The 57,671-nt window shown below is 60.8% G+C and carries 49 protein-coding genes (2 of these 49 running past the window's edge); 27 read left to right on the top strand and 22 right to left on the bottom strand.

The features are described from left to right. Together tauB and tauA are read right to left on the bottom strand one after the other, a co-directional pair. On the bottom strand, positions 1-705 hold the 5' portion of the coding sequence (tauB, locus tag M1E04_RS23115; protein ID WP_456292105.1) for a taurine ABC transporter ATP-binding subunit. It extends 87 nt beyond the left edge of the window; only the first 705 of its 792 coding nucleotides appear in the window; the start codon lies at positions 703-705; its stop codon lies beyond the left edge, outside the window. An 81-nt stretch (positions 706-786) separates the two neighbouring features. Next, the gene (gene tauA / locus M1E04_RS23110; protein ID WP_456292104.1) at positions 787-1,764 is read right to left on the bottom strand and encodes a taurine ABC transporter substrate-binding protein; all 978 of its coding nucleotides are present in this window, start codon (positions 1,762-1,764) and stop codon (positions 787-789) included. Between the two features lie 796 nt (positions 1,765-2,560). On the opposite strand from tauA, the gene M1E04_RS23105 reads away from it, so the two are divergent. The 6 genes from M1E04_RS23105 (at position 2,561) to M1E04_RS23080 (ending at position 7,966) form a co-directional block, all read left to right on the top strand. Further along, a complete protein-coding gene (locus M1E04_RS23105; RefSeq protein ID WP_065987368.1) occupies positions 2,561-3,943 on the top strand; it encodes an OprD family porin in 1,383 nt (460 codons plus the stop codon). A gap of 142 nt (positions 3,944-4,085) precedes the next feature. Beyond that, positions 4,086-4,724, top strand: coding sequence for a peroxiredoxin (locus tag M1E04_RS23100; protein ID WP_065987367.1), 639 nt, complete (start codon positions 4,086-4,088; stop codon positions 4,722-4,724). 388 nt (positions 4,725-5,112) lie between these two features. Next, positions 5,113-6,078 carry a sulfonate ABC transporter substrate-binding protein gene (locus M1E04_RS23095; RefSeq protein ID WP_065987366.1) on the top strand — a complete coding sequence of 322 codons (966 nt, stop codon included), beginning with the start codon at positions 5,113-5,115 and terminating at the stop codon, positions 6,076-6,078. 26 nt (positions 6,079-6,104) lie between these two features. Beyond that, entirely contained in the window at positions 6,105-6,893 is a 789-nt protein-coding gene (gene ssuC / locus M1E04_RS23090) for an aliphatic sulfonate ABC transporter permease SsuC (protein ID WP_122533999.1), read from the top strand. Further along, positions 6,890-7,699 carry an aliphatic sulfonates ABC transporter ATP-binding protein gene (gene ssuB / locus M1E04_RS23085; protein WP_192130828.1) on the top strand — a complete coding sequence of 270 codons (810 nt, stop codon included), beginning with the start codon at positions 6,890-6,892 and terminating at the stop codon, positions 7,697-7,699. Before ssuC ends, ssuB begins: the two co-directional genes overlap by 4 nt. 51 nt (positions 7,700-7,750) lie before the next feature. Beyond that, a complete protein-coding gene (locus tag M1E04_RS23080; protein WP_037016233.1) occupies positions 7,751-7,966 on the top strand; it encodes a TOBE domain-containing protein in 216 nt (71 codons plus the stop codon). Positions 7,967-8,016: 50 nt separating this feature from the next. Here M1E04_RS23080 and M1E04_RS23075 read toward each other — a convergent pair whose 3' ends face one another. Then, on the bottom strand, positions 8,017-8,655 hold the full coding sequence (locus M1E04_RS23075; RefSeq protein WP_192130830.1) for a TetR/AcrR family transcriptional regulator: 639 nt from the start codon (positions 8,653-8,655) through the stop codon (positions 8,017-8,019). A 158-nt stretch (positions 8,656-8,813) separates the two neighbouring features. Then, positions 8,814-10,190: a glutamine synthetase family protein gene (locus M1E04_RS23070; RefSeq protein WP_065987362.1), complete on the bottom strand. Its 1,377-nt coding sequence runs from the start codon at positions 10,188-10,190 to the stop codon at positions 8,814-8,816. A gap of 651 nt (positions 10,191-10,841) precedes the next feature. On the opposite strand from M1E04_RS23070, the gene M1E04_RS23065 reads away from it, so the two are divergent. The 7 genes from M1E04_RS23065 (at position 10,842) to M1E04_RS23035 (ending at position 19,181) form a co-directional block, all read left to right on the top strand. Beyond that, positions 10,842-12,200 (top strand): glutamine synthetase family protein, encoded by a 1,359-nt coding sequence (locus tag M1E04_RS23065; RefSeq protein ID WP_037016227.1) that lies wholly within the window; start codon positions 10,842-10,844, stop codon positions 12,198-12,200. A gap of 71 nt (positions 12,201-12,271) precedes the next feature. Next, entirely contained in the window at positions 12,272-13,636 is a 1,365-nt protein-coding gene (locus M1E04_RS23060; protein ID WP_192130832.1) for an aspartate aminotransferase family protein, read from the top strand. A 73-nt stretch (positions 13,637-13,709) separates the two neighbouring features. Further along, positions 13,710-14,807, top strand: a complete 1,098-nt coding sequence (locus M1E04_RS23055) for a polyamine ABC transporter substrate-binding protein (RefSeq protein WP_065987360.1) — start codon at positions 13,710-13,712, stop codon at positions 14,805-14,807. Positions 14,808-15,083: 276 nt separating this feature from the next. Further along, entirely contained in the window at positions 15,084-16,178 is a 1,095-nt protein-coding gene (locus M1E04_RS23050; protein ID WP_065987359.1) for a polyamine ABC transporter substrate-binding protein, read from the top strand. Positions 16,179-16,234: 56 nt separating this feature from the next. Beyond that, positions 16,235-17,377: a polyamine ABC transporter ATP-binding protein gene (potA, locus tag M1E04_RS23045; protein WP_065987358.1), complete on the top strand. Its 1,143-nt coding sequence runs from the start codon at positions 16,235-16,237 to the stop codon at positions 17,375-17,377. Next, a complete protein-coding gene (locus tag M1E04_RS23040; RefSeq protein ID WP_065987357.1) occupies positions 17,374-18,294 on the top strand; it encodes an ABC transporter permease subunit in 921 nt (306 codons plus the stop codon). The genes potA and M1E04_RS23040 overlap by 4 nt, the downstream gene beginning before the upstream one ends. Next, positions 18,291-19,181 carry an ABC transporter permease subunit gene (locus M1E04_RS23035; protein ID WP_065987356.1) on the top strand — a complete coding sequence of 297 codons (891 nt, stop codon included), beginning with the start codon at positions 18,291-18,293 and terminating at the stop codon, positions 19,179-19,181. Before M1E04_RS23040 ends, M1E04_RS23035 begins: the two co-directional genes overlap by 4 nt. A 239-nt stretch (positions 19,182-19,420) precedes the next feature. Here the strand turns inward: M1E04_RS23035 and M1E04_RS23030 are convergent, their stop codons facing one another. Next, positions 19,421-21,838, bottom strand: coding sequence for a penicillin acylase family protein (locus M1E04_RS23030; RefSeq protein WP_456292103.1), 2,418 nt, complete (start codon positions 21,836-21,838; stop codon positions 19,421-19,423). A 165-nt stretch (positions 21,839-22,003) separates the two neighbouring features. Between M1E04_RS23030 and M1E04_RS23025 the strand changes: the two genes are divergently transcribed. Next, complete coding sequence (locus tag M1E04_RS23025; protein ID WP_456292102.1) at positions 22,004-22,945, top strand: alpha/beta hydrolase; 942 nt, start codon at positions 22,004-22,006, stop codon at positions 22,943-22,945. Between the two features lie 134 nt (positions 22,946-23,079). Here the strand turns inward: M1E04_RS23025 and M1E04_RS23020 are convergent, their stop codons facing one another. Continuing rightward, positions 23,080-23,820, bottom strand: a complete 741-nt coding sequence (locus M1E04_RS23020; protein WP_456292101.1) for a DUF2059 domain-containing protein — start codon at positions 23,818-23,820, stop codon at positions 23,080-23,082. Between the two features lie 195 nt (positions 23,821-24,015). Here M1E04_RS23020 and M1E04_RS23015 point away from each other — a divergent pair, with 195 nt between their 5' ends. After that, positions 24,016-24,654 carry a 2OG-Fe(II) oxygenase gene (locus tag M1E04_RS23015; protein ID WP_456293231.1) on the top strand — a complete coding sequence of 213 codons (639 nt, stop codon included), beginning with the start codon at positions 24,016-24,018 and terminating at the stop codon, positions 24,652-24,654. 179 nt (positions 24,655-24,833) lie between these two features. Then, entirely contained in the window at positions 24,834-25,271 is a 438-nt protein-coding gene (locus M1E04_RS23010) for a DUF4399 domain-containing protein (RefSeq protein WP_192130840.1), read from the top strand. 104 nt (positions 25,272-25,375) lie between these two features. Here M1E04_RS23010 and serA read toward each other — a convergent pair whose 3' ends face one another. Then, complete coding sequence (serA, locus tag M1E04_RS23005) at positions 25,376-26,605, bottom strand: phosphoglycerate dehydrogenase (RefSeq protein ID WP_065987350.1); 1,230 nt, start codon at positions 26,603-26,605, stop codon at positions 25,376-25,378. Between the two features lie 170 nt (positions 26,606-26,775). Here serA and M1E04_RS23000 point away from each other — a divergent pair, with 170 nt between their 5' ends. The 4 genes from M1E04_RS23000 (at position 26,776) to M1E04_RS22985 (ending at position 30,824) form a co-directional block, all read left to right on the top strand. Then, the gene (locus M1E04_RS23000) at positions 26,776-28,170 is read left to right on the top strand and encodes an FAD-binding oxidoreductase (RefSeq protein WP_192131029.1); all 1,395 of its coding nucleotides are present in this window, start codon (positions 26,776-26,778) and stop codon (positions 28,168-28,170) included. A 38-nt stretch (positions 28,171-28,208) separates the two neighbouring features. Continuing rightward, positions 28,209-28,877 (top strand): fumarylacetoacetate hydrolase family protein, encoded by a 669-nt coding sequence (locus M1E04_RS22995; protein ID WP_456292100.1) that lies wholly within the window; start codon positions 28,209-28,211, stop codon positions 28,875-28,877. After that, on the top strand, positions 28,874-29,773 hold the full coding sequence (locus M1E04_RS22990; RefSeq protein WP_192130842.1) for an SdiA-regulated domain-containing protein: 900 nt from the start codon (positions 28,874-28,876) through the stop codon (positions 29,771-29,773). Before M1E04_RS22995 ends, M1E04_RS22990 begins: the two co-directional genes overlap by 4 nt. A 139-nt stretch (positions 29,774-29,912) precedes the next feature. Further along, on the top strand, positions 29,913-30,824 hold the full coding sequence (locus M1E04_RS22985) for an SdiA-regulated domain-containing protein (RefSeq protein ID WP_065987346.1): 912 nt from the start codon (positions 29,913-29,915) through the stop codon (positions 30,822-30,824). A 107-nt stretch (positions 30,825-30,931) separates the two neighbouring features. Here the strand turns inward: M1E04_RS22985 and rpiA are convergent, their stop codons facing one another. Further along, complete coding sequence (gene rpiA, locus M1E04_RS22980) at positions 30,932-31,603, bottom strand: ribose-5-phosphate isomerase RpiA (RefSeq protein WP_192130844.1); 672 nt, start codon at positions 31,601-31,603, stop codon at positions 30,932-30,934. Between the two features lie 154 nt (positions 31,604-31,757). Between rpiA and ilvA the strand changes: the two genes are divergently transcribed. Together ilvA and M1E04_RS22970 are read left to right on the top strand one after the other, a co-directional pair. Then, on the top strand, positions 31,758-33,272 hold the full coding sequence (gene ilvA / locus M1E04_RS22975) for a threonine ammonia-lyase, biosynthetic (protein WP_456292099.1): 1,515 nt from the start codon (positions 31,758-31,760) through the stop codon (positions 33,270-33,272). Between the two features lie 123 nt (positions 33,273-33,395). Next, a complete protein-coding gene (locus tag M1E04_RS22970) occupies positions 33,396-33,824 on the top strand; it encodes a DUF2269 domain-containing protein (protein ID WP_456292098.1) in 429 nt (142 codons plus the stop codon). A gap of 81 nt (positions 33,825-33,905) precedes the next feature. On the opposite strand, the gene M1E04_RS22965 is transcribed toward M1E04_RS22970, so the two are convergent. Further along, on the bottom strand, positions 33,906-34,562 hold the full coding sequence (locus M1E04_RS22965; protein ID WP_065986725.1) for a histidinol-phosphatase: 657 nt from the start codon (positions 34,560-34,562) through the stop codon (positions 33,906-33,908). Positions 34,563-34,728: 166 nt separating this feature from the next. Here M1E04_RS22965 and M1E04_RS22960 point away from each other — a divergent pair, with 166 nt between their 5' ends. After that, entirely contained in the window at positions 34,729-35,208 is a 480-nt protein-coding gene (locus M1E04_RS22960; protein ID WP_062379340.1) for an RNA pyrophosphohydrolase, read from the top strand. A gap of 21 nt (positions 35,209-35,229) precedes the next feature. Beyond that, positions 35,230-37,509, top strand: coding sequence for a phosphoenolpyruvate--protein phosphotransferase (ptsP, locus tag M1E04_RS22955; protein WP_065986723.1), 2,280 nt, complete (start codon positions 35,230-35,232; stop codon positions 37,507-37,509). A gap of 55 nt (positions 37,510-37,564) precedes the next feature. Here ptsP and M1E04_RS22950 read toward each other — a convergent pair whose 3' ends face one another. Then, on the bottom strand, positions 37,565-38,311 hold the full coding sequence (locus M1E04_RS22950; protein WP_456292097.1) for an NRDE family protein: 747 nt from the start codon (positions 38,309-38,311) through the stop codon (positions 37,565-37,567). Between the two features lie 266 nt (positions 38,312-38,577). Between M1E04_RS22950 and lgt the strand changes: the two genes are divergently transcribed. Both lgt and M1E04_RS22940 read left to right on the top strand, forming a co-directional pair. Further along, positions 38,578-39,384: a prolipoprotein diacylglyceryl transferase gene (lgt, locus tag M1E04_RS22945; RefSeq protein WP_065986720.1), complete on the top strand. Its 807-nt coding sequence runs from the start codon at positions 38,578-38,580 to the stop codon at positions 39,382-39,384. A 73-nt stretch (positions 39,385-39,457) separates the two neighbouring features. Then, positions 39,458-40,291, top strand: coding sequence for a thymidylate synthase (locus M1E04_RS22940; protein WP_065986719.1), 834 nt, complete (start codon positions 39,458-39,460; stop codon positions 40,289-40,291). Between the two features lie 178 nt (positions 40,292-40,469). Here M1E04_RS22940 and cadR read toward each other — a convergent pair whose 3' ends face one another. Continuing rightward, complete coding sequence (cadR, locus tag M1E04_RS22935) at positions 40,470-40,928, bottom strand: Cd(II)/Pb(II)-responsive transcriptional regulator (RefSeq protein WP_122533975.1); 459 nt, start codon at positions 40,926-40,928, stop codon at positions 40,470-40,472. A gap of 83 nt (positions 40,929-41,011) precedes the next feature. Between cadR and M1E04_RS22930 the strand changes: the two genes are divergently transcribed. Then, the gene (locus M1E04_RS22930; RefSeq protein ID WP_456292096.1) at positions 41,012-43,357 is read left to right on the top strand and encodes a heavy metal translocating P-type ATPase; all 2,346 of its coding nucleotides are present in this window, start codon (positions 41,012-41,014) and stop codon (positions 43,355-43,357) included. Between the two features lie 120 nt (positions 43,358-43,477). Here M1E04_RS22930 and hutG read toward each other — a convergent pair whose 3' ends face one another. The 11 genes from hutG to nhaA form a co-directional block, all read right to left on the bottom strand. Next, complete coding sequence (gene hutG / locus M1E04_RS22925) at positions 43,478-44,281, bottom strand: N-formylglutamate deformylase (RefSeq protein ID WP_065986714.1); 804 nt, start codon at positions 44,279-44,281, stop codon at positions 43,478-43,480. A gap of 13 nt (positions 44,282-44,294) precedes the next feature. Continuing rightward, positions 44,295-45,500, bottom strand: coding sequence for an imidazolonepropionase (gene hutI / locus M1E04_RS22920; protein ID WP_456292095.1), 1,206 nt, complete (start codon positions 45,498-45,500; stop codon positions 44,295-44,297). 172 nt (positions 45,501-45,672) lie between these two features. Next, positions 45,673-47,067, bottom strand: a complete 1,395-nt coding sequence (locus M1E04_RS22915) for an amino acid permease (RefSeq protein ID WP_456292094.1) — start codon at positions 47,065-47,067, stop codon at positions 45,673-45,675. Between the two features lie 185 nt (positions 47,068-47,252). Then, on the bottom strand, positions 47,253-48,803 hold the full coding sequence (gene hutH, locus M1E04_RS22910) for a histidine ammonia-lyase (protein ID WP_446731116.1): 1,551 nt from the start codon (positions 48,801-48,803) through the stop codon (positions 47,253-47,255). Then, positions 48,800-50,449: a histidine ammonia-lyase gene (gene hutH, locus M1E04_RS22905; protein ID WP_456292093.1), complete on the bottom strand. Its 1,650-nt coding sequence runs from the start codon at positions 50,447-50,449 to the stop codon at positions 48,800-48,802. Before hutH (M1E04_RS22905) ends, hutH (M1E04_RS22910) begins: the two co-directional genes overlap by 4 nt. Before the next feature lie 13 nt (positions 50,450-50,462). Then, positions 50,463-51,347 carry a quaternary amine ABC transporter ATP-binding protein gene (locus tag M1E04_RS22900; RefSeq protein ID WP_244656901.1) on the bottom strand — a complete coding sequence of 295 codons (885 nt, stop codon included), beginning with the start codon at positions 51,345-51,347 and terminating at the stop codon, positions 50,463-50,465. After that, complete coding sequence (locus M1E04_RS22895) at positions 51,344-52,195, bottom strand: ABC transporter permease (protein WP_192130864.1); 852 nt, start codon at positions 52,193-52,195, stop codon at positions 51,344-51,346. The genes M1E04_RS22900 and M1E04_RS22895 overlap by 4 nt, the downstream gene beginning before the upstream one ends. Positions 52,196-52,381: 186 nt before the next feature. Continuing rightward, positions 52,382-53,347, bottom strand: coding sequence for an ABC transporter substrate-binding protein (locus M1E04_RS22890; protein ID WP_369318314.1), 966 nt, complete (start codon positions 53,345-53,347; stop codon positions 52,382-52,384). A 139-nt stretch (positions 53,348-53,486) separates the two neighbouring features. Then, entirely contained in the window at positions 53,487-54,956 is a 1,470-nt protein-coding gene (locus M1E04_RS22885) for a purine-cytosine permease family protein (protein ID WP_456292092.1), read from the bottom strand. 180 nt (positions 54,957-55,136) lie between these two features. After that, a complete protein-coding gene (gene hutU / locus M1E04_RS22880; RefSeq protein WP_456292091.1) occupies positions 55,137-56,828 on the bottom strand; it encodes a urocanate hydratase in 1,692 nt (563 codons plus the stop codon). 484 nt (positions 56,829-57,312) lie between these two features. Then, on the bottom strand, positions 57,313-57,671 hold the final stretch of the coding sequence (gene nhaA, locus M1E04_RS22875; RefSeq protein WP_456293230.1) for a Na+/H+ antiporter NhaA. Its footprint extends 814 nt past the window's final position; only the last 359 of its 1,173 coding nucleotides appear in the window; its start codon lies beyond the right edge, outside the window; the stop codon is at positions 57,313-57,315.

Below are 57,671 nucleotides of genomic sequence, written 5' to 3'. Positions count from 1 at the left end.
CTTGATGGCGCGGGCCGATTCACCTGCGCTGTAACGATGACCGAAGTCGAGCTTCAGGTGCTCGAAGATGTGACCGGGGTTAGGCGCAAGCAGAATCAGATCGGTCGACAGGAACACCGCTTCCTCAATGTCGTGGGTGATAAGGAAGACCGGCTTGGCGCTGCGTTGCCAGACCTGCAGCAGCAGCTCTTGCATCTGTTCACGGGTAAAGGCGTCCAGCGCGCCGAAAGGCTCGTCCATCAGCAGCACACGTGGGTCGGCCGCCAATGCGCGGGCGAGGCCCACACGTTGTTTCTGCCCGCCTGACAATTCCCAGATACGCCGCTTCTCGAAGCCGGCGAGATCGACCAGCGCCAGCATATCGCGCGCTTTGGCCTCGCGTTTTTCACGAGCGATGCCCGCCAGCTCCAGCCCGAATGCGACGTTGGCCAGTACATCCTGCCAAGGCAGCAGAGCGTCATCCTGAAACACGACGCCACGCTCGGCGCTCGGCCCGCTCACCGGCACGCCATCGAGGGTAATGCGGCCTGCGCTGGGCGCGACGAACCCGGCAATCAGGTTCAGCAACGAAGTCTTGCCGCTGCCGGATGGGCCCAGGGCAGCCAGCAGTTGCTGCGGACCGAGGGTCAGGGAAATATCCGACAGCACCGGCGAGGCCGCACCGGGATACTGTGCGCTGATGCGCTCCAGTTGTAACAGGGCCATGGCATGGACTCCGCTTCTGATAGATGTGCATGAACGGCCATGGCTGTCGAAGCCGGCGCGGTACCCGGATGACGCTTGCGCTTACGGGGTGACGAACTTCGCGCTCACATAAGGGCTGTAATCGGCCAGCACGGCGTCGACCTTGCCCTGTTCCTTGAGAAACGCGGCGGTCTTGGTGATCGCGTCGGTGGTTGGCGCGCCCAGCTCACTGACCTGATCGGCCGCCAGTGGGTAGACGTTGCTCTGCAACAGGCCGGGGATGTCGCCCGGTTTGGCGCCGGACAGTTTCACCAGCTTATCGACGTTGCTCGCGTCGGCCAGCCAGGCCGCTGGATCCTTGCGGTAGGCGGCGTAGGCGTCCAGGGTGGTTTTGGCGAAGGCTTTGACGACCTCAGGATGCTTGTCGGCGAAGTCTTTGCGCACGATCCACGCATCAAAGGTCGGCGCGCCGACCTTCGCCAGCTCGCCCGACGTGATCAGCACTTTGCCTGTCTCCTTGGCGACGCCGAGTGCCGGGTCCCAGACGTAAGTGGCGTCGATGTCACCGCGTTTCCACGCCGCCGCAATGGCCGGTGGGGCGAGGTTGAGAATGGTCACTTTTGCCGGGTCGATCTTCCAGTGCTTCAGGGCGGCGAGCAGGCTGTAGTGGCCGGTCGATACGAACGGCACGGCGATCTTCTTGCCGATCAAATCCTGTGGGCTGTTGATGCCGGAGCCATTACGCGCAACCAGCGCCTCGGCAGCGCCGATCTGGGTGGCAATCAGGAACGTCTCCACGGGTACTTTTCGCGTGGCCGCCGCAGTTAGAGGGCTGGAGCCGAGATAGCCGATCTGTACGTCACCCGACGCGATCGCGGTGATCACGTCCGCCCCGTTATCGAATTTACGCCATGAAATCTTTGAGCCCGTCGCCTTTTCATAGGCGCCATCGGCCTGGGCGACCTTTGCCGGGTCCACGGTGGTCTGGTAGGCGACGGTAAAGTCGGCGGCCTGAACGAACAGCGCCGAGCCGGCGAGCGATAAGGCCGCGAGGACGTGTAGGGGCTTGAGCAGTTTCATGGTGACGCTCCGTGGCAAGGCACACCGCCTTCGAATGGCGCAGAGCGTAAATGATCTAAGAAACTCGAAATAAATAACCTTTTGGAATGTGCTTAGCGTTTATTTCCATACGGTTAGGTGTCTTCCCCCGCATGGAGTCCTTGAGAAAGCGCCTGCTGCGATGGGAGGTCATCGAATCGTCACAATTTGTAAATACGATCGCGACGCCTGTTTAAGGATGTGCAGCGGGGATGTGTGGTCGTCTTGTGAGCAGATTTAGACGGCTGATCAGCGCAATGGGTGAATGAGCGGGCTGAATGACGCGCTTTATCCATTTTTCTGCGGCGTCAGCGGAAAAGTGACGGACAGCAGGGTGACAACTGCAATGTTTGCGTCTACTGCACATGAAATCTGATTGTTTTCAGTAAGTTAGGAAGGCAGTTCTCACCCAGTTTCGCAGGCGGACCGTGACTTGCCGGTCAAGTTCCGGTTGTACGACAGCACTAAACGTATCGATCTGACGAACGGCACCGAAATATGTTTTGGGAATTAGGGATTCGGGCCGATACACTCCGCAACGGACGGCTGAAACGGCTTGTGACATATAACTGCTTGGCATAAAAGCAGGTCTAACAAGTCTTTTTGGGTTTAAAGGATTTACCTTACCTTGCAGCCAGCTGTAACGCGGTCTAGTCAATTAGTCTTGGGGCCATTGACTCGCCGAGTCAGGTCCGGCGCTAATCGCGCATCCTCGGCTTTGAGCCTTACGCTCGGGCCCGGGAACTACAAAAATTAGATTCATGAGGAGCGATACACAATGAAGAAGTCCACCCTGGCCTTGGCCGTATACGCAGGTGTCTTGGCTACTCAGGCTGGTGCAGCTGGTTTCCTGGATGACAGCAAAGCGACACTCAGTTCCCGTACCCTTTATTTCGAACAAGATCCGCGCGAGAACCCGGCTACCGGTAAAGCGCAGGATCAGCGTCAGACCGCCCAGGGTTTCCTGTTCAACTTCATCTCGGGTTACACCCCGGGCACTGTTGGTTTCGGTCTTGACGTTCAAGGCATGTACGGCATCAACCTGGGTGGCGGTATCGATAACCGCAACCCTAACGGCAGCACGGCGAACACTGTTTCCCCGACTTCTTCCGACGGTACGCCGGTGGCTGACTGGGCTCGCGCTGGCGCCAACGCCAAGGTCAAACTGTCCAAGACCGAGCTGAAAGTGGGTAACGCTCTGCAGCCTAACCTGCCGATTCTGGTCTCGAACGACGGTCGTCTGCTGCCGCAGACCTTCCAGGGTGGCATCGTTACTTCCAAGGAACTCGACGGTCTGACACTGACTGCCGGTAAGCTGACTCAGGCAGCAGGTCGTGCATCCAGCAACTACGCTGACATGTCCCTGGCCGGTGGCTACAAAGGTTCGAACAACTTCCAGTTCGCTGGCGGCGACTACAAAGTCACCAAAGACCTGACTGTTCAGTACTACTACGCGAACCTGGAAGACTACTACAAGCAGCACTTCCTGGGCCTGGTGCACATTCTGCCGATCGCGGAAGACCAATCGTTCAAGACTGACCTGCGTTACTTCCACAGCACTTCTGATGGCAAAAACGCCCACCAGGAAGTCAACAGCGGTTACCGCTTCGCCAACGGCTACAGCAAAGATGGTCAGGGCGAAGTTGATAACGACACTTGGACTGCCATGTTCACCTATACCCTGGGTGGCAACGCATTCCTGTTGGGTTACCAGTCTGTGAGCGATGACGGCGGCATGCCGATCATGAGCAACGGCAACGTCACCCGTAATAACCTCTCCAACGGTCGTAACGAAGGTGAAGGCGGTAACAGCGTTTACCTGTTCACCGACAGCATGATCACCAACTTCACCCGTGCCGGTGAGCAGACCAAGTTCGGTCAATACTCGTACGACTTCGCACGCCTGGGCGTTCCTGGTCTGAAAGCTGCCATTGCTTATCTGTATGGCGATCAGATTCGTCTGCAGAACGCATCGCTGGGTCGTGGCTCCGAGTGGGAACGTGACATGCGCGTCGACTACGTGTTCCAGGACGGTCCTATGAAAGGCTTTGGTGTGACTCTGCGTCGCGCCAACCTGCGTTCTGACTCCGACCTCTACGCCAGCCAGCAAGACACCGACCAGACTCGTCTGATCTTCAACTACACCTACGCCTTCAAATAAGCGTGATGTGTTGAAAAGAGCCCCGCTTCGGCGGGGCTTTTTTATGCCCGAAATAATGTTATCCAGCACCAATCGTTCCTTTTGTTTTCAGATGCTGGGATGCACAGTGATTGATAACTCATTATCCAAGGAGCACGACTCAATGGGCCTTAAACTCGGCGACATCGCACCCGACTTCGAACAGAACTCCAGCGAAGGACCGATCAGGTTTCACGAATGGCTGGACGGCAAATGGGCGGTACTGTTTTCGCACCCCGCCGACTTCACGCCTGTCTGCACCACCGAGCTTGGCTTCACCGCAAAACTCAAAGACGAATTCGACAAGCGCAACGTCAAGGCGATTGCCCTGTCCGTTGACTCGGCCGAATCCCACACCAAGTGGATCGGTGACATCAACACCACACAGAACACCCTTGTGAATTTCCCGATACTGGCCGACGAAGATCGCAAGGTTTCCGAGCTTTACGACCTGATTCACCCGAATGCCAGCGAAACCCTGACCGTACGCTCGCTGTTCGTGATCGACCCGAACAAGAAGGTCCGCCTGACCATCACCTACCCGGCCAGCACCGGGCGCAACTTCCACGAGATCCTGCGTGTAATTGATTCGCTGCAGCTGACCGACAACTACAAAGTCGCCACGCCGGCAAACTGGAAGGACGGTGAAGACGTCGTGATCGTGCCGTCGATCAAGGACGAAGCGGAGATCAAGGAGCGCTTCCCCAAAGGCTACACAGCCGTTACGCCGTACCTGCGCCTGACGCCACAGCCGAATCGCTGATACACCCGCTTTGAGCACTACATGAGGGCCGATTTATCGGCCCTTTTTTTATGCTGTGAACGCCATCCACGAAGGAATTCCCACCTATGTGGGAGTGAGCTTGCTCACGAAGGGGCCGGGGCATGCAGCCACCTTCTCTGGAGAATGAAAGTCAGTCTTCGCGAGCAAGCTCGCTCCCACGGGATCGCGTATTACCGAAGAACTTAGCAATCTATATATTCCTTTTGGTGCTAACCAAATGAATAAATATGATTTTAGAGAATAAACATCCCCTGTTATGGTCTCTCCGTTCTGGCGAGATTGCCGGCCATGAATCCCTTTCTGCCTTACTGGTCCGCCATCGGACGAGCAGGTGCCACCTCTTAGCTACACACCAAAGGAGCGTGCCATGGGCACCGTTATTTTGCGTCGAGGCCTGGTCGCTCTGTTTGCTGCGGCGGTTTCCTTCGGCGTCGTTACTCAGGCCCAAGCCGATACCTTGCGCATCGGTTACCAGAAATACGGCACGCTGGTGCTGCTCAAGGCCAAAGGCTCGCTCGAGAAAAAACTCGCCGATCAAGGCGTGCAAGTCCAGTGGACCGAATTTCCCGGTGGCCCGCAGTTGCTTGAAGGCCTGAACGTGGGCTCGATCGACTTCGGTGTGACGGGCGAAACCCCGCCCGTGTTTGCCCAAGCCGCTGGCGCTGATCTGCTGTATGTCGCCTCCGAACCGCCGGCGCCGACCAGCGAAGCGATTCTGGTGCCCAAGGATTCGCCGATCTCTTCGGTCAAAGACCTCAAGGGCAAGAAAGTCGTTCTCAATAAGGGCTCGAACGTGCATTACCTGCTGGTGCGCGCGCTGGAAGAAGCCGGCTTGAAGTACACCGATATCCAGACCGTTTTCCTGCCGCCCGCCGATGCCCGTGCCGCTTTCGAGCGTGGCAGCGTCGATGCCTGGGTGATCTGGGATCCGTACCAGGCCGCCGCCGAACAGCAACTGCAGGCACGAACCCTGCGCGACGGCAAAGGCATCGTCGACAACAACCAGTTCTACCTGGCGACCAAACCCTATGCGCAGCAGCACCCCAAGGTGATCCAGACCCTGGTGGAAGAAGTGCGCGCTGTCGGCGAATGGTCCAAGGCCAACCCGGAAGAGGTCACCAAGCAGGTCGCGCCGTTGCTCGGCCTGCCAGAAGACATCACCCGCCTGTCGGTGAAGCGTCAGGGCTATGGGGCGTTGTTCATCACGCCTGAAACCGTCGCTGCGCAACAGAAAATCGCCGACACCTTCTACCAGCTCAAGCTGATCCCTAAACCATTGCGCATTGCTGATGTGATCTGGACGCCACCCGCTGCTGTCGCGAAAGCCCAGTAAGCCCGGCATTGGAAGGAGACAACTCCATGAGCGTGGAAAGAATCACCCACAGACTGGCGCCCTGGTTGCTACCGGTCCTGCTGTTGGCGATATGGCAACTGGCGGTCAGCGCGGGCTGGCTGTCAACCCGCATTCTGCCGGCGCCTAGCGCTGTGATTGAGGCCGGCGTTACGTTGGTACGCAGCGGAGAAATCTGGACCCATCTGGCGATCAGTGGCTGGCGTGCCGGTATCGGCTTTGCCATCGGCGGCGGGATTGGTTTGGCGCTCGGCTTCATCACAGGGCTGTCGAAATGGGGCGAGCGCCTGCTCGACAGCTCTGTGCAGATGATCCGCAACGTGCCGCATCTGGCGCTGATTCCGCTGGTCATCCTGTGGTTCGGCATCGATGAGACCGCGAAGATATTTTTGGTCGCGCTGGGCACGCTGTTCCCGATTTACCTGAACACGTATCACGGCATTCGCAACATCGACCCGGCGCTGGTGGAGATGTCCCGCAGCTACGGTTTGAGCGGCTTCGGGCTGTTCCGCCACGTGATTCTGCCGGGCGCGATGCCTTCGATTCTGGTCGGTGTGCGGTTTGCCCTGGGCTTCATGTGGCTGACCCTGATCGTCGCGGAAACGATTTCCGCCAGCTCCGGCATTGGCTATCTGGCGATGAACGCCCGGGAGTTTCTGCAGACCGACGTCGTAGTGCTGGCAATCGTGCTTTATGCCGTCCTCGGCAAACTGGCAGACCTCGCGGCGCGTGGTCTGGAACGGGTTTGCCTGCGTTGGCACCCGGCGTATCAAGTGGCTAAAGGTGGCGCGCAATGAGCAATCTCCAACAACCGGCAAACCTGTTGCGCGGGATTCCCTTGCAGGTCCGCAAGCTCAAGAAGACCTTCGGCTCGCGGGAGGTATTGAAAGACATCGATCTGCACATCCCGGCCGGGCAGTTCGTCGCCGTCGTGGGCCGAAGCGGTTGCGGCAAGAGCACCTTGCTGCGCCTGCTGGCGGGCCTCGATCAGCCATCGAGCGGCCAATTGCTGGCCGGTAACGGCTCGCTGTCGGATGCGCGGGAAGACACGCGACTGATGTTCCAGGAGGCGCGCTTGCTGCCCTGGAAAAAGATCATCGACAACGTCGGCCTTGGCCTCACCGGCGACTGGCGCGGCAAAGCACTGGAAGCGCTGGAGGCAGTGGGTTTGGCGGAGCGCGCCAATGAATGGCCGTCGGCGTTATCGGGTGGGCAAAAACAACGTGTGGCGCTGGCCCGCGCGCTGATTCACCAGCCGCGCTTGTTGCTGCTCGACGAGCCCCTTGGTGCGCTGGATGCCCTGACCCGAATCGAGATGCAGCAGCTGATCGAAAACCTGTGGAAGAAACACGGCTTCACCGTATTGCTGGTCACCCACGACGTCAGCGAAGCGGTGGCCATTGCCGACCGGGTCTTGCTGATCGAAGAAGGCCGCATCGGTCTTGATTTACAGGTTGATCTGGCCCGTCCAAGGGCGCGTGGCTCTTACCGACTGGCCGCGCTGGAAACCGAAGTGCTCAACCGCGTGTTGTCGCTGCCCGGCAACCCGCCCGACCCCGAACCGACTTCACCGCTGCCCACGCAATTGCGTTGGGCCAACTAACTCCAGAGGCAATCACGCCCCCGGAACTGATCTCACAAAGGAAGCCTTACCATGACTATCAAAGCCATCAACGTGCGTAACCAGTTCAAAGGCACCATCAAGGAAATCGTCACCGGCGACGTGCTGTCCGAGATCGACGTGCAAACCGCTTCGGGCGTCGTCACTTCCGTCATCACCACCCGCTCCGTGAAAGAGCTGGAACTGGTGGTCGGCAGCGAAGTGATCGCCTTCGTGAAGTCCACCGAGGTGTCGATCGCCAAGCTGTGATCGGTGCTGAATCGCAAGCGCGCTCCTACGCAGCGCTCAATGGATGCACGTTATTGCTCTGTTGAGCGCTTCGGCAAATACGGCGGCAGGTACAAACCCAGATACGCATCAAACACCCGCAATCCTTCCTCTGCCATGCGTGGGGTAATCGCGTTGTGCAGTTGCACCGAGCGCGCGTACACCCGATCCGCAAGTTCCAGCGCCAAGGCGAACACCTCAACATCATCGGGCAGCGTCGGCAGTTGAAAATGCCGGGCGAACAGCTCATGCATGAGGTTGCCCAGTTCAATGTCGTGCTGACGATCCGCCTGGGTGACTTCGGTCAGACCGTGCTGGGCGAGGATCAACTGCCGCGCGGCGGCGTCGTCGCTGTAGATCGCGAGCATGCGCGATTCCACCACGTGCGACAGGTCACGCCACTGATTCAACCGATCATGATCGATGGGCTGCTGCAGGCTTTCGCGAAACGCTTCGTGGACATCGGCCGTCAGCGCTTCGAGCAGCGCGGGAACGCTGGCGAAGAAGTGATACACGGAAGAGGGCGGGATCTCGGCGCGCTCGGCGACGCTGTAGATGGAGAGGCTCGCCACGCCGTCCGAGGCCAGCAGCGCACGTGCGGCATCGAGGATCGAGTCGATCCGCGCCTGACTGCGTGCACGAGGTTTGCGGGGCGGGGCAAGGCGGGTCATCAGTGCTCTCTCGGTCGGGGCCGACGGCATTCTACAGTGGCAGCCGGGAGATTGCCTTCCCGGCTGAAGCCGGTCCCACAGGGTGTCCGCGCAGCTCATGAATGAAAAACGCCACCGATTCTCTCGAAAAGGTGGCGTTTTCTTAACCCGTGCAGCCATCAAACCGTGTGCAGATACCAGTTGTACTCGAGGTCAGAGATGGAGTGCTCGAACTCCTCCAGCTCACTTTCCTTGCACGCAACGAAGATATCGATGTACTTCGGATCGATGTACTTGGCCATGACTTCGCTGTCGTCCAGCTCGCGCAGTGCATCACGCAGGTTGTTCGGCAGGCTTTGCTCGTTCTGCTCGTAGGAGTTGCCTTCCACGGGCGGGCCGGGCTCGATCTGGTTGGTCAGGCCATGGTGAATGCCTGCCAGCACCGATGCCATCAGCAGATACGGGTTGGCATCCGCACCGGCAACCCGGTGTTCAATACGGACCGAATCGGCGGTACCGGTCGGTACGCGCACGGCCACGGTCCGGTTGTCCAGACCCCAGCACGGCGAGTTCGGAACGTAGAATTGAGCACCAAACCGGCGGTACGAATTGACGTTCGGGCAAAGGAACGCCATCTGCGCGGGTAGGGTCTCGAGCACACCGCCGATCGCATGACGCAATGCGGCGTTCTGCTCGGGATCCTCACTGGTGAAGATGTTTTTGCCATCACGATCAAGGATCGAAATGTGCACGTGCAAACCGTTGCCTGCCTGGCCTGGGTAAGGCTTGGCCATGAAGGTGGTGTCCATCTCATGGTCGTAGGCGATGTTCTTGATCAGGCGCTTGAGCAGCACCGCGTAATCACAGGCTTTCAGCGCGTCGGCGGTGTGGTGCAGGTTCACTTCGAACTGCGCCGGAGCACTTTCCTTGACGATCGCGTCGGCAGGGATGCCTTGCTCTTTCGCACCTTCCAGAATGTCCTGGAGGCAGTCGACGTACTCGTCCAGATCGTCGATCAGGTAAACCTGTGTCGAGTGCGGACGTTTGCCGGAAATAGGCGAGCGCGGCGGTTGCGGGCGGCCGTTCACGTTTTCCTGATCGATCAGGTAGAACTCAAGCTCGAATGCAGCGCAGATGGTCAGGCCCATCTCGTCGAACTTGCTGACAACCTGGCGCAGCACTTCGCGCGGATCGGCAAAGAAGGGCGTGCCTTCCAGCTCGTGCATGGTCATCAGAAGTTGTGCGGTAGGACGCTTCTGCCAGGGCTCATTGCAGAGAGTGTCGGGGATTGGATAGCAGATTCGGTCAGCGTCACCGATGTCCAGACCCAGACCGGTGCTTTCCACCGTCGAGCCGTTGATATCCAGTGCGAATAGGGAAGCTGGGAGGTTGATGCCTTTCTCGTAAACCTTATGAAGGCTGGTGCGTTCGATGCGCTTGCCGCGCACCACTCCATTCATATCTGCAATCAGAAGGTCAACGTATAGAACCTCAGGATGTTCCTTAAGGAACGCGTTCGCTTCGTTGAGCTGAACGGCACGCGGGGGTACCGACATGATGCAACACCTTTGTTGTTGAAAATATCAATCATCGAGCATTACGGGTTTCAGTCAATCCGAAAGGCCAGACGAAGTCAAGGGAGCCCTGATTTGCCCTAAAAGGGCGCCAAAAAGCCATTTTCGCCGCACTTTAGGGCAAATGTGAGGCACCTAACGTGATGCAAACTGCGGGTTTGAGCAGGGCGTGTTTTATTTTTTACGGGCGTGTTGTGGAAAAAAATGAACAACGCTAAGCTCGATTGCAACCCATAACAGCAATAATACCGGGGGTCCCATGCTTCGCCTTCCGCTGATCGGCCTTACCGCCTGCACTCAGCCATTCGGGCACCGGCTTTTCACTTCACACGCTTTCAGTGTAGCGGTCCAGCCAGCGCGGCGGGCGCTGCGCATGTCTCTGCGTGGCACCTCGACACCTTACTCTTTATCCACGCCCCCATTCCACCGGGCGCGTCTTTTGCTTCGGCTGACTGACCCGGCCCAGGCTGTCTGCGGCATCCGCGACCGCGCGTTTTGCACAAGCACGACTATCTTTGAGTCTTCCAGGCATTTGGCGATGCCTGAATTCAACATGCGACACCCTGACGCCAGCGCTTCAAAGAACGCCTGACCGCCATGACGGCGACCAGGAATTAAAACCCTGAGGTATTTATGAGTACCAACCTCGACCAGCTCACCGATTGGTTGAAAGAACACAGGATTACCGAAGTCGAGTGCATGATCGCCGACCTCACCGGTATCACACGGGGCAAGATTTCACCGACCAACAAGTTCATTGCCGAGAAGGGCATGCGCTTGCCGGAAAGTGTATTGCTCCAGACCGTGACGGGCGATTACGTCGAAGACGACATCTACTACGAATTGCTGGACCCCGCAGACATCGACATGTTTTGCCGTCCTGACCAGAGCGCGGTGTTTCTGGTGCCCTGGGCCATCGAGCCGACTGCGCAGGTGATTCACGACACCTACGACAAGCAAGGCAACCCCATCGAGCTGTCCCCGCGCAACGTCCTCAAGAAAGTGCTCAAACTCTATGCCGACCAAGGCTGGCAGCCGATCGTGGCGCCGGAGATGGAGTTCTATCTGACCAAGCGCAGCGACGACCCCGACTACCCGCTGCAGCCACCGGTGGGTCGCTCGGGTCGTCCGGAAACCGGTCGTCAGTCTTTCTCGATCGAGGCCGCCAACGAATTCGACCCCCTGTTCGAAGACGTCTACGACTGGTGTGAACTGCAGAACCTCGACCTGGACACGCTGATCCACGAAGACGGCACGGCGCAGATGGAGATCAACTTCCGTCACGGCGACGCGCTGTCTCTGGCGGACCAGATTCTGGTGTTCAAACGCACCATGCGCGAAGCCGCCCTCAAGCACGATGTGGCCGCGACCTTCATGGCCAAGCCCATGACCGGCGAGCCCGGCAGCGCCATGCACTTGCACCAGAGCATCATCGACATCGAGACCGGCAAAAACATCTTCTCCAATGAAGACGGCACGATGAGTCAGCTGTTCCTGCAGCACATCGGTGGCCTGCAGAAGTTGATCCCCGAGCTGTTGCCGCTGTTCGCGCCCAATGTGAACTCGTTCCGCCGCTTCCTGCCGGACACCTCTGCGCCGGTAAACGTGGAGTGGGGCGAAGAAAACCGCACCGTTGGCCTGCGTGTGCCCGATGCCGGCCCGCAGAACCGTCGCGTGGAAAACCGTCTGCCCGGCGCCGATGCCAATCCGTATCTGGCCATCGCCGCCAGCCTGTTGTGCGGTTTCATCGGCATGGTCGAGGGCCTCAACCCCAGTGCTCCCGTGGTCGGTCGTGGTTACGAACGCCGCAACCTGCGCTTGCCGTTGACCATCGAAGACGCGCTGGAGCGCATGGAAAACAGCAAGACGGTCGAGAAGTACCTCGGCAAGAAATTCATCACCGGCTATGTCGCGGTCAAGCGCGCCGAGCACGAGAACTTCAAGCGTGTGATCAGTTCGTGGGAGCGGGAATTCCTGCTCTTTGCCGTCTGACGTCCCGGGGCGTCGCCGGACTCCCAGTGAGTCGACGGCGCTCCACACGCGATACCACAATGGAGTGATTCATGAGTTCCAACAACCCGCAAACCCGCGAATGGCAAGCCCTCAGCAGTGATCATCACCTGGCGCCGTTCAGCGATTTCAAGCAGTTGAAAGAGAAAGGCCCGCGCATCATCACCAACGCCAAGGGCGTTTACCTCTGGGACAGCGAAGGCAACAAGATCCTCGACGGCATGGCCGGGCTCTGGTGTGTTGCTATCGGGTACGGTCGCGAAGAACTGGCGGATGCTGCCAGCAAGCAGATGCGCGAACTGCCCTATTACAACCTGTTCTTCCAGACCGCTCACCCGCCGGCACTGCAACTGGCCAAGGCCATTTCCGACATTGCCCCCGAGGGCATGAACCACGTGTTCTTCACCGGTTCAGGCTCCGAAGGCAACGACACGGTGCTGCGTCTGGTGCGTCACTACTGGGCGATCAAGGGCCAGCCGAGCAAGAAGGTCATCATCAGCCGCGTCAACGGTTACCACGGCTCGACCGTCGCCGGCGCGAGCCTGGGCGGCATGACCTACATGCACGAGCAGGGCGATTTGCCGATTCCGGGCATCGTGCACATTCCGCAGCCTTACTGGTTCGGTGAAGGCGGCGACATGACCCCCGACGAGTTCGGCGTCTGGGCGGCCGAACAGCTGGAGAAGAAGATTCTCGAACTGGGCGTGGACAATGTCGGCGCATTTATCGCCGAGCCGATTCAGGGCGCCGGCGGAGTCATCGTTCCGCCCGACACCTACTGGCCGAAGATCAAAGAGATCCTGGCCAAATACGACATCCTCTTTGTGGCCGACGAAGTCATCTGTGGCTTTGGCCGCACCGGCGAATGGTTCGGCAGCGACTTCTACGACCTCAAGCCTGACCTCATGACCATTGCCAAGGGCCTGACCTCCGGCTACATCCCCATGGGTGGCGTCATCGTGCGCGACGAAGTGGTCAAGGTGCTGAACGAGGGCGGCGACTTCAACCACGGTTTCACCTACTCCGGTCACCCGGTGGCAGCAGCCGTGGGGCTGGAGAACATTCGCATTCTGAGTGAAGAAAAGATCGTCGAACGGGTGAAGTCTCAAACGGCACCCTATTTGCAAAAGCGTCTGCGCGAGCTGAGCGATCACCCGCTGGTGGGTGAGGTGCGGGGCGTCGGCATGCTGGGCGCTATCGAACTGGTGAAAGACAAGTCCACTCGGGAGCGTTATGTCGGCAAAGGCGCAGGCATGATTTGCCGCACTTTTTGCTTCAACAATGGCCTGATCATGCGGGCCGTGGGCGACACCATGATCATCTCGCCGCCGCTGGTGATTACCTCCGCCGAGATCGACGAGCTGATTGAAAAGGCGCGCAAGTGCCTGGACCTGACGCTTGAGTCATTGCAGGGCTGAATTTTTATCGGGAAATTGCCAGACTGTCCGCCGTCTAGACGCCGCTTACATAAAAAACACTGGAGCCGTACGAATGAAGAAATTTGGCAAAACCCTCCTGGCCTTGTCCCTCATGGGCGCAGTGGCCGCCGCTGCACACGCCGATGACAAAGTCCTGCACGTCTATAACTGGTCCGATTACATCGCACCCAACACCATCGCCGATTTCGAGAAAGAGTCGGGCATCAAAGTGGTGTACGACGTGTTCGACAGCAACGAGACCCTGGAAGCCAAGTTGCTGGCCGGTAAGTCGGGTTACGACATCGTCGTACCGTCGAACAACTTTCTGGCCAAGCAGATCAAGGCCGGCGTCTACCAGGAGCTGGACAAGTCCAAGCTGCCAAATTACAAAAACCTCGACCCTGCCTTGTTGAAAGCTGTGTCGATCAGCGACCCGGACAACAAGCACGCATTCCCGTACATGTGGGGCTCGATCGGCATCGGCTACAACGCTGAAAAGGTCAAAGCCGCCCTGGGCGCTGATGCACCGGTCAACTCGTGGGACCTGCTGTTCAAGCCGGAAAACGCAGCCAAGCTGAAAGGCTGCGGAATCAGCTTCCTCGACTCGCCAACCGAAATGCTGCCAGTGGCGCTGCATTACCTGGGCCTGCCGACCGACAGTCAGAAGAAGGAAGACCTGCAGAAGGCCGAGGATCTGTTCAAGAAGATTCGTCCTTCGATCACCTACTTCCACTCGTCCAAGTACATCTCGGACCTGGCCAACGGCAACATCTGCGTCGCCGTGGGTTACTCGGGTGACATCTACCAGGCCAAGGCGCGCGCTGAAGAAGCGGGTGGCAAGGTCAAAGTCAGCTACAACATTCCGAAAGAAGGTGCAGGCAGCTTCTACGACATGGTCGCCATTCCGAAAGATGCCGAAAACGTCGAAGGCGCCTACAAGTTCATGAACTTCATCCTGCAACCGAAGGTAATGGCTGAAATCACCAACTCCGTTCACTTCCCGAACGGCAACAAGGCGGCCACCGAGTTCGTCGACAAGGACATCACGTCTGACCCGGGCGTATACCCGCCAGCGGACGTTCTGGCCAAGTTGTACGCGATCGCCGACTTGCCGGCGGCGACTCAACGCCTGATGACCCGCAGCTGGACCAACATCAAATCGGGTAAATAAGCCTGACCGGGTGCGCCGTCCTGTACGGCGCACCCGTGGGAGCGAGCTTGCTCGCAAATGCTGACTGCTTCAAATGAATGCAGGGCTGACACACCGCAATCGCGAGCAAGCTCACGCCTACAGGTTTTGCGTCAGCCGTCATGACACCCGCGTCACAAAAAGTTTTTTTGCGAGAAGGGTTTATCGAAGGTAAGTTGCGCGCCGGATGTGTCACAGGCAGTCGTCACTGTCATCGGTACGGGCAACAGGCCCACCTACTAAAAAAGGACTGCACACGTGTCTATTTCTTTATTTTCAAAAGGCTTGCTACTCGGGGCCGGGCTTACGCTCGCTGCCGGTGCCTACGCGGATTCCACCGTTCGCATTTATAACTGGTCCGATTACATCGGCACCACAACGCTGGAGGACTTCACGTCCAGCACCGGGATCAAGACCAAGTACGACGTCTTCGACTCCAACGAAACCCTGGAAGGCAAGCTGCTGGCGGGCCACACCGGGTATGACGTGGTTGTGCCGTCCAATCACTTCCTCGGCAAACAGATCAAGGCCGGGGCGTTTCAGAAGCTCGACAAATCGCAGCTGCCCAACTACGCCAACCTCGACCCGGAACTGCTCAAGCGTCTGGAGAAGAACGACCCGGGCAACCAGTACGCCGTGCCGTACCTGTGGGGCACCAACGGCATCGGCTACAACGTCGACAAGATCAAGGAAGTGCTGGGCGTCGACACCATCGATTCCTGGGCCACGCTGTTCGAGCCCGAGAACATCAAGAAGCTGCAGAAATGTGGCGTCGCGTTCCTCGACTCGGCTGACGAGATGCTGCCCGCAGTCCTCAACTACATGGGGATGAATCCGAACAGCACCGACGAGAAAGACTACAAGGCGGCCGAAGCCAAGCTGCTCAAGGTCCGCCCGTACGTGACCTATTTCAACTCGTCCAAGTACATCACTGACCTGGCCAACGGCGACATCTGCATCGCGGCCGGTTTCTCCGGTGACGTCTTCCAGGCCAAGGCCCGTGCCGCAGAAGCCGGCAAGGGCGTCAAGATTGCCTACTCGATCCCGAAAGAGGGCGGCAACCTGTGGTTCGACATGCTCGCCATTCCTTCGGATGCGCCGGACGTGAAGGCCGCTCACGCGTTTATCAACTACATCCTCAAACCCGACGTGATCGCCAAGGTCAGTGACCAGGTGGGTTACGCCAACCCGAACCCGGCTTCGGGCGCTTTGATGGATCAGGACATTCGCAACGACGAGGCGGTTTATCCTTCGAAGGACATACAGGCGCGCCTGTACGTCAACTCCGAGCTGCCGCCCAAGATCCAGCGCATCATGACGCGCAGCTGGACGAAGATCAAAACCGGTAAATAAAGACCTTGGCGCCCGACCCCATTGGCCGGGCGCAAAAACAGTTGGGAGTTTCACCCATGGCAGTTGCCTCCGGCGCCTACAAGAAATCCCTTGAGGGTGGTCAGCAACCGAAACAGGTGCTGGTCAAAATCGATCGGGTCACGAAGAAGTTCGATGAGACGATTGCTGTGGACGACGTGTCTCTGCAGATCAACAAGGGTGAAATTTTTGCCCTGCTCGGCGGCTCCGGCTCGGGGAAATCGACCCTGCTGCGCATGCTTGCCGGCTTCGAACGCCCGACCGAAGGGCGCATTTACCTCGACGGCGTCGACATCACCGACATGCCGCCGTACGAACGTCCGATCAACATGATGTTCCAGTCCTACGCGTTGTTTCCGCACATGACTGTGGCACAGAACATCGCTTTCGGTCTGCAGCAGGACAAACTGCCCAAGGCCGAGATCGAAGCGCGGGTCGCCGAGATGCTCAAACTGGTGCAGATGACCCAGTACGCCAAGCGCAAGCCGCATCAGTTGTCCGGCGGTCAGCGTCAGCGTGTGGCACTGGCGCGTTCGCTGGCGAAGAAGCCGAAACTGCTGCTACTCGACGAGCCCATGGGCGCGCTGGACAAAAAACTGCGTTCGCAGATGCAGCTGGAATTGGTGGAAATCATCGAGCGCGTCGGCGTGACCTGCGTGATGGTGACCCACGACCAGGAAGAGGCCATGACCATGGCCGAGCGCATCGCGATCATGCACTTGGGCTGGATCGCGCAGATCGGCAGCCCAATTGATATCTACGAAACGCCGACCAGCCGCCTGGTGTGCGAGTTCATCGGTAACGTCAACCTGTTCGACGGTGAAGTCATCGAAGACATGGAAGGCCACGCCCTGATCAGCAGCCCTGAGCTGGAGCGCAAGATCTATGTCGGCCACGGCGTCACCACGTCGGTGGAAGACAAGCGCATTACCTACGCGCTGCGCCCTGAAAAGCTGCTGGTGACCACCGAACAGCCGTCGTTCGAGCACAACTGGTCCCGGGGCAAGGTGCACGACATCGCCTATCTGGGCGGTCACTCGGTGTTCTATGTGAAGCTGCCGTCGGGCAAGCTGGTGCAGTCGTTTGTCGCCAACGCCGAGCGCCAAGGCACACGGCCGACCTGGGACGACGAAGTCTTCGTCTGGTGGGAAGACGACAGCGGCGTGGTGTTGCGCTCATGAAAATCCGAAAGATAAAACGGGCTTTCAATCGAATAAAACCCACCGGGCGCCAGGCCGTTATCGGCGTGCCGTTCCTTTGGCTGTTTCTGTTTTTCGCGCTGCCGTTTCTGATCGTTATCAAGATCAGCTTCGCTGAAGCCGATGTAGCGATTCCGCCGTACACCGAGATCTTCACCTTCGTCGAGCAGAAGCTCGACATCGTGCTCAACTTCGCCAACTACGCACTGCTGACCAGTGACGACCTGTACATCTCGGCGTATCTCGGCTCGTTGAAGATGGCGTTCATCAGCACGGTGTTGTGCCTGTTGATCGGCTATCCGATGGCGTACGGCATCTCCATCGCCCGCAAAGAAATACAGACGGTGTTGCTGCTGTTGATCATGATGCCGACCTGGACCGCGATCCTGATCCGCGTCTACGCATGGATGGGCATCCTCAGCAACAACGGCCTGCTCAACGCTTTCCTGATGTGGCTGGGCGTGATCAGCGAGCCGTTGCAGATACTCAACACCAATCTCGCGGTGTACATCGGCGTGGTGTATTCGTATCTGCCGTTCATGATCCTGCCGCTGTACGCGAATCTGGTGAAGCACGATCAAAGTCTGCTGGAAGCCGCATCGGACCTGGGTTCAAGCACCTTCAACAGCTTCTGGAAGATCACCGTACCCCTGTCCAAGAACGGCATCATCGCCGGCTGCATGCTGGTGTTCATTCCGGTGGTGGGCGAGTTCGTCATCCCCGAACTGCTGGGCGGCCCCGAGACGCTGATGATCGGTAAAGTGCTGTGGCAGGAATTCTTCAACAACCGTGACTGGCCGGTAGCGTCGTCGCTGGCGGTGGTGATGCTGTTGATCCTCATCGTCCCGATCATTCTGTTCAACCGCAGTCAGGCCAAAGAGCTGGAGGGCAAGGCATGAGAGGCTTCCGATTCTCGAACCTGATGTTGGTGCTGGGCCTGATCTTCATCTACGCGCCCATGGTCATTCTGGTGATCTACTCGTTCAACGCCTCCAAGCTGGTAACGGTCTGGGGTGGCTGGTCGGTGAAGTGGTATGTCGGGCTGCTCGACAACACGCAATTGATGAGCGCGGTCATGCGCTCGCTGGAAATCGCCCTCTACACGTCAATCGCTGCCGTGGCGCTGGGCACCATGGCGGCGTTCGTGCTGACGCGCATCACCCGCTTCAAGGGCAAGACGTTCTTTGGCGGCTTGGTCACCGCGCCACTGGTGATGCCGGAAGTGATTACCGGTCTGTCGCTGTTGCTGCTATTCGTGGCGATGGCGCAGTTGCTCGGCTGGCCCGAGGAGCGTGGCATCGTCACCATCTGGATCGCTCACACGACGTTCTGTGCGGCGTATGTGGCGGTGGTGGTGTCGGCGCGTCTGCGTGAGCTGGACATGTCCATCGAAGAAGCGGCAATGGACCTGGGTGCACGGCCATGGAAGGTGTTCTTTTTGATCACCATTCCGATGATCGCGCCATCGCTGGCAGCCGGGGCGATGATGTCCTTCGCGCTGTCGCTGGACGACCTGGTGCTGGCGAGCTTCGTCTCCGGCCCGGGCTCGACGACCCTGCCGATGGAAGTGTTCTCGGCAGTGCGCCTGGGCGTGAAGCCTGAGATCAACGCGATCGCTAGCTTGATTCTGCTGGCGGTGTCGATTGCGACCTTCCTGGTCTGGTTCTTCAGCCGCCGCGCGGAAAACAACCGCAAACGCGCGATCCAGCAAGCCATCGAAGAAGCCGCAGCAGACGGCTGGAAACAGCCGGACATACGCCGTGCGAAGGTGGTCGAGTCGGTTTGATAGTAGGACCGGCTTCAGCCGGGAAGAGGCCGGTGTGTTCGCTATAGATTTGCAGCGTAACGCCCAATGCCTTCCCGGCTAAAGCCGGTCCTACAGTCGGTGTGCCAGGCAGTCAATGATCGTTCCCACGCTCTGCGTGGGAATGCATCTCCTGACGCTCCGCGTCACAGCGATGGACGCGGAGCGTCCCGGGCGGCATCCCCACGCGGAGCGTGGGGACGATCATCACTCACACGGGGTTAACGCCCCGGCACTAACCTCAATACCTCTTTGCTGTTGCCCGCCACATCCCCTTCACTGAACCGCTCCGGCACGTACTCGCCGTTGACGTAGCGTTGCGCCTGATCGGCGTAGTGCTGGTCGAACAGCACGCCGCTCTGGCCCACCGGGTTAATGCCCAGAGCATGCGCCGGGTCGGCGAAGTCGATGAGGCGGCGCGTCGATGGCCCGTACGTCACCGGCCACGGCGCGGGGCCCAGGCTCGCTGACAGGTTGTTCGGCACCTCATGGGTACCGGGCGCCGCGAACGGCCCGACATTGAACAGCATGTCCAGCGGCGGCTGTTTGCCCAGCGGATGTTCGTGGGTCAGCGTGTGCGCCTTGCCCCACGTCCATTCATCCGGGTTCTGCCCGTACAGCGATTTCAAATGCGAGACCGCGGCATGCCAGGCGACCTTCACCGTGTTGTCGCGGCTCTCGGGCTCTCGAGAGTGGCGATTGTTCCACCACGGCGAATTCGCGTCGGCCGCCAGTCGCGGCAGCGCCAGGTCAATGAGGCGGGTCGACAGCAGCGTGGTGAACAGCCCGTCGCTCAGCTCGTCATGGAAAGCCTCATCGGTCAGGTTGAACAGGAACTGATTGAACAGCGTCGCCCCCACCGAATCCACTGAGTAGTCACCGTTCCACGCCGCCATGCGCTCCAGCAAGTCGTGCTCCTCCGGCTCGCTCACCACCCGGCGCAGCACCGGAATCAACGGCGTGAGCATCTGTGCGGCGTAATCCGTCCGGGTGCCGAGCTGCAGCGCTTTGCTGTTCTCCAGATTCCATTTCACCTTGTCGTTGCTCAGTTGGTTATTCAGCTGACGACCGCGTTCGGGGAGATTGTAATAGCCCGGAATCTCCATCCCCGTAGGCGACACCGGCTGGAAGTTCGCCGAGACGATATAACCCCGTGTCGGGTTCTCTTCCTGCGGGTTTGCGCTGAAAGGGTAGAAGCCATTCTTGTCAGCCTGCTCGGAGGCGCCGTCGAGAATGAACGTCGGATTGACCCCCGCAGGCCGCCTGGGCAACTGTGCCGCAGCCCACCAGCCGATATCACCCCTGGCGTTGGCGTAAACGACGTTCAGGCCCGGCGACTGGATCTTCTCGGCGGCGCTGCGCATCTTGTCCAGCGTGTCGGCGCGGTTGGCTTCATAGAAGCCCTGGAGGATCGGGTTGTCCGACTCGAGAAACGACCACCACATCGCAATCGGCGTATCGCTCGGCTGTCGCGCCCCATTGCCACCCATCGCGTCATTGACGATTGGGCCGTGGGGTGACTGCCGCAGGGTCAGGATGACGGGAGATTCGCCCTTGACCTCGATCTGTTCGGTGCGGGAGGTCATGTCCACCCAGGCGCCGTGATACCAGACTTGATCGGGATTGTCGGGGTTGGTTTTCTCGGCGATCAGGTCCAGATCATCGTTCTGGAACATGGTCAGGCTCCAGCCGAAGTCCAGGTTGTGGCCGAGCAGGGCGAAGGGGTTGAGCGCCTGAAAATGCCCGTATAGCTCAAAGCCCGGCGCCGTAAGCTGCGCTTCGTACCAGACTGCCGGTACCGAGAAACGAATGTGCGGATCACCCGCCAGCAGCGGTTTGCCACTCTGGGTGCGGCTGCCGGAGACCGCCCAGGCATTGCTGCCCTCGAACTGCGGCAGGCCGGCTTTCTCCAGTGCCTGCTGGCTGAGCAGCGCCAAGTCATTTAGGCCGTTCCAGTCGTTGCCGGTCAGCGCAGGCGTTTGATTGCCCCTGGAGGACTGCCCAAGCGCGCCTTTGGGCTGCCAGTCCAGATCAAAGATTTTCAAGTATTCCGGGCCCAGTTGATCCCGCACATAGGTCATCAACGTCTCGGTGCGAAAAGCGGCCGCGAAGCTGTACGCCAGATACCCGCCGACGCTTAGGGTGTCTTGCGCCGTGAACGGCCGCTCGCGAATGCCCAGCACGTCGAACTCGATCGGTTTGGGATGCGTCGCCTGGTATTGATTGATGCCGTCCAGATACGCCTGCAGCGCCTTCCACGCCGGCGTGTTTTTATCCTGGCGCGCGACGTAGGCATCGGCGTGTTCGCGGATACGCAGGCTGCGGAACAGCTTGTCGGTGTTGACCAGCTTGGGGCCAAGGACTTCAGCGAGCTCCCCGCGCGACAGCCTGCGCAGGATTTCCATCTGGAACAGGCGGTCCTGAGCGTGGACGTAGCCCAGCGCGCGGTACAGATCGTCCTGATTGTCGGCGCGAATATGCGGCACGCCCCGCTCGTCGTAACGCACGGTGACCGGGGCCTGCAGCCCGGTGAGGCTCATCTCGCCATCGCGGACCGGCTGCTTGCCGTGGATGTACCACGCGCCTGCGCCCCCGATGAGCACCAACAATGCGACGACGACGTAAAGGCTGCGTTTCATCCGGGGGCTCAAATGAGAATCGGGAAGGTTTTGCAGGCTACAGATTTGTCTCGCGACTGGGTAGACGGAGCGCCCATGGATTTAAGTGGCGCAACTTGCCACGCCGCTGCGGACAGATGACACTTCCGTGCGGCCGCTTCCTACACTCCCTCATCTGGAATTCCGATGTCCGACACGTTCGACCCCGACCATTTGCGTGCTGAGCTGTTGCCGCTGAGCACGTTGCAGGCGCCATCTGAAGAGGCCCAGGCTTATCAGCGTTTCTACGGTTTGAATGCGCTCGGGCCCAATGGCGCGACCAGCAGCCGGATCGGGCGCGTTGAAGTGGGCGGTTACGACATCGTCGCGCAGATGTGGATGCCCGAACAGCCGGTCGGCACGTTGGTGCTGATGCACGGCTTTTACGATCACGTCGGGCTGTACCGTCACGTCATCGACTGGGCACTGGGGCTTGGGCTGGCGGTGATTGCCTGCGACTTGCCGGGCCATGGACTGTCCAGTGGGGCGCGGGCGAGCATTACCGACTTCGCGGAGTATCAGGCGGTGCTGGATCGGCTGTTTGTCGAAGCCGAGCGCCTCACGCTGCCCAAGCCGTGGCACTTGTGCGGGCAAAGCACTGGCGGCGCGATTGTCATCGACCACTTGCTTCATCATGGCGACGCCAGCCCGGCGCAGGGTCAGATCATCCTGCTGGCGCCGCTGGTGAGACCGCGTGGCTGGGCCTTGTCGAAACTCAGCTATCACCTGCTGCGCGGCTTCGTCAAAGCCATCGACCGGCGCTTCAGCGAAAACTCAAACGCCCCGACCTTTCTGCCTTTTCTGCTGGCGGACCCGTTGCAGCCGCGACGCTTGCCAACGGTGTGGGTGGGCGCGCTGGCGAAATGGATCGAGCGCATCGAGCGCGCGCCGCGCAGCCTTCGCAGCCCGTTGATCGTGCAGGGCGAGTCAGACATGACCGTGGACTGGAAACACAATCTGCCGGTGCTCAAGGACAAGTTCGCCGAGCCGCAGATCTTCATGCTGCACGACGCGCGTCACCATCTGGTCAACGAGTCACCTGAGTTGCGCGCGCGGTTTTTTGAGTTTCTGACCCAGCGGATGGGGTAGGGCTCCAAGGCCGGCTTGCCGGCTGACATGACGAATGCAGGACCGGCTTTAGCCGGCAAGGCTTGAGTCTTCACACCGAAAGATGGAGGGTGGTCAAACAGTCCCCTTCCCGGCTTAAGCCGGTCCTACCGACGTCATTTGATCGTCTCCCCGACCGCCAATCCCGCGCGAACGGCTGCCAGCGCCGCCTTGTAATAGGCCTTGCCTTCGTTGGACTCGGCGAAGGTGGCAAACTCGTCCAGCTCGCCGTCCGACAGGTCGCGGTACACATAAAGCAGTGTGTTGTTCACGTCCTTGCCGATCTGCCCCATGAGCCGCTGACGCTGACTGTCGAGCATCGCCTGGGTGGTTCCGCCGCCCATCAGGCCTGGAATCATCGAACTCAGGCTGTCGGCAGCGACGCCCGCAATCGCCATGCTGACCTCAGCGCCCGCTTCCTTGGCGGGAAGGGCGTTTGCCAGGTGGCCGATGATCAGCAGACGATTGTCGTCCGCCTGGATGTGCGGCAGGCCTTGGGCGTTTTTGGCCAGTTGGTCCGGGCGCGTGGCGGTGAGCTCGGCATTGACGATCTTGCGGCCAAGGGGCGACTGGAAAAACTGCAGCGCCGGGTTCGGGTCCTGCAGCGTCTGGCGCAGCATTTGCTCCCCGCGCTGGTCCATCGCCTGCGGCGCGAAACGCTGATTGCTGTTGCTCACCAGAGCGTCGAACACGGCCGGTGGAAGGCTGTTGCGGTAACGCTGCTGGGCGGCTTTGAGGGCATCGACAAAATGAGCGCGTTGTTCCGGCCAGCCGGCGAGCGTGTACAGCTGATCGTGGCCGTCTGCCCAAGCGGGCAAAGTGCAGAACATCAACAGCAGGAAAAACAGACGGCGCATTAGAGACTCCTGTCGGCAGGCCGCCATTCTCGGTGGGGCAGCGGGGATTTGTCGAGTTAACACTTGCCAGACCCCGCTAAAAACCTCGGGTTCGATCAGCGGTAGGGCAAAACCGCCGGGCGTATTCAAACCCGTAAAAATATTCCTCATTCGCCGGACTGCAGGCTCTGTCGGATTAATCGGCGTATGGATACTATGCGCGCCATGCGCATATCCCCTGATCACCCGCTGCTGTTGCGAATCGTCGACGACCTGGCCGAGCGTGGCTGGTCGCAGCAGAACATCTTCCTGCCCGACACCCTGACCCGCGAGCTGGCGCTTGAATGCCGCACGCGTGCCGTTCAGGGCGAGCTTGCGCCTGCCGCCGTGGGGCGCGGGCCGGCGCAGGAGGTTCGCGAGGGGATTCGTGGCGATCACATTCAGTGGCTGGAAGCGGGGCAGGCCGAGCCGTGCGATCGCTATCTGGATTTGATGGAGAGCTTGCGTCAGGCGCTGAACCGAGGCCTGTTTCTCTGCCTTGAGGATTACGAGAGCCACTTTGCGCTCTATCCGCCGGGGGCCTTCTACCTCAGGCATGTGGACCGCTTTCGCGATGACGACAAACGCATGGTCTCGGCGGTTGTTTATCTAAACGACGGCTGGTTGCCGGAGCACGGCGGCCAGTTGCGGATGTACCTCAAGGACGGCGTCGAGTATGACGTGCAGCCCACCGGCGGCTGTCTGGTGGTGTTCCTCTCGGGCGACATGCCCCACGAAGTCATGCCCTCGACCCGCGAGCGGCTGTCACTGACAGGCTGGTTCAGGCGGCGCGGGAACGAGCCGTTCGAGCTGTAACTGGCTTGCTGTCCGTCTGCATCCGCCCAACATGAAATCTTCTACATCCAGCCACTCAGCGAAATACTTCGCGTCCAACCGCAGCTAAGGTAAAGGTCGTTCCTGAGCGGTTGGCTGTCGGGATGAAGAGGCTTCAAGCCCCGAGCCCGCCAGCCGCACATCGATAAAACGGAGAAATCATGAAGACGTTATTCGCGAGAACTGCCCTGACCGGACTGCTGTTGGCGGCGAGCTTGCTGGCCCAGGCCGCCGACATGCCGCGCACTGCCTCCCCAGCGGGCGCAGAGGTTTATATCATCTCGCCGAAGGACGGCGCGACCGTCAACGGCGCATTCAAGGTGCAATTCGGTCTCAAGGGCATGGGCGTCGCCCCGGCCGGTGTGGACGTCCCGGACACCGGTCATCACCACCTGCTGATCGACGTCAAGGATCAGCCCGACATGACCGCGCCGCTGCCGACCACCGACAACATCCGCCACTTCGGCAAAGGCCAGACCGAAACCGAGCTGAACCTCACGCCGGGTCAGCACACCCTGCAACTGCTGGTCGGCGACAAGAACCACGTTCCGCTGAATCCACCGGTCGAGTCGCAGAAGATCACCATCACGGTGAAATGACACGTTGCAGAAGGGCGTCTTGCGCACAGCCGGCGTGTTGCCTGATTCGCGCACAAAAAAAGGAGACCCGAAGGTCTCCTTTTTATCACCCTGAAACCAACGTCCTAGAACAGAACGCGGCTACGGATGGTGCCGTTGATGTGCTGCAGTTTCTCTTGCGCCAGATCGGAGTACTCGGCGTCAACGTCGATGACCACGTAACCGACTTTCTCGTTGGTCTGCAGGAACTGACCGGAGATGTTGATACCGTTTTCAGCGAAGACCTTGTTGATCTCCATCAGTACGCCCGGGATGTTCTGGTGGATGTGCAGCAGGCGGTGCTTGCCCGGGTGAGCCGGCAGGGCCACTTCCGGGAAGTTGACGGAAGAAACCGACGTACCGTTGTCGCTGTACTTGACCAGTTTCTCTGCCACTTCCAGACCGATGTTGGCCTGGGCCTCAGCGGTCGAGCCGCCGATGTGCGGGGTCAGGATCACGTTGTCCAGGCCGCGCAGCGGGCTTTCGAACACGTCGTCGTTGGAGCGGGGCTCGACCGGGAACACGTCGATGGCCGCGCCGATCAGGTGCTGATCCTTGATCGCTTCAGCCAGGGCGTCTAGCTCGACCACCGTGCCGCGCGCTGCGTTGATCAGGATGGCGCCCTTCTTCATCGTGCGAATTTCTTTCTCGCCGATCATCCACTGGGTTTCGTTGGTTTCCGGAACGTGCAGGGTGACGATGTCGGACATGCCCAGCAGCTCGTTCAGGCTCGATACCTGAGTGGCGTTGCCCAGCGGCAGCTTGGTCAGGGTGTCGTAGAAGTACACCTGCATGCCCAGGCCTTCAGCCAGGACCGACAGCTGAGTACCGATCGAGCCATAGCCGATGATGCCGAGCTTCTTGCCACGAATTTCGAACGAGTTCGCTGCGCTCTTGATCCAGCCACCGCGATGGCAGGAAGCGTTCTTCTCCGGGATACCGCGCAGCAACAGGATAGCCTCGGCCAGCACCAGCTCCGCCACCGAACGGGTGTTGGAGTAGGGGGCGTTGAACACAGCGATGCCGCGTTCGCGGGCTGCGTTCAGATCAACCTGGTTGGTACCGATGCAGAAGCAGCCGACCGCGACCAGTTTCTTGGCGCTGTCGAACAGTTCTTCAGTCAGTTGGGTGCGGGAACGAATACCGATGAAATGAGCGTCGGCAATCTTTTCCTTCAGTTCGGCTTCCGGCAGAGACTTGGTGTGGTACTCAATGCTGGTGTAACCGGCGGCCTTGAGGACGTCGACCGCGGACTGGTGGACGCCTTCGAGAAGAAGGAACTTGATCTTGCTCTTGTCGAGGGAAGTCTTGCTCATCTGCGTAAACCTGTGTCCCGGAGAGAAATGGCAGTAAGTGAAGCGCGCGCCAATCGGCCGAAAGCTCGATTGGCGGGGGGCGTATGCTAGCATATGCACCCCGCGAAACACCCCATTCCTGGACGTGAGCCGTTCTCAGGATGACCATGAATTGTTCGAGAGTTCTGTTGATGACCCATCCTGCGCTGATAGATGAGCTGAAGACCCTGGTTGAGCCCGGCAAGGTCCTGACCGACGCCGATTCCCTCGAAACCTACGGCAAGGACTGGACCAAACATTTCGCCCCGGCGCCCACCGCCATCGTCTTTCCGAAGACCACCGAACAGGTGCAGGCGATCGTCCGCTGGGCCAACGAACGCAAGGTTGCGCTGGTGCCGTCGGGTGGTCGCACCGGGTTGTCCGCCGCCGCCGTTGCCGCCAACGGTGAGGTGGTCGTCAATTTCGATTACATGAATCAGGTGCTCGAACTCAACCTGACAGACCGCACTGCCATCTGCCAGCCAGGCGTGGTCACCAAGCAGCTGCAGAATCTCGCCGAAGAAAACGGCTTGTATTACCCGGTGGACTTCGCGTCTTCAGGCTCCAGTAATATCGGCGGCAACATCGGCACCAACGCCGGCGGGATCAAAGTGATTCGTTACGGCATGACCCGCAACTGGGTCGCGGGCCTCAAAGTCGTCACCGGCAAGGGCGACCTTCTCGAACTGAACAAAGACCTCATCAAAAACGCCACCGGCTATGACATGCGCCAACTATTCATTGGCGCTGAAGGCACGCTCGGGTTCGTGGTCGAGGCGACCATGCGTCTGGACCGCGCGCCGAAAAACCTCACCGCGATGGTCCTCGGGACCACCGATTTCAACGCCATCATGCCGGTGCTGCACGCGTTCCAGAGCAAGCTGGACCTGACCGCATTCGAGTTCTTCTCGGACAAGGCGCTGGCCAAGGTCATGGCCCGCGGTGACGTGCCGTCCCCGTTCGAAACCGAGTGCCCGTTCTACGCACTGCTGGAATTCGAAGCGACCACCGAAGAAGTGGCCAACCACGCGCTGGAAACCTTCGAGCACTGTGTTGAGCAGGGCTGGGTGCTGGATGGCGTGATGAGCCAGAGCGAACAGCAACTGCAGAATCTGTGGAAACTGCGCGAATACATTTCTGAAACCATCTCCCACTTCACGCCGTACAAGAACGACATCTCGGTCACCGTTTCGAAGGTCCCGGCGTTTCTTGCTGAAGTGGACGCGATCGTTGGCCAGCATTACCCGGATTTCGAAATCGTATGGTTCGGCCATATCGGCGACGGCAATCTGCACCTGAACATCCTCAAACCGGAAAACCTGAGCAAGGACGAGTTCTTTGCCAAGTGCGCAACGGTGAACAAGTGGGTGTTCGAGATCGTCCAGAAGTACAACGGCTCGATCTCCGCAGAACACGGCGTCGGTATGACCAAGCGTGACTACCTGCACTACAGCCGTTCGCCGGTGGAAATCGAATACATGAAGGCCGTCAAAGCGGTGTTCGACCCGAACGGCATCATGAACCCCGGCAAAATCTTCGCGGTGTAAGCGGTTCCCCCATTACAACAAGCTTCTCAGGAGCGCTCATGAGCTATCAGCACAAGTACGTCGACGGTACCAAGGTTCACTTTCCGCTCGGTAAAGTCGTTTGCATCGGCCGCAATTACGCCGAGCACGCCAAGGAGCTGGACAACCCGGTACCGACCGAGCCATTGCTGTTCATCAAACCGGGCAGCTGCGTGGTCGGGGTCGAGGGAGGCTTCAGCATTCCTCAGGACCGAGGTTCGGTGCACTACGAAGCCGAGATCGTGATCCTGATCGGCAAGCCGCTGAGCAAGAACCCGAGCCGCGAAGAAGTCCTCGACGCAATCTCCGGCTTCGCCCCGGGCCTGGACCTGACGCTGCGTGACGTGCAGTCGAAGCTGAAAGAGAAGGGCCTGCCCTGGGAAATCGCCAAGTCGTTCGACGGCGCGGCGGTCATTGCGCCGTTCGTATCCGCTGACGCCTACCCCGATCTGACCGACATCGCCATCCGCCTGACCATCAACGGCGAAGTCCGCCAGGACGGCAACAGCAGCCACATGCTCAACCCGATCGTGCCGATGATCCAGCACATGGCCTCGCAGTTCTCGCTGCAGGCCGGCGACCTGATCATGACCGGCACGCCCGCAGGCGTAGGACCGTTCACTGTTGGCGATGAGATCGTGCTGGAGCTGACTGGCCAGAGCCGTTTCGAAAGCGACGTTCGCGGATGACACAGCGTAAAAGCCGTGCGCGTTTCCGCTGGTGGTGGTTGCTCGTTGCAGCGCTGGTGATTTTGGCCGGTCTGTCTTATGCCTGGCACTGGGACGATCGCGGCCTGTTGTGGCTGCGCGAGCGCAACGTCACGCAGGCCGAGCGCGCAGCGGGCATCTGGCTGCCGGATTACAAGGTCGACATCGACGCCAAGCCGCTGGCCGGCATGGAAGAAGACGAGGCCTCGGACCTGTCCTACGACCCGGCGACCAAAACCCTGTATTCGGTGATGGGTAAAAACCCTTTCCTTTCCGAGATCACGCTGACCGGCGACGTCATTCGCAAAATCCCGCTTGTAGGCTGGGGCAACCCTGAGGGTGTAGCCGTTCTGGGCGACGGCCTGATTGCCATCGTCGATGAGCGTCAGCACCTGATGACCATCGTCCACGTCACGCCTGAAACCAAAACCCTCAACATCGCCGACTTCCCCAAGTACGACCTGGGTCCGTCGAAGGATCAGAACAAAGCCTTCGAAGGCATCGCCTGGGACCCTCGGGATCAGCAGTTCCTGTTTGGCGAAGAGCGTCCGCCGGCGTTGTACAGCTGGAAGGCCGACGGCAGCAGCGAAGTGAAGGGCGAGAAGCGCAAGCTGATCAACGACAACCTGATCGTGCGCAATCTGTCGTCCCTGTACGCGGACCAGAGGACCGGGCATTTGCTGGTGCTGTCCGCCGAGTCGCACATGCTGCTGGAACTGGACGGCAAGGGGAATCAGGTCAGCTTCATGACGCTGCTGCATGGTTTCAACGGGCTGAGCCAGACCATCCCGCGCGCCGAAGGGGTGGCGATGGACGAGAACGGCACCATTTACATGGTCAGCGAGCCCAACCTGTTTTACACCTTCAAGCGGCAGTGACGCCGGGCCGGTTTCGACTTGATGGTCTGCCCACTTTCGCTTGAGCTCTGAAAAGGTCGAACGAGATGTCACATCGCTTTCAGTTTGGCTTCAGAATACGGTGATATTAAAGCCGCCCCACTGAAGTCGAGCCCCCTGCATGCGTCGTGTGTCCCCGTTCCAGAGCGTCCTGCTCACGTTACTTGTCCTGTTGATACTGACCGCGTCCTTTTTCGTGGCGCGCGAATACCGGGTCATCGAGCGGCTCTGGTTCAACTGGTACGTGTTCTGGCAATCCAGCGACGCGCAAGCGCTGGGCCTCGACGCCTATGAGGTCGAGATTGAGGCGCGGGCCATCGACGGCCTGACGGCTAACGTCTCGGCCCTCAGCTTCGATCCGCAACGCAAGACCCTCTTTACCGTGACCAACAAAAATCCCGAGCTGGTCGAGCTGAGCCTGGAAGGGCGGATTCTCAGACGAATTCCCCTGACCGGGTTCGGAGACGCTGAAGCGGTCGAATACATCAGCCCCGGGATTTACGTCATCAGTGACGAGCACAGTCAGCGGCTGATCAAGGTTCACGTGGATGACGACACGACATTCCTCGACGCCGCCGATGCCGAGCAGTTGACCCTGGGCATGGATGCCGGCGGCAATAACGGCTTCGAAGGCCTGGCCTACGATAATCAGGGCCGCCGCCTGTTCGTCGCCAAAGAGCGGCGGCCGGTGCAGATCATCGAAGTGCGCGGCTTTCCTGACGCCGGAACCCATTCCCCGAACATCCTGGAAGTGACGTCCAGCAAGCAGCGGGATGCCGGCCTGTTCGTCCGTGACCTTTCCAGTCTGCAGTTCGATGAGCGCAGCGGGCACTTGCTGGCGCTGTCGGATGAGTCGCGGCAGATTCTCGAGCTGGACACTGAGGGCAAGCCCGTCGCTAACGTGTCACTGACCAAGGGCAGCATGGGCCTGAGCAAAAGCGTGCCCCAGGCTGAAGGCATCGCCATGGGGGAAGACGGCACGTTGTACGTGGTGAGCGAGCCGAACCTGTTTTATGTGTTCAAGAAACGCTAACCCGGCGCTGGATGTGGCGAGGTTGGGAGAGCTGCGCATCACGGGTAGGCGTGACCGAGATCCCGAGCCCACCGCTGTCCAGCAAAATCAGCCTTGCCCCGCAACAATCAGCGCTTGAGGGTTTTCACGCCTTCTTGGGTCCCCAGCAGCAGCAGATCCGCCGGGCGCGCGGCGAACAGGCCGTTGGTGACGACGCCGACGATGTTGTTGATCTGCGCTTCCGCTTCCACCGGGTTGGTGATGTTCATGTTGTGCACATCGAGGATGATGTTGCCGTTGTCCGTCAGCACGCCCTCGCGGTAGACCGGGTCGCCGCCCAGCTTCACGAGTTCTCGGGCCACGTGGCTGCGGGCCATCGGGATCACTTCAACCGGCAGGGGGAACGCGCCCAGCACCGGCACCAGCTTGCTGGCATCAGCGATACAGATGAAGGTTTTGGCCACGGCGGCCACGATCTTCTCGCGGGTCAGGGCTGCGCCGCCGCCTTTGATCAGGTTCAGGTGCTCGTCGCTTTCGTCGGCGCCGTCGACGTAAAACTCCAGGTCGCTGACCGTGTTCAGTTCATACACCGGAATGCCGTGACCCTTGAGACGTGCGGCCGTTGCGTCGGAGCTCGCGACTGCGCCGTCGAACGCGCCTTTGTGCAGGGCCAGTGCGTCGATGAAGCAGTTGGCGGTAGAGCCGGTACCCACGCCCACGACGCTTTTGTCGTCGAGTTTCGGGAGGATGAAATCGACGGCGGCCTGGGCAACGGCCTGTTTGAGTTGATCCTGGGTCATGCGAGGTGGGCTCCGGTTACAGGTAATAGCGATAGGTCCGAGGGCCGGCAGTATAACGACATGCCGTGGCCAAAGCCTGAGTCTTGATATGGTCGTGCGCCGGGACGAGGGGTAGACTTCCGGGTCTTGCCCCTTCGCCAGCGATTCTTCCCCGATGCTCGAGCACTACGTCAAAAAGATCCTTAACTCCCGCGTGTACGACGTTGCCGTGGAAACCCCGCTGCACGCCGCCCGCCAGCTCTCCGAGCGCTTGGGCAACAACGTCCTGCTCAAACGCGAAGACTTGCAGCCGGTGTACTCCTTCAAGATTCGTGGCGCCTACAACAAGCTGGCGCAGCTGAGCCCGGAAGAACTGGCGCGGGGCGTGGTGACGGCGTCGGCGGGCAACCATGCCCAAGGCCTGGCGCTGGCGGCGAAGACCCTGGGCGTTTCGGCGACCATCGTGATGCCGAAGACGACCCCCGAGATCAAGGTCGAAGGCGTGCGCTCCCGGGGCGGAAAGGTCGTACTGCACGGCGACTCGTTTCCCGAAGCATTGGCGTATTCGCTGAAGCTGGTCGAGGAACATGGCTACGTCTACGTCCACCCCTACGACGACCCTGACACCATTGCCGGGCAAGGCACCGTGGCAATGGAAATCCTGCGCCAGCATCAGGGGCCACTGGACGCGATCTTTGTGCCGGTCGGCGGCGGCGGGCTGATCGCCGGCATTGCCGCGTACGTCAAATACCTGCGCCCGGAAATCAAGGTGATCGGCGTTGAGCCGGACGATTCCAACTGCCTGCAACAGGCCATGGCCTACGGCGAGCGCGTGGTGCTGCAACAGGTCGGGCTGTTTGCCGATGGCGTGGCGGTGGCGCAGATCGGGCAGTACACCTTCGAGATCTGCAAGGACTACGTCGACGAAGTCATCACCGTCAGCACCGATGAAATCTGTGCGGCGATCAAGGACATCTACGACGACACCCGCTCGATCACCGAGCCCGCCGGCGCGCTGGGCGTGGCCGGGATCAAGAAGTACACCGAACAGTACGAAGTCGCCGGGCAGACCTTCGTTGCCATCGACTCCGGCGCCAACGTCAACTTCGACCGCCTGCGGCACGTCGCCGAGCGCGCCGAACTGGGCGAAGGCCGCGAGGCGATCATTGCCGTGACCATTCCGGAACAGGCGGGCAGCTTCAAGGCCTTCTGCGAGGCCATCGGCAAGCGGCAGATCACCGAATTCAACTACCGCTACCACACCGACCGCGAGGCGCACATCTTCGTCGGCGTGCAGACCCACCCCGACACCGACCCTCGCAAAGCCCTGATCGCGAGCCTGACGGAACAGGGTTTTCCGGTGCTGGACCTGACCGACAACGAACTGGCCAAGCTGCACCTGCGGCACATGGTCGGCGGGCATTCAGAACGGGTGAGTGACGAAGTGGTACTGCGCTTTGAATTCCCCGAGCGGCCGGGTGCGCTGTTCAACTTCCTGAACAAGCTCGGCGGGAAATGGAATATTTCAATGTTCCACTACCGCAACCACGGTGCGGCGGATGGCCGAGTGGTGGCGGGGTTAGTGGTGCCGGAGGATGAGCGGCATCTGGTGCCCCAGGCGCTGGCGGAGATTGGTTATCCGTATTGGGACGAGACCAAGAACCCGGCGTACAAGCTGTTTTTAGGGTGAGCTCCGAAGACTGACACTGCTGACTTCAGCGGTTCATGCCCGGACCTACAGGATCAACAGCGGCAGCGGCATGCAACCGGCTGCTAATCTTGAAGCACAGCCAGACACAGGGACACGAACACAATGGAACACTTCGCTGCACTGAAAATCCTGCACATCGCCAGCACGGTGCTGCTGTTCATCTGCGCGCTCGGGTTGCTCGTGTGGATCGTGCGTGGCCGTCGGGCCGGCGATGCGACGGTGCAGAACCGCGCTATGCAACGGCCGTGGGCATTTGTCTGGGTGCTGATGGGCGTGTGCCTGTTAACCCTGCCGATCAGCGGCTGGTGGCTGGTCCACTACGCCGGTTGGCCGCTGGGACAGACCTGGCTGCTGGCGGCGAGCGTGCTGTATCTCTTCGGCGCCTTGAGCTGGGCCTGGCTGGCGGTGCGGGTGAACCGCCTGCGCCGGCCGGTGATCGTGGGCAATTCCCGCTTCACCCTGGCCCTGGCCATCTTCAGTGTCGTTTGCTTCGTGGCGATCGCCGGTCTGATGGGCGCCAAACCGGTTTAACCCCCGTCATCAAAGCTGGCGGCAACGCAGCTCAACCTGCCGACAAAGAACAGTGCGAGCGAGCTTGCTCGCGAAGGCTTTTCAACCGCGCAGTGAAATCACCGGCCAGCCGCGACGGGTGGCTTCGGCGCGCAGCTTTTCATCAGGATCGACTGCGACCGGATTTGCCACCTGCTCCAGCAGTGGCAAATCGTTCATCGAATCACTGTAGAACCAGCTGTCGTCCAGGTTGAAGCCGTTTTCTTCGATCCAGCGATTCAGACGGGTGACTTTGCCTTCGCGGAAGCACGGCACGTCAGTGGTGCGCCCGGTGTAGCGACCGTCGACGACCTCGCACTCGGTTGCCAGCAACGTGTCGATACCCAGCCGGGCCACGATTGGCGCGGTCACGAAACGGTTGGTCGCCGTGATCACCACCAGCTTGTCGCCCGCGTCGCGGTGTTTGGCGATGAGGGCCATGGCCTTCGGCAGGATCAGGGGTTCGATGCAGTCGCGCATGAATTCCCGGTGCCATTCGTCGAGCTGCGCCATGTCAGTGCGCCCGAGGATTTCCAGGCTGAAATTCAGGTAGTCGGTCAGGTTTAGCGTGCCGGCCAGATAGTCCTGATAGAAAGCGTCGTTGCGTGCCTTGTACGCAGCACCATCCAGGATGCCGCGCTCGCACAGGTAATCGCCCCAGGCGTGGTCGCTGTCGCCGCCGAGGAGGGTGTTGTCGAGGTCGAAGAGGGCCAGACGCATGGGCTTTACTCGCTGAAATATCAGAAAAAAGAGCACAAGAATACGAGGTTTGCCCGAGAGATCGCATCTATTAATGCAGTTGTCACGATAAGCTGTCGCAGCCTCGTTGCTGCCTTCACGATCTTTGTGGAACAATGCGGCGACATGCGTTTGCGAGGTTGTGGCCGTGATCGACCCCGATGGTTTTCGCCCTAATGTCGGGATAATTCTGACAAATGATGCTGGCCAGGTCTTATGGGCTCGGCGCATCAATCAAGACGCCTGGCAGTTTCCGCAGGGGGGTATCAACCCTCAGGAGACCCCGGAAGACGCGCTTTACCGTGAATTGAATGAAGAAGTCGGGCTGGAACGGCATGATGTTGAAATTCTTGCCTGCACCCGGGGTTGGTTGCGCTATCGTCTGCCGCAACGATTGGTCCGTACCCACAGCCAGCCGCTGTGCATCGGCCAGAAGCAAAAATGGTTTCTCCTGCGCCTGATCTCCAACGAGCAGCGGGTGCGGATGGATTTGACCGGCAAACCGGAGTTCGATGGCTGGCGTTGGGTCAGTTATTGGTACCCGCTGGGCCAGGTGGTGACATTCAAGCGCGAGGTATATCGCCGCGCACTCAAAGAGCTTGCCCCGCGCCTGTTGGCGCGCGACTGACACGGAGTTCGACCCCGAGCCATGCTCAATACGCTGCGCAAGATCGTCCAGGAAGTTAACTCCGCCAAGGATCTCAAGGCGGCGTTGGGCATTATTGTATTGCGCGTAAAAGAGGCCATGAGCAGCCAGGTCTGCTCGGTCTATCTGCTCGATCCTGAAGCGAACCGCTTCGTGCTGATGGCCACCGAAGGCCTGAACAAGCGCTCGATCGGCAAGGTGAGCATGGCCCCGAACGAGGGCCTCGTGGGTCTGGTGGGTACGCGTGAAGAACCGCTCAACCTCGAAAACGCCGCCGATCACCCTCGTTATCGCTACTTCGCCGAAACCGGCGAAGAACGCTACGCCTCGTTTCTCGGTGCGCCGATCATCCACCACCGCAGGGTAGTGGGCGTCCTGGTCATCCAGCAAAAGGAGCGACGTCAGTTCGACGAGGGCGAAGAAGCCTTCCTTGTGACGATGAGCGCGCAGCTCGCAGGCGTTATCGCCCACGCAGAAGCCACCGGCTCCATTCGCGGGCTCGGTCGGCAGGGCAAGGGCATTCAGGAAGCCCGATTCGTCGGCGTGCCAGGTTCGCCGGGAGCCGCCGTCGGTACCGCGCTTGTCATGCTGCCGCCGGCCGACCTTGAAGTCGTGCCGGACAAAACCGTCACTGACATCACCGCCGAACTCAAACTGTTCCAGACCGCCCTTGAAGGCGTGCGCAATGACATGCGCACCCTTTCGGCGAAGTTGGCCACACAATTGCGCCCAGAAGAGCGCGCGTTGTTCGATGTGTACCTGATGATGCTCGACGATGCGTCGCTGGGCAGCGAAGTCACCAACGTCATCAAGACCGGCCAGTGGGCCCAGGGCGCGTTGCGTTCGGTGGTCAACGAGCACGTCAAACGCTTCGAGCTGATGGACGACGCCTACCTGCGTGAGCGTGCATCGGACGTCAAAGACCTCGGTCGCCGCCTGCTCGCCTACCTTCAGGAAGCGCGCCAGCAAACACTGGTCTACCCCGACAACACCATCCTGGTCAGCGAAGAGCTGTCGCCCGCCATGCTCGGCGAGGTGCCGGAAGGCAAGTTGGTAGGCCTGATTTCGGTACTCGGCTCGGGTAACTCCCACGTCGCTATTCTGGCCCGGGCCATGGGCATTCCCACGGTCATGGGGGTGGTGGACCTGCCGTACTCGAAAGTCGACGGCATCCAGTTGATCGTCGACGGCTACCACGGCGAAGTCTTCACCAACCCGTCCGAGATCCTGATCAAACAGTATTCCGTCGTCGTCGAAGAGGAGCGCCAGCTCTCCCAAGGCCTCGACGCGCTGCGTGAATTGCCCTGCGTAACCCTCGACGGCCATCGCATGCCGCTGTGGGTCAACACCGGTCTGCTGGCAGACGTTGCTCGCGCGCAACAGCGAGGCGCGGAAGGCGTCGGCCTGTACCGCACCGAAGTCCCGTTCATGATTCAGCAGCGGTTCCCGAGCGAAAAGGAACAGCTCGCCATCTACCGTGAGCAATTGGCGGCGTTTCACCCGTTACCGGTGACGATGCGAACGCTGGACATCGGCGGCGACAAGTCGCTGTCGTACTTCCCGATCAAGGAAGACAACCCGTTCCTCGGCTGGCGCGGCATTCGCGTCACGCTGGACCACCCGGAAATCTTCCTGGTGCAGACCCGCGCCATGCTCAAAGCGAGCGAAGGTCTGAACAACCTGCGGATTCTGCTGCCGATGATCTCCGGCACCCACGAGACCGAAGAAGCGCTGCACCTGATCCACCGGGCATGGGGCGAAGTGCGCGATGAAGGCACCGACGTGCCGATGCCGCCAGTGGGCGTGATGATTGAAGTGCCGGCAGCGGTCTATCAGACCCGTGAGCTGGCGCGTCAGGTGGATTTCCTGTCTGTCGGCTCCAACGACCTGACCCAGTATTTGCTGGCGGTCGACCGCAACAACCCGCGGGTGGCGGATTTGTACGACTACCTGCACCCGGCGGTGCTCCAGGCCCTGCAGAGCGTGGTGCGCGATGCCCACGCCGAAGGCAAGCCGGTGAGCATCTGCGGCGAAATGGCCGGTGATCCTGCGGCGGCGGTGCTGCTGATGGCGATGGGCTTCGACAGCCTGTCGATGAACGCCACCAACTTGCCGAAAGTGAAGTGGATGCTGCGTCAGATCAACCTGAGCATGGCCAAGGACCTGTTGGCCCAACTGATGAAGAACGATAACCCGCAAGTCATCAGCAGCTCGCTGCAGCTGGCGCTGAGGAATCTGGGCCTGTCGCGGATGATCAATCCGGGGTCTGTGAAGGGGCACTAAGGGCTGGCGCTGCGCTGCTCTTAGTGGGACCGGCTTCAGCCGGGAAGAGGTGGAGTCAAATCTGCAGGTCCACCTTACCCAATCTCCCGCCATACGGCCCAAAGCTACGCTCGATCAGCCGCCGGCTGCCATCCGCATTCACCCGCAACACCGTGCTCGCCCGCGTGCCGTAATTGGGGCTGGCGATGAACACGCTCGACAGCAATTTCTCCGTCGCAAGCCCAACGCCGGTGCTTGGCAGTTCAGCGTCCGGCGCAGGCGCGTGATCGCTGAGAAAGCCAAATAACGCGTCGGGATCAGGATTGTTCAGCTGTTCGAACAGGGCGGCTTTGGCTTTCACCAGCTTAGGCCACGGCGTGTCGAGCCCGGCGTTGGACACACCGTAAACGCCTGCTTCCAAGCAGCGGGGTGTCGAATCGTTGCCGTTGAGGAAGTGCAACTGCTGACGATCACCCACCAGCAGATTGAACCCGCCGTATTCCGTTGATCTCGCTGCGATCTCACTCAGGTACTCATCTACGGACACATCGCTGGTCAAAAAACGAGCAACCAATTCACCCCGCGAACGACGGCCAGGCGGCTTGCCCGGCTCGCGGATGTTGGTAAGCGCTGCGAATCGTCCGCCAGCGTTGATACCCAGCCACGTCCCACCCGCTTCTAGATCGCGCCCGGCATACACCTGCGGCGCCTCTTCCCACTGGGCCAGCGGCAGAGTAGGACGGGCGTAGAACTCGTCACGATTGGCCGCCAGAATCAGCGGCTGAGCGTGCGTCGGCCGCCAGGCGAAGACGATAAGGCACATGGATGACTCCTTTTTGCGCCACTTTACCCACCCCGCACGCCGACATCCATCGCACGCTGCTAGAGCGGATCGGCGCGGTCCGGTAACATGCCGCACTGTTTTTGAGAGATGTCTGCGCTAGTGAGAGCGGCATCGTCGGCGTGCGAGGCTTTCATCGCGGTCGCTCTTACACCAGATTTCATCATTATTGGGTGGCACGACCTGCTGCCGCCGCCGCATAGTTCTGCTTCGTCGCTCAATGAGCGCTTCTATTTCAAGGAGTCGCAATGCTGCCTTACCCGCAGATTGACCCGGTAGCCGTGGCCATCGGTCCGCTGCAAATCCATTGGTACGGCCTGATGTATCTGGTCGGTATCGGCAGTGCCTGGTACCTGGCATCCCGTCGCTTGAATCGCTTTGACCCGACGTGGACCAAAGAAAAGCTCTCGGACATGATTTTCTGGGTCGCCATGGGCGTCATCGTTGGTGGACGGCTGGGCTACGTGCTGTTCTACGATCTGCCCAACTACATCGCCAACCCGCTGCTGATCTTTGAAGTGTGGAAGGGCGGCATGGCGTTCCACGGCGGCTTCATCGGCGTGATGATCGCGACGTACTGGTTCGGCAAGCGCAACGGCAAGTCGTTCTTCCAGCTCATGGACTTCATCGCGCCCATGGTGCCGATCGGTCTGGGTGCCGGGCGCATCGGCAACTTCATCAACGCCGAACTGTGGGGCAAGCCGACTGATCTGCCCTGGGCCATGGTGTTCCCCACCGACCCTGCGCAGCTGCCGCGCCACCCGTCACAGCTCTACCAGTTCGCGCTGGAAGGCGTGGCCTTGTTCGTCATTCTCTACTTTTTCTCCCGCAAGCCGCGTCCGACCATGGCCGTTTCCGGCATGTTCGCGTTGTTCTACGGCATCTTCCGCTTCGTGGTGGAGTTCGTCCGCGTGCCGGATGCCCAGCTCGGTTATCTGGCCTGGGGCTGGGTCACCATGGGGCAGATCCTCAGTCTGCCGATGATCATCGGCGGCCTGGTGCTGATCTGGCTGGCTTACCACCGCGCGCCCGCTGCCAACAACGCTGCGGTGTGACGCGCCGGGTACATCTGCTGAACGCCGGACCTTATGGGTTCGGCGGATTCACCGAAACAGAGGGCCTCTGGTCATGAAGCAATACCTTGAACTGCTGCAGGACGTCATCAACAACGGCACCCGCAAGGGCGACCGCACCGGGACCGGCACCACGGCCGTGTTCGGTCGGCAGATTCGCCACAACCTGGCCGATGGCTTCCCGCTGCTGACCACCAAAAAGCTGCACTTCAAAAGCATCGCCAACGAGCTGATCTGGATGCTCAGCGGCAACACCAACACCAAATGGCTCAACGAAAACGGCGTGACCATCTGGGACGAGTGGGCCACTGAAGACGGCGATCTGGGCCCGGTGTACGGCGCGCAGTGGACCGGCTGGCCAACCAAGGATGGCGGCAAGATCAACCAGATCGACTACATGGTCGACTGCCTGAAGAACAACCCAAACAGCCGCCGCATCCTGTTCCACGGCTGGAATACCGAATACCTGCCAGACGAGAAGCTGTCGCCGCAGGAGAACGTCAAGGCCGGGCGCCAAGCGCTTGCGGTGTGCCATTTGCTGTACCAGGCCTTCGTGGCCGACGGCAAGCTGTCGATGCAGTTGTACATCCGCAGTTCCGACGTCTTCCTCGGCCTGCCGTACAACATCGCCGCGCTGGCGCTGCTGACCCATATGCTGGCTCAGCAATGCGACCTGATCCCCCACGAGATCATCGTCAGCCTGGGCGACACTCACGCTTACTCCAACCACGAGGAGCAGATCGCGACGCAGCTCACCCGCACCCCGCGACAGCTGCCGCAGCTGAGCATCAAGCGTCGCCCTGAAAGCATCTATGACTATCGATTCGAAGATTTCGAGATCGTGGGTTATAACGCGGATCCGAGCATCAAGGCGCCAGTGGCTGTTTAAGCGCTGATCCGAAGCCATTCGCTAGACCTGCAGGAGCGCGCTTGCCCGCGATTGCGATTTGCCTGCGCCTCGACATTGCCTGACACACTGCGTTCGCGGGCAAGCGCGCTCCTACGCCCATCCTGACAGTGGGACCGGCTTTAGCCGGGAAGGCGTCGTATGCCATACCACAAGCCGTTCAATGCCCGTGGCTGCGCCCTACGTGAGAGTGTTCGACATCGGCAGCCACGACACTCCCGCTGATTTCCAGTCGATCCAGAATCCCGCAGTGATCCGGCGCGCCTTCGCTGCAGCGTTGGCGCAGGTCGACCAGTTGCTCCTGCAACGCTTGCAGGCTCGCGACGCGGGCGTTCACGTGCTGGATGTGTTCGTCGATCAGCGCGTTGACGTTCTCGCACTGGTCTCGCGGACTGTCGCGCAACGCCAGCAGGCTGCGGATCTCGTCGAGCGTCATGTCCAGGCTGCGGCAGTTGCGGATGAAGGTCAGGCGCTCGACGTGCTCCTGGGTGTACAGCCGATAGTTGCCGTCGCTGCGTGCAGGCTCACTGAGCAGTCCTTCGCGCTCGTAATAGCGGATGGTTTCCACCGGGCAGTCCGTCAGTTTCGCCAGTTCGCCGATTTTAAATGAAGGATTCATGCGCAAGACCTCAATAGGACGCTTGACCCTATAGTGGCTACAGGGTGTTCACTTGGCAACACGCACATTTAGAGACTCAATCCATGAGTGACTCTGTACACAAATCTTCCTCGCACAAACCCGCTCACGACGCGCCCGAACATACCGAGCACGAGCACGAGCACGCTGCCCATGATCATTCCGGCCATGACCACGCCGATCACGATCACGCCGGTCATGACCACGGGGAAGCCAAACTCACGCCCGTGCACAAACACGACCACGCTGCCCACGCGTGCTGCTCCCACGACAGCGCACCGTCCGTCGTGACCATCGATGGCGCATCAGACGCTGAAGGTCAGCTCAGCAGCTTCCGCATCGAAGCCATGGACTGCCCCACCGAGCAGACGCTGATCCAGAACAAGCTCGGCAAGATGAAGGGTATTCAGAAGCTTGAATTCAATTTGATCAACCGGGTGCTGGGCGTGTGGCATGAGCTGCCGTCCACCGACCCCATCCGCGAAGCCATTGGCGCGCTGGGCATGCAGGCGGACTTGATCGAGGAGGGCGCCGACAAGGAAGCCGCGTCGCTGCCGCCCGCCAACAAACCGTGGTGGCCGCTGGCGTTGTCGGGTGTCGCTGCGTTGACTGCGGAAGTCATCCATTTCACCAACGCCGCACCCACCTGGGTGGTCGCCATCGTCGCGCTGATCGCCATTTTCAGCGGCGGCCTGACCACCTACAAAAAGGGCTGGATCGCCCTGAAAAACTTCAATCTGAATATAAACGCGCTGATGAGCATTGCCGTTACCGGTGCAGTGCTGATCGGGCAATGGCCGGAAGCGGCGATGGTGATGTTTCTGTTCACCGTCGCCGAGCTGATTGAAGCCAAGTCGCTGGACCGTGCCCGCAACGCAATCGGCGGCCTGATGCAGCTGGCGCCGGAAACCGCCACCGTGCAGCAGAACGGCGAGTGGCTTGAGCTTGAGGTCAAGGATATTGCGTTGGGCAGCGTCGTCCGGGTCAAACCGGGCGAGCGCATCGGGCTGGACGGTGAAGTGGTTGCCGGCCAGTCGAGTATCGATCAGGCGCCGATCACCGGTGAAAGCCTGCCGGTCGAGAAAACCGTGGGCGACAAGGTCTTTGCCGGCACGATCAATCAGGCCGGTTCGCTGGAATACAAAGTGACCGCCGCCGCCAACAACTCGACGCTGGCGCGGATCATCCACGCCGTCGAGGCGGCCCAGGGTGCGCGTGCGCCGACTCAGCGTTTCGTTGACAGCTTTTCCAAAATCTACACGCCCGCCGTGTTCGCGCTGGCGCTGGCGATTGCGATCATCCCGCCGCTGTTCATGGGGGCGGTGTGGTTTGACTGGATCTACCGCGCGCTCGTGTTGCTGGTGGTCGCGTGCCCGTGTGCGCTGGTGATTTCCACGCCAGTGACGATCGTCAGTGGTCTGGCGGCAGCGGCGCGCAAAGGCATTCTGATCAAGGGCGGCGTGTACCTGGAGATGGGGCACAAGCTCGATTATCTGGCCCTCGACAAGACCGGCACCATCACCCACGGCAAGCCGGTGCAGACCGATTACGTGTTGCTCGATGCGTCATTGGGCGAACAGGCGCTGGCGATCTCGGCGAGTCTGGCGGGCCGCTCGGATCACCCCGTTTCTCAAGCCATTGCCAAGGCGACGCAGGAAGGCGCTCGGTTGCCGGTTGAAGCGTTCGAGGCGCTCGCAGGGCTTGGCGTGAAGGGCGAAGTGCAAGGGCGTTTGTACCATTTGGGCAACCACCGTCTGGTGCATGAAGCCGGGTATTGCTCGCCGGAGCTGGAAGCGCAACTTGAAGCGCTGGAAAGCCAGGGAAAAACCGTGGTGCTGCTGTTCGATGCCTCCGGCCCGTTGGCGTTGTTTGCGGTGGCCGACACGGTCAAGGACAGCAGCCGCGAGGCCATTGAGCAGCTGCATGCGCTGGGCGTGAAGACGATGATGCTGACGGGTGACAACCCGCACACGGCCAAGGCCATCGCCGCTCAGGTGGGCATCGATCAGGCCCAGGGCAATCTGATGCCGACCGACAAGCTGCAAGCCATCGAAGCCCTGTATGCGCAGAACCATCGCGTGGGCATGGTCGGCGACGGCATCAACGATGCGCCGGCGCTGGCCCGGGCGGAGATCGGTTTCGCCATGGCGGCGGCTGGCACGGACACCGCCATCGAAACCGCCGACGTGGCGCTGATGGATGATGATCTGCGCAAGATCCCGACCTTCATTCGCCTGTCGCGGGACACGGCGGCGGTGCTCAAGCAGAACATCGCGCTGGCGTTGGTGATCAAGCTGATCTTTCTGGCGGTGACCTTCGCCGGCATGGCGACCATGTGGATGGCGGTGTTCGCCGACATGGGCGTGAGTCTGTTGGTGGTGGCCAACGGGTTGCGGTTGTTGAAGAAGTAACGCTGATGACCAGGAATTGATGGCGCTCAGACTTGCCTCTTCCCGGCTGAAGCCGGTCCTACTAACGCCACGCGTACATTGATGATGGTGCCCATGCTCTGCGTGGGCACCATCATCCGGTTACTTCCCGTACTTCTCCCGCCCCCAGGCGATCATTTCTTCCAGCAAGCCTTTCAACACCGCCTGCGTTGGCTCGGCCAGATCCGGGCGGTAGTGGAAGGGCACGAACTCGTCCATGTAGGTGCTCTGCGCCAGTTCCAGTTGCACCGCGTGGATATGGTTGGCCGGATCGCCGTAGTGGCGGGTGATATGGCCGCCCTTGAAGCGCCCATTCAGCACATGGCTGTAAAGCTTCGCGGCAGCGCATGCGGTGTCCAGACGCTGGGCCAGCGCTTCATCACAGCTCGCGCCGTTGAACGTGCCCAGGTTGAAGTCGGGCAGTCGACCATCGAACAAGTGCGGGATGTGCCCACGAATGGAATGCGCATCGAACAGCAGTGCGTAGCCGAACTCGGCGCGCAGGCGTTCGAGCTCGCTGCGCAGCGTGTCGTGATACGGCGTCCAGATCTTCTCCAGATAGCTCGCGCGTTCCTCCTTGCTCGGCGCCAAACCCTCCCTGAACAGCGGATCCCCCTCGAACAGCGTCGAGGGGAACAACCCGGTGGTCGCGCCGGCGTACAGCGGCGTATCGTCGGACGGGCGATTGAGGTCGATGACGAAGCGCGAATATTCCGCCGACAGCACGCTGGCCCCCAGATCAGACGCAAAGTCGTACAGGCGCGGAATATGCCAGTCGGTGTCCGGCAGGCTCACGGCCTCATCCACCAGACCGTCACGCACAACGGGCGTCAGGTGCAGCCCCGGGTGCGGCATGCTGATCAGCAGCGGTACGCGACCGCGAGTGAAACTCAGAACCTTGTCCACAGTATTCCCCTGATTAGAGAGTGCGTTCCACGCCATGACGCACGACGCGTTTGTCCAGATCGCCGCCCAGCCAGTAGGCGAGGTCGGCAGGCCGTTCGATGTGCCAGGCGACGAAATCCGCCGTCTTGCCCACCTCCAGCGAACCATGGGTCCCCGCCATGCCCAGCGCTTGAGCGGCGTGGATGGTTGCGCCGGCCAGGGCTTCTTCCGGCGTCATACGGAACAGCGTGCAGGCCATGTTCAGCATCAGCCGCAGCGACAGGCCCGGCGACGTGCCCGGGTTGAGGTCGGTGGAAATGGCGATCTTCACCCCGTGTTTGCGCAGGGCATCCATTGGCGGCAACTGAGTTTCGCGCAAGAAGTAGAACGCACCCGGCAGCAAGACGGCGACCGTGCCTGAGGCCGCCATCGCGATGGCGTCTTCTTCGGTCATGAACTCCAGATGGTCAGCCGACAGCGCCTGATAACGCGCCGCCAGACTCGAGCCATGCAGCGAGGACAACTGCTCGGCGTGCAGCTTGACTGGCAGCCCCAACTGGCAGGCGGTGATGAACACCTGTTCGACCTGTGCCGGCGAGAAGGCTAGGTATTCGCAGAACGCATCGACCGCATCCACCAGATTCTCCGCCGCCAGCGCGGGCAACATTTCGCTGCAGATATGGGCGATGTAGTCATCGGCGCGGTCTTTGTATTCCGGGGGCAAAGCGTGGGCGGCGAGGCAGGTGCTGCGCACGGTGACCGGCAGGTTTGCGCCCAGTTGACGAATCACCCGCAGGATTTTGCGTTCGCTGGCGAGGTCCAGGCCGTAGCCGGATTTCATCTCGATCGTGGTCACTCCATCCCTGAGCAGATGAAGCAGACGACGTTCGGCGCTGGCGTAGAGTTCTTCTTCACTGGCGGCCCGGGTAGCGCGCACGGTGCTGGCGATGCCGCCACCCGCTGCGGCGATCTCGGCGTAGCTCACGCCCTGCAAACGCTGCTCGAATTCACCGCTGCGGTTACCGCCGAACACCGTGTGGGTATGGCAATCGATCAGGCCGGGCGTCACCCATGCGCCGTTCAGGTCGATGCGCTTGACGTCGCCCGGGTCCGGCAGGTCTCGGAGAGGACCGATCCAGACGATCTGCGCTGCATCGGTCACGATGGCGGCGTCCTCGATGATCGAGTACGTGCCGTTCGCCATGGTTGCTGCGTGACAGTGGTGCCAGAGCGTTTTCATCGATGCCTCCAAGGGTCCGGTTTCACAACCTGTTTCGGATATTGCAAGTGCTAAGTGTGGGAGTGAGCTTGCTCGCGAAGAGGCAAGTGAGTCCGCCGAATCTCCGGCGCCTGAACTTCAGTCTTCGCGAGCAAGCTCGCCCCCACACGGACCGTTCATGACAGTCCATTTATCAGCTGTTTGATGTGGCCTTTATCAGGTCCTGCTTCGGCTTGACCCATACCCAGTACGCAACCACCAGCAACCCGATCCACACCGCCCCCACCGCCAGCGCGGCCTGGCTGTCCGGGAAATAACCCAGCACGCCAAACACAAACACCATGAACAAGGTGGCAACAATCGGCGCGACGGGCCAGAACGGCACCGGGAATTTCAGCTGGGCGACTTCTTCTGCGCTCATGGAGCGGCGCATGGCGATCTGCGTGACCAGAATCATCAGCCACACCCAGACCGTCGCGAAGGTCGCAATCGAGGCGATCAGCAGGAACACGTTTTCCGGAATCAGGTAATTCAGCACAACGCCGCAGAGCAGCGCGATGCCCATCACCAGCACGGTCATCCACGGCACGCCTTGGGCGGACAACTGAGCAAAACCCTTTGGCGCCTGACCTTGTATCGCCAGGCCGTACATCATGCGTCCGGCACCGAAAATGTCGCTGTTGATCGCCGAAACGGCTGCGGTGATCACCACGATGTTGAGGACGGTGGCCGCGGATGAAATCCCCAGGTGATCGAAGATCTGGACGAACGGGCTGCCCTGGCTGCCGATCTGCTGCCACGGGTACAACGACATCAGGACGAACAGCGTGAGCACGTAAAACAACAGAATCCGCAGCGGCACCGCGTTGATCGCGCGGGGAATCACGCGCTCCGGATTACGTGCTTCACCGGCAGTGATGCCGATGATTTCGATGCCGCCGAAAGCGAACATCACCACTGCCAGCGAGGCCACGAGGCCGCTGATGCCGTTGGGCATGAAGCCGCCGTAGGCCCACAGATTGCTCACGCTGCTGACGCCGCCGCCCGACACCGAACCGATGCCGAACAGCATGATGCCGAAGCCCGCGAGGATCATCGCGATGATCGCGCCGACCTTGAGCAGCGACAGCCAGAACTCCGTTTCACCGAACACCTTGACGCTGCACAGGTTCAGCGCGCCGATCAGAAACACAATGCCGAGCACCCAGATCCAGCGGGGCACCTCGGGAAACCAGAAGCCCATGTAGATGCCGAACGCAGTGACATCGGCCAGACAGACGATGACCATCTCGAACGCGTAGGTCCAGCCAAGGACAAACCCGGCGAGTGGGCCCAGGTACGTGGTGGCGTACTCGCCGAACGAGCCGGACACCGGGTTGCGCACGGCCATCTCGCCGAGGGCGCGCATGACCATGTAAACGGCAGCGCCGGCGATGATGTACACCAGCAGCACGGCGGGGCCAGCCAGCTTGATCGCCGACGCGGAACCGTAGAACAACCCGGTGCCAATGGCCGAGCCCAGCGCCATGAAGCGTATGTGACGCGCGCTGAGCCCGCGTTTAAGATCTGTAGCGTTTTGCGATGTCATTTCACACGTTCCTAGTCTTACTTTTTGCTGCGAAATGAGCGGCTCTTGTGGGAGTGAGCTTGCTCGCGATTGCGGTGTGTCAGACGGCAAATGCGTTTCTGACTTATTGCATCGCGAGCAAGCTCATTCCTACAGGGGTAATCCCCCCACTCATTTCAACGACAGGCCATCCTGGCCTGTCCCGATCAAAAACTCGGCAGCAGGTCAGCAGAAACCAGGTCGCTCAGGCAGTTGGAAGCCAGCAGCTCGATGGCGGCCTCGATATCAGGGGCGAAGAAGCGGTCTTTCTCGTAGAACGGGACTTTGCCGCGCAGCGTGGTGCGGGCGATTTCCAGTTTTTCAGAGGTCTTCAGACCGTTGCGCAAGTCCAGACCCTGACACGCAGCCAGCCATTCTACAGCCAGCACGCCGCGAGTGTTCTCCGCCATTTCCCATAACCGCTTGCCGGCGGCAGGCGCCATCGACACGTGGTCTTCCTGGTTGGCAGACGTGGGCAGGCTGTCGACGCTGTGCGGGTGGGACAGTGCCTTGTTTTCACTCGCCAGCGCTGCAGCCGTGACCTGGGCAATCATGAAACCTGAGTTCACGCCGCCGTTGGCCACCAGGAACGGCGGCAGCTGCGACATGTGCTTGTCCATCATCAGCGAGATGCGGCGTTCGCTCAGTGAGCCGATTTCAGCGATGGCCAGGGCGATGTTGTCGGCAGCCATGGCAACCGGTTCGGCGTGGAAGTTACCGCCGGAAATGACTTCACCTTCGGCTGCGAACACCAGCGGGTTGTCCGACACTGCGTTGGATTCGATCGCCAGCACTTCGGCGGCCTGACGCAGTTGGGTCAGGCAAGCGCCCATGACTTGGGGCTGGCAGCGCAGGGAGTAGGGGTCCTGAACCTTGTCGCAGTCCCGGTGGGAGTCGGAGACCTGACTGCCTTCGCCGAGCAGCTCGCGATAGGCCGCAGCCGAATCGATCTGGCCGCGCTGACCGCGAGCCGCATGAATGCGTGCATCGAACGGCGCGCGGGAGCCGAGCACGGCTTCAACGGTCAGCGCGCCGCAGCTCAGGGCACCGGCGAACAGGTCTTCGGCTTCGAACAGGCCGCGCAGCGCGTACGCCGTCGACACTTGGGTGCCGTTGAGCAGCGCCAGGCCTTCTTTGGCCGCCAGCGTCAGCGGCGTGAGCCCGGCAATCGCCAGAGCTTCCACGGCGTTCAGCCATTCGCCCTTGTGGCGTGCCTTGCCTTCGCCCAGCAGCACCAGCGACATGTGCGCCAATGGCGCGAGGTCGCCGGACGCGCCCACCGAACCCTTGAGCGGGATGTGCGGATAAACCTCGGCGTTGATCAGGGCGATCAGTGCGTCGATGACCTGACGGCGAATCCCGGAAAAGCCCCGGCTCAGGCTGTTGACCTTGAGCACCATGATCAGGCGCACCAGCTCATCGCTGATCGGCCCGCCAACGCCGGCGGCGTGGGACAGCACCAGCGAGCGCTGCAGATTTTCGAGGTCGGCGCTGGCGATGCGCGTCGAGGCCAGCAGGCCGAAACCGGTGTTGATGCCGTAGGCGGTGCGGTTTTCGGCGAGGATCTGCTCGACGCAGGCCACGCTGTCTTCGATCTGCCGATGGGCGCTGGCGTCGAGGGTCAGCGTGACGGGTCGCTGATAAATCGCGCGCAGCTGGGCGAGGCTCAACTGGCCAGGGATCAGATTCAGCGGGGTCGCCTGTTGGGTGTCGGTCACGATGCTGCTACTCCTGAATGGGTATCGGTCGTCTGCGCTGAACCGGCTCCTGCCTGTCCCGCGCGGGGGGCGCTTGCGCTGCGACCGTTGTTGTCGGTGTCGGGACTAGCGTCTGCCGCGTAGTCGCGGCAGCGCTGGAATACGGTTTCCAATGACTCTTCGTTCCTCAGCAGCGTCACGCTGCTGGCAATGTCCGGGGCCAGCCAGCGGTCTTCGTCGTAGGCCGGCACGCGTTCGCGCAGCAAACGCCAAGCCGCCTCGGTGCCGACGCCAAAGCGCGGGCCCTTGAAAAACTCGAACGCCTGGGCGGCCAGCAAATACTCGATGGCGAGGATCTGCGTCACGTTCTCCAGCACCTTGTGCAGCTTCAAGGCGGCGCTGGTGCCCATGCTCAGATGATCCTCCTGCAGGCCGGACGTCACGTAGTTATCGATGACCGCCGGTTGTGCCAGCTGGCGGTTTTCCGCGCACAGCGAGGCGGCGACGTATTGGGTGATCATCATCCCGGAATTGACCCCCGGCTGGCTGACCAGAAACGCCGGAAGCCCGCTGACTGTCGGGTTGATCAGCCGGTCCAGCCGTCGCTCGGCAATCGAGCCCAGTTCGGCCATGGCAATCGCCAACAGATCAGCGGCCATCGCCACGGACTGGCCGTGGGGGTTGGCCTGGGAAACCACCCGATACGCTTCCGGTGTGCCCAGCAGCAGCGGGTTGTCGGTGGCGGAATTCAGCTCGATCTCGATCTGCCGCGTCGCGTGGGCCAACTGGTCGCGGGTGGCGCCGTGGACCTGGGGGATAGAGCGGATGCTCAAGGCGTCCTGGGTGCGGATGCCCTGACTGTTGGCAAGCACTTCGCTGCCGGCGAGCAGACCGCGCAGGTTTTTGCCCACCTGTTGCATGCCGGGGTGCGGCTTGAGGGCGATGATGGTTTCGTCGAAGGCGTCGAGTTGCCCACGCAGGCCTTCGAAGGTCATGGCGCTGATGACATCGGCCCACTGCATCAGGCGATTCACGTCGGCAATCGCCAGGCAACTGAGGCCGGTCATGCACGGCGTGCCGTTGACCAGACACAGACCGTCCTTCGCACCCAGTTCCACCGGCGACAGGCCTTCTTCGCTGAGCGCCTGCAACGCCGACATCACTTGCCCGCGATAACTGACCTGACCCACGCCGAGCAGGGCAACGCCGATGTGCGCCATATGAGTGAGGTAACCCACCGACCCCTGGGACGGCACTTGCGGGGTGATGTGTCGATTGAGCAAGGCGAGCAAGGCCTCGACCACTTGGCGGTGAATCCCGGACTTGCCCTGGCTGTAATTGATGATCGCGGCGCAGGTGATCGCGCGGGTCTGCTCGTCTGGCAACGCCGGGCCGACGCCGCAGGCATGGCTGAGCAGCGTGTTGCGCGACAGCCGGCCGAGTTGCTCTCCCGCCAGCGACACATTGCACAGCGCGCCGAGGCCGGTGTTCACGCCATAGGCGCGCTCGCCGCTGGCAACGATGCGCTGCACGATCGCCTGGGCATTGTCGATCCGCGCCCACGCGCCTTCGGACAACGACAGCGTTGCGCCATGGCGGGCAACGGCGGTCACGTCCCGCCAACTGAGCGGGCCTTCGCCAATGATGATCTGTTCTGCTCGCGACATGACCGCAGCGTCCTTAGAGAGTCGCCACGCGCCGCTGCACGAAGCGATCGACGTAATCGTCGGCAGGCGAGTAGAGGATTTCTTTCGGTGTCCCGACCTGGATCAGCTGTCCGTCCTTGAGAATCGCGATGCGGTTGCCGATGCGCACGGCTTCGTCGAGGTCGTGGGTGATGAAAACGATGGTTTTCTTCAGGTTCGATTGCAGCTCCAGTAACTGATCCTGCATCTCGGCGCGGATCAGCGGATCGAGTGCGCTGAACGCTTCGTCCATCAGGATAATGTCGGTGTCGGCCGCCAGCGCCCGTGCCAGGCCGACACGCTGACGCATGCCGCCGGAGAGCTGATGGGGGTACTTTTTCTCGTAGCCCTTCAGGCCCACCGTGGTGATCCAGTGCTGCGCGCGTTCGGCGCATTGCGTTTTGCTCTCGCCACGAATGGTCAGGCCGTAGGCGACGTTGTCGATCACGGTCTTGTGCGGCAGCAGGCCGAAGCTCTGGAACACCATGCTGATCTTGTGTCGACGGAAGTTGCGCAGCGCTTCCATGTCGTAGGTCAGGATGTTTTCGCCATCGACCAGAATCTCGCCGCTGGTGGGGTCGATCAGGCGGTTGAAGTGGCGCACCAGGGTCGATTTGCCGGAGCCCGACAGGCCCATGATCACGAAAATCTCGCCGCTGGAGATAGACAGCGACAGGTCGTTCACGCCGACCACACAGCCTGTCTGCGCCAGGACCTGATCCTTGCTCTGGTTGTTCTGAACCATCGCCAGGGCATCCTTGGCGCGGTTGCCGAAGATCTTGTAGACGTTCTTGACGACGATCTTGCCGCCCGTGTTCTCTGGAACGCCTGTGTTCGCTGGATTGCCCGAGCTCGCTGGATTGATAGTCTCGACGCTCATTTGTTCGCCTCATGCCGTGGACGGCCGTAGGCCTGCGTAATACGGTCGATCACGACCGCCAGAATGACGATGGCCAGGCCCGCTTCCAGGCCGCGTCCGACGTTGAGGGTCTGAATGCCGACCAGCACGTCTTCGCCCAGCCCGCGAGCACCGATCATCGAGGCGATCACCACCATCGACAGCGCCATCATCGTGGTCTGGTTGATCCCGGCCATGATGCTTGGCAGGGCCAGCGGCAGTTGCACGCCGAACAGTTGCTGCCAACGGTTGGCGCCGAAGGCGTTGATCGCTTCCATGACCTCGCCATCGACCTGACGAATGCCCAGATCGGTCAGGCGAATCAGCGGCGGCGCGGCGTAGATGACCGTGGCGAAGATCGCCGGGACCTTGCCCAGACCGAACAGCATCAGCACCGGAATCAGGTACACGAAGCTGGGCATGGTCTGCATGATGTCCAGCAGCGGCATCAGTATCGAGCGCAGGCGATTGCTGCGCGCCGACAGAATGCCGAGCGGTATGCCGATAATCACCGAGATCAGCGTGGCGACCAGCATCAGCGCCAGGGTCTGCATCAGCTTGTCCCACAGGCCAACGGCACCGACCAGAAACAGCAGGCCGACGATGACCACCGTGGTGGTGATCTTGCGGGTCGCGTGCCAGGCGATCAGGCCGACGATGGCCAGCAGCAGCCACCACGGCGCAACGCGCAGCAGGCCTTCGAGCTTGACGATGGCCCACAGCAGCGTGTCGGAGATGTGCCGGAACACGTCGCCGTAGTTGGTGACCAGCTTGTCGACCCAGTCATTGACCCAGTCGGCGATGGAGAACGTGAAGCTTTCGGGGAACATATCGTTATCTCGATGTTTAGAGTGGCGGCCTGGTTCATGTAGGAGCGTGGCTTGTCCCGCGATCTGTCGCGAAGCGGCAGCAAAATCAAACCCTGCGGTGTGTCTGACATACCGCGTTCGGCTTATCTACGACCGGTTCCCGGCCGCTCGCGGGACAAGCCACGCTCCTACAGACAGCGGTGCCTGTCAGAGAGAGGCATCCACCTTCTTCGCCGCATCCTCGCTCACCCACTGATGCCAGACTTCCGGGTGCTCCTTGAGGAAGATTTTCGCCAGCTTCGGCGACTCGATGCGCTCTTTGGTCATGCGCGCCAGATTCTGGTTGAGCAGGTCGATCGGGATGTTGACCTTCTCCATCACCGACACCAGTTCAGGCGCCTGTTCGTGGAACGCCTTGGACAGGCCGACCTTGATCTCGATGGTCTTGTTCACGCCGGCTTTCTCGTCCAGACGCACCATGTCCACCTGGCCCATCAGCGGGGTCGGCGACCAGTAGTACGCCAGGATCGGCTCGCCACGCTTGTAGCTGGACAGAATCGCCGCATCCAGCGCCGGGCCGGTGCCTGGGCGGAAGTTGGTGTATTTGCTTTCCAGGCCATAGCTCTTCAGCATTTCGCTGTTTTCCAGCTCGCAGGTCCAGCCGGCCGGGCAGTTATAGAAACGGCCTTTTTCCGGCTCTTCGGCGTCCTTGAACAGGGCTGCGTATTTGCCCAGATCGGCGATGGACTTGAGGTCCGGTGCCTTGGCTTCCAGCTTGCGCTTGGCGTCGCCTTCGATCACGTAGCGCGGCACGTACCAGCCTTCCACCGCACCCTTGACCGGCGAACCGACGCCGACCACTTTGCCGGCGGCTTCAGCCTTGTTCCAGACTTCGCTGCGGCCGACCCACTCTTCGGCAAACACTTGAATATCGTTGGTGCTCAGGGCGTTTTCCATGGTGATGGAGTTGCCCGGCAGGCTGTCCACTTCGCATCCATAACCCTTGTTCAGCACCACTTGCAGCACATCGGTCAGCAGCATTGCGCTTTCCCAGTTCAGGCCGGCGAATTTCACCGGCTTGCCGGACTCGCACCATCCCGCCGCCTGACTGGCGCCACTGGCGAGCACGCCCGCGGTGAGCAACGTGGATAGCAGGGCCTTTTTCGTGTTCATTGAGTGACGCTCCGGTCTTGTAGTGGATGACGGCAGTAACGAAAACAGATGGCTTCCAGCCAAGGGGAGAGGCACTTGGCGGCCTCGTCCCGCTTCTCTCTCCAGCATGCCTCCTGCAACAGACGTGCAGGACGAACGGTCAGTTCACCGCCACGTGCGCAGGGGCAGCGGCGCGACTTGCCTGAGGTGCCCCCGAATCCGTCGGCAGGATCAAGCGATCGGCCACGTTGCCCGGCCACCTCTTCGCCGCCCCGTAGTACAGCACAGCCGGCACGATGAGGCCGATGATCCACGAGATGTCGGTGTCATCGAGGCTCGCCACCAGTGGCCCGGTGTAGAAATGCGTGGAGATGAACGGCATCTGAATCAGCACGCCCAGCACGTAAATCCCGATGCCCATCCCGTTCCAGCGACCGTAGCGACCGTTCGGGTCCGAGAGCGCCGGGATGTCGTAGCGTTCTTTGGTGATGCAGTAGAAATCCACCAGATTGATCGCGCTCCACGGCGTGAAGAACGCCAGCAGAAACAGGATGAAGGCCGAGAAGTCCTTGAGGAACGAGTCCTTGCCCAGCAGCGCCAGGGCCGTCGCGATACCGACCATGGCGAAGATGTACGTCAGCCGCAGCGCGCTGGAGATGTGCCGATTGCCACGGAAGCCGCTGACGATGGTGGCGATGGACATGAAGCTGCCGTAGGCGTTGAGCGTGGTGATGGTCACCTTGCCGAACGCGATGCTGAAATACAGCGCTGCTGCGACCACGCCGGTCCCGCCGAGGCCGACGATGAACGAGACCTCGTGATGGGCGAAGTTTTTGCCGGCCAGCGCCGCCGCGAACACGCCGAACACCATCGACGCCTGCGCGCCGATCACCGACCCCAGACCTACCGCCCAGAATGTTTTGCCGGCTGAGGTGCTACGCGGCAGATAGCGCGAGTAGTCCGCGACGTAAGGGCCAAAGGCGATCTGCCAGGACGCCGACAGGGAAATCGCCAGCAGGAAGCTGCTCAGCGAGAAGTGCTTATTGCCCAACAGCGCGCCGACGTCGTTGCCCGCCAGCAGTGCGGCGAACAGGTAGACGAACGCGATCACGCCAATGAGGCTGGCGACCCGGCCGATCAGGTGGATGACCCGGTAGCCCAGAATGGTCAGTACCACGATGGCCGCCGCGAATATCACCACGCCTTGCCAGTCCGGCACGTTGATCAGTTGTGCCACCGCCTGGCCCGCGAGCAGCGAGCCGCTGGCGGAAAAACCGATGTACATCAGGCACACCAGCACCAGCGGAATCACCGCGCCATAAACGCCGAACTGTACCCGGCTGGAAATCATCTGCGGCAGACCGAGCTTCGGGCCCTGTGCTGCATGGAGTGCCATCACGCCACCGCCGATGAGTTGCCCGATGAACAGCCCGATCAGCGACCAGAACACATCGCCGCCCAGCACCACGGCCAGCGCCCCGGTGACAATCGCGGTGATTTGCAGGTTGGCGCCCAGCCAGAGGGTGAACTGACTGAACAGACGGCCGTGTCGTTCGGCATCAGGGATGTAATCGATCGAACGCCGCTCGATCACGGAAGCAGGTGCAGCACGATCATCTGGAACAGCCATCTCAAACATCCCCGAAACAGTTCTGGAAGCGCTAGTCGTCAGGCACATTTCTGCGCGGATCTGTGGGGGCGAGCTTGCTCGCGAAGGGGCCGGTACATCCGCAGCATCAACTGCGTCTGGGCCTCACCATTCGCGAACAAGCTCGCTCCCACAGGGTTCAGCGCGATGGCCACTGAAGTATCAGATCATCGGCAGGTTCAGGCCCTGCTCTTTGGCGCAGTCGATCGCAATTTGATACCCGGCATCGGCATGACGCATCACGCCGGTGGCCGGGTCGTTGTGCAGGACGCGGGCGATGCGTTCGGCAGCTTCGTCGGTGCCGTCGCAGACGATGACCATGCCCGAGTGCTGCGAGAAGCCCATGCCGACGCCGCCGCCGTGGTGCAGCGAGACCCAGGTCGCGCCGCTCGCGGTATTGAGCAGCGCGTTGAGCAGCGGCCAGTCGGACACGGCGTCGGAGCCGTCCTGCATTGATTCGGTCTCGCGGTTCGGGCTGGCGACGGAGCCGGAGTCCAGGTGATCACGGCCGATCACCACCGGCGCCGACAGCTCGCCGCTGCGGACCATTTCGTTGAAGGCCAGGCCCAGCTTGGCGCGCTGACCCAGGCCGACCCAGCAGATACGTGCCGGCAGACCCTGGAAGCTGATGCGCTCACGGGCCATGTTCAGCCAGTTGTGCAGGTGCGCGTCGTCCGGGATCAGCTCTTTGACTTTGGCGTCGGTCTTGTAGATGTCTTCAGGGTTGCCCGACAGCGCGGCCCAGCGGAACGGACCTACGCCACGGCAGAACAACGGGCGAATGTACGCGGGGACGAAACCGGGGAAGTCGAAGGCATGGGTCACGCCGACTTCCTTGGCCATCTGACGGATGTTGTTGCCGTAATCGAACGTCGGCACGCCCATTTTCTGGAACGCCAGCATGGCTTCGACGTGCTCGGCCATGGATTGCTTGGCGGCCTTGACCACGGCGGCAGGCTCGGTGGCGGCGCGCTCGCGGTACTGCTCCCAGGTCCAGCCTTTTGGCAGGTAGCCGTTGAGGGGGTCGTGGGCGCTGGTCTGGTCGGTGACCATGTCCGGGCGTACGCCACGGCGGACCATTTCCGGCAGGATCTCTGCCGCGTTGCCGCACAGGGCGATGGAGATCGCCTTGCCTTCGGACGTGTATTTGGCGATACGGGCCAGCGCGTCGTCCAGGTCAGTGGCCTGTTCGTCGACGTAGCGGGTCTTGAGGCGGAAATCGATGCGGCTCTGCTGGCACTCGATGTTCAGCGAGCACGCGCCCGCCATGCCGGCGGCCAGTGGCTGCGCGCCGCCCATGCCGCCCAGTCCTGCGGTCAGTACCCAGCGGCCTTTCAGGTTGCCGTCGTAATGCTGGCGACCGGCTTCGACGAAGGTTTCGTAGGTGCCTTGGACGATGCCCTGGCTGCCAATGTAGATCCAGCTGCCGGCGGTCATCTGGCCGTACATCGCCAGGCCTTTAGCATCCAGTTCGTTGAAGTGCTCCCAGCTCGCCCAGTGCGGCACCAGGTTGGAGTTGGCGATCAGCACGCGGGGCGCGTTGCTGTGGGTCTTGAACACGCCGACCGGTTTGCCGGACTGCACCAGCAGGGTTTCGTCGTCGTTCAGGTTCGTCAGGCTCTCGACGATCTTGTCGTAGCACTCCCAGTTGCGCGCTGCTCGACCGATACCGCCGTAGACCACCAGTTCGTTCGGGTTCTCGGCGACTTCCGGGTCGAGGTTGTTCATCAACATCCGCAACGGCGCCTCGGTCATCCAGCTCTTGGCGGTCAGTTGCGTGCCACGGGCTGCGCGGATTTCCACATCGCGGCGTTTGGTCCATTGCTGAGCAGGGGTGTTGTGGTCAGTAGTCACTTAACAGTCCTCGATGATCGATCCGGCCTGGACGCGGGAGTCCGTGACGAACGTGGGAATAAGGTTCTGCATGAGTGCTGCCGTTGTAATCCTAACCGGCTGGGAACAGCTTTTATCGACTCACGCTTACTTGTACATACAAGCATATGCAACCAAGAGGCCAACGTTGCTTTTGCGGGCGCAGAAATCCCGCCGGCCCGCATTGCTGCGCGCTTGCCAAGGTTTCAGCCGTGCGAAGGCCTACGGATGCAAGGAAGGTGAAAAGAAGGGAATTGTTACTTTTCGGTGCGAACGCCCCAGCTCAGTGCATGACTGGGGTAACAGAAGAGTTATTTGCGGAGCTACTGACCTGTGGGAGCGAGCTTGCTCGCGAAGCGGTTGATACATCCGCAAAATCTCCTGCTGATGTACTGCCATCTTCTTGAGCAAACTCACTCCCACAGGGCCAGTGTCTGCGGCGCGATACCGTTGTGTCTGGACTCAATCAGCGCTGGGCCAGCTTGCTGCGCAACAGCCATACCCCGGCAAGCGCCGACGCGATCGAGCCCAGCAACACGCCCACTTTCACTTCATCGATCAGATGCGCTGCGCCCGGGAAGGCCAGGTTGCCGATGAACAGACTCATGGTGAACCCGATCCCGCAGAGCAGGGCCACGCCATACAGCTGGGGCCAGTTGCTGCCTTCCGGCAGCGTCGCCAGCCCGGACCGGATCGCCAGCACCGCGGCGAGGAACACGCCGATCTGCTTGCCGACAAACAGCCCCAGCGCCACACCCAGCGGCACCGGGTCGACCAGATTGCCGAGAGTAATGCCCGACAGGGACACGCCCGCATTGGCAAATC

The organism is Pseudomonas sp. AK106 (assembly GCF_053903055.1).
The sequence above is the reverse complement of the archived record's forward strand: the minus strand, read 5'-3'. Positions and strand labels throughout refer to the sequence as shown.

What these genes read in the sequence shown, in the direction of transcription:
- M1E04_RS23075 (WP_192130830.1), bottom strand. Translation starts at nt 8,655, where the DNA reads ATGACCCGCCTTGCCCCGCCCCGCAAACCTCGTGCACGCAGTCAGGCG.
- ptsP (WP_065986723.1), top strand. Translation starts at nt 35,230, where the DNA reads ATGCTCAATACGCTGCGCAAGATCGTCCAGGAAGTTAACTCCGCCAAG.
- M1E04_RS23030 (WP_456292103.1), bottom strand. Translation starts at nt 21,838, where the DNA reads ATGAAACGCAGCCTTTACGTCGTCGTCGCATTGTTGGTGCTCATCGGG.
- M1E04_RS23010 (WP_192130840.1), top strand. Translation starts at nt 24,834, where the DNA reads ATGAAGACGTTATTCGCGAGAACTGCCCTGACCGGACTGCTGTTGGCG.
- M1E04_RS22990 (WP_192130842.1), top strand. Translation starts at nt 28,874, where the DNA reads ATGACACAGCGTAAAAGCCGTGCGCGTTTCCGCTGGTGGTGGTTGCTC.
- ssuC (WP_122533999.1), top strand. Translation starts at nt 6,105, where the DNA reads ATGAGCGTGGAAAGAATCACCCACAGACTGGCGCCCTGGTTGCTACCG.
- M1E04_RS22950 (WP_456292097.1), bottom strand. Translation starts at nt 38,311, where the DNA reads ATGTGCCTTATCGTCTTCGCCTGGCGGCCGACGCACGCTCAGCCGCTG.
- M1E04_RS23060 (WP_192130832.1), top strand. Translation starts at nt 12,272, where the DNA reads ATGAGTTCCAACAACCCGCAAACCCGCGAATGGCAAGCCCTCAGCAGT.
- M1E04_RS23070 (WP_065987362.1), bottom strand. Translation starts at nt 10,190, where the DNA reads ATGTCGGTACCCCCGCGTGCCGTTCAGCTCAACGAAGCGAACGCGTTC.
- hutH (WP_456292093.1), bottom strand. Translation starts at nt 50,449, where the DNA reads ATGTCGCGAGCAGAACAGATCATCATTGGCGAAGGCCCGCTCAGTTGG.
- M1E04_RS22930 (WP_456292096.1), top strand. Translation starts at nt 41,012, where the DNA reads ATGAGTGACTCTGTACACAAATCTTCCTCGCACAAACCCGCTCACGAC.
- M1E04_RS23065 (WP_037016227.1), top strand. Translation starts at nt 10,842, where the DNA reads ATGAGTACCAACCTCGACCAGCTCACCGATTGGTTGAAAGAACACAGG.
- M1E04_RS22900 (WP_244656901.1), bottom strand. Translation starts at nt 51,347, where the DNA reads ATGAGCGTCGAGACTATCAATCCAGCGAGCTCGGGCAATCCAGCGAAC.
- M1E04_RS22965 (WP_065986725.1), bottom strand. Translation starts at nt 34,562, where the DNA reads ATGCGTCTGGCCCTCTTCGACCTCGACAACACCCTCCTCGGCGGCGAC.
- M1E04_RS23100 (WP_065987367.1), top strand. Translation starts at nt 4,086, where the DNA reads ATGGGCCTTAAACTCGGCGACATCGCACCCGACTTCGAACAGAACTCC.
- serA (WP_065987350.1), bottom strand. Translation starts at nt 26,605, where the DNA reads ATGAGCAAGACTTCCCTCGACAAGAGCAAGATCAAGTTCCTTCTTCTC.
- M1E04_RS22885 (WP_456292092.1), bottom strand. Translation starts at nt 54,956, where the DNA reads ATGGCTGTTCCAGATGATCGTGCTGCACCTGCTTCCGTGATCGAGCGG.
- cadR (WP_122533975.1), bottom strand. Translation starts at nt 40,928, where the DNA reads ATGAATCCTTCATTTAAAATCGGCGAACTGGCGAAACTGACGGACTGC.
- tauA (WP_456292104.1), bottom strand. Translation starts at nt 1,764, where the DNA reads ATGAAACTGCTCAAGCCCCTACACGTCCTCGCGGCCTTATCGCTCGCC.
- M1E04_RS23035 (WP_065987356.1), top strand. Translation starts at nt 18,291, where the DNA reads ATGAGAGGCTTCCGATTCTCGAACCTGATGTTGGTGCTGGGCCTGATC.
- M1E04_RS22985 (WP_065987346.1), top strand. Translation starts at nt 29,913, where the DNA reads ATGCGTCGTGTGTCCCCGTTCCAGAGCGTCCTGCTCACGTTACTTGTC.
- ilvA (WP_456292099.1), top strand. Translation starts at nt 31,758, where the DNA reads ATGCTCGAGCACTACGTCAAAAAGATCCTTAACTCCCGCGTGTACGAC.
- rpiA (WP_192130844.1), bottom strand. Translation starts at nt 31,603, where the DNA reads ATGACCCAGGATCAACTCAAACAGGCCGTTGCCCAGGCCGCCGTCGAT.
- potA (WP_065987358.1), top strand. Translation starts at nt 16,235, where the DNA reads ATGGCAGTTGCCTCCGGCGCCTACAAGAAATCCCTTGAGGGTGGTCAG.
- hutI (WP_456292095.1), bottom strand. Translation starts at nt 45,500, where the DNA reads ATGAAAACGCTCTGGCACCACTGTCACGCAGCAACCATGGCGAACGGC.
- M1E04_RS22970 (WP_456292098.1), top strand. Translation starts at nt 33,396, where the DNA reads ATGGAACACTTCGCTGCACTGAAAATCCTGCACATCGCCAGCACGGTG.
- M1E04_RS22895 (WP_192130864.1), bottom strand. Translation starts at nt 52,195, where the DNA reads ATGTTCCCCGAAAGCTTCACGTTCTCCATCGCCGACTGGGTCAATGAC.
- M1E04_RS23040 (WP_065987357.1), top strand. Translation starts at nt 17,374, where the DNA reads ATGAAAATCCGAAAGATAAAACGGGCTTTCAATCGAATAAAACCCACC.
- M1E04_RS23015 (WP_456293231.1), top strand. Translation starts at nt 24,016, where the DNA reads ATGCGCGCCATGCGCATATCCCCTGATCACCCGCTGCTGTTGCGAATC.
- M1E04_RS23095 (WP_065987366.1), top strand. Translation starts at nt 5,113, where the DNA reads ATGGGCACCGTTATTTTGCGTCGAGGCCTGGTCGCTCTGTTTGCTGCG.
- M1E04_RS22995 (WP_456292100.1), top strand. Translation starts at nt 28,209, where the DNA reads ATGAGCTATCAGCACAAGTACGTCGACGGTACCAAGGTTCACTTTCCG.
- ssuB (WP_192130828.1), top strand. Translation starts at nt 6,890, where the DNA reads ATGAGCAATCTCCAACAACCGGCAAACCTGTTGCGCGGGATTCCCTTG.
- M1E04_RS22940 (WP_065986719.1), top strand. Translation starts at nt 39,458, where the DNA reads ATGAAGCAATACCTTGAACTGCTGCAGGACGTCATCAACAACGGCACC.
- lgt (WP_065986720.1), top strand. Translation starts at nt 38,578, where the DNA reads ATGCTGCCTTACCCGCAGATTGACCCGGTAGCCGTGGCCATCGGTCCG.
- M1E04_RS22915 (WP_456292094.1), bottom strand. Translation starts at nt 47,067, where the DNA reads ATGACATCGCAAAACGCTACAGATCTTAAACGCGGGCTCAGCGCGCGT.
- M1E04_RS23020 (WP_456292101.1), bottom strand. Translation starts at nt 23,820, where the DNA reads ATGCGCCGTCTGTTTTTCCTGCTGTTGATGTTCTGCACTTTGCCCGCT.
- M1E04_RS23105 (WP_065987368.1), top strand. Translation starts at nt 2,561, where the DNA reads ATGAAGAAGTCCACCCTGGCCTTGGCCGTATACGCAGGTGTCTTGGCT.
- M1E04_RS23080 (WP_037016233.1), top strand. Translation starts at nt 7,751, where the DNA reads ATGACTATCAAAGCCATCAACGTGCGTAACCAGTTCAAAGGCACCATC.
- M1E04_RS22890 (WP_369318314.1), bottom strand. Translation starts at nt 53,347, where the DNA reads ATGAACACGAAAAAGGCCCTGCTATCCACGTTGCTCACCGCGGGCGTG.
- M1E04_RS23000 (WP_192131029.1), top strand. Translation starts at nt 26,776, where the DNA reads ATGACCCATCCTGCGCTGATAGATGAGCTGAAGACCCTGGTTGAGCCC.
- M1E04_RS23055 (WP_065987360.1), top strand. Translation starts at nt 13,710, where the DNA reads ATGAAGAAATTTGGCAAAACCCTCCTGGCCTTGTCCCTCATGGGCGCA.
- M1E04_RS23025 (WP_456292102.1), top strand. Translation starts at nt 22,004, where the DNA reads ATGTCCGACACGTTCGACCCCGACCATTTGCGTGCTGAGCTGTTGCCG.